At 37.4% G+C, this 57671-nt stretch carries 44 protein-coding genes, 2 pseudogenes and 1 other annotated feature (2 of these 47 running past the window's edge); of the genes and pseudogenes, 13 read left to right on the top strand and 33 right to left on the bottom strand.

The window, feature by feature from the left end:
• A protein-coding gene (locus A5844_RS07635; protein ID WP_086284603.1) for an amino acid ABC transporter ATP-binding protein crosses the window boundary here: on the bottom strand, positions 1-626 show its 5' portion. The gene continues 10 nt to the left of window position 1, outside the view; the window shows 626 of its 636 coding nt (coding positions 1-626); it begins with the start codon at positions 624-626; the stop codon falls past the left edge of the window.
• A gap of 20 nt (positions 627-646) precedes the next feature.
• Positions 647-1288, bottom strand: coding sequence for an amino acid ABC transporter permease (locus A5844_RS07630; protein ID WP_086284602.1), 642 nt, complete (start codon positions 1286-1288; stop codon positions 647-649).
• Positions 1289-1446: 158 nt separating this feature from the next.
• Positions 1447-1678 (bottom strand) — a binding site (T-box leader).
• Between the two features lie 90 nt (positions 1679-1768).
• Between A5844_RS07630 and A5844_RS07620 the strand changes: the two genes are divergently transcribed.
• On the top strand, positions 1769-2254 hold the full coding sequence (locus A5844_RS07620; protein WP_086284601.1) for a YbaK/EbsC family protein: 486 nt from the start codon (positions 1769-1771) through the stop codon (positions 2252-2254).
• Between the two features lie 4 nt (positions 2255-2258).
• Here A5844_RS07620 and A5844_RS07615 read toward each other — a convergent pair whose 3' ends face one another.
• From A5844_RS07615 to A5844_RS07605, 3 genes are all read right to left on the bottom strand, one after another.
• Positions 2259-4334 carry a DNA topoisomerase III gene (locus tag A5844_RS07615; RefSeq protein ID WP_161972812.1) on the bottom strand — a complete coding sequence of 692 codons (2076 nt, stop codon included), beginning with the start codon at positions 4332-4334 and terminating at the stop codon, positions 2259-2261.
• Entirely contained in the window at positions 4267-4644 is a 378-nt protein-coding gene (locus A5844_RS07610) for a DUF1033 family protein (RefSeq protein ID WP_086284599.1), read from the bottom strand. The genes A5844_RS07615 and A5844_RS07610 overlap by 68 nt, the downstream gene beginning before the upstream one ends.
• A gap of 117 nt (positions 4645-4761) precedes the next feature.
• Entirely contained in the window at positions 4762-5346 is a 585-nt protein-coding gene (locus tag A5844_RS07605; RefSeq protein ID WP_086284598.1) for a TetR/AcrR family transcriptional regulator, read from the bottom strand.
• A 147-nt stretch (positions 5347-5493) separates the two neighbouring features.
• Between A5844_RS07605 and A5844_RS07600 the strand changes: the two genes are divergently transcribed.
• Positions 5494-6759 (top strand): multidrug efflux MFS transporter, encoded by a 1266-nt coding sequence (locus A5844_RS07600; protein WP_086284597.1) that lies wholly within the window; start codon positions 5494-5496, stop codon positions 6757-6759.
• A gap of 354 nt (positions 6760-7113) precedes the next feature.
• Here A5844_RS07600 and mnmA read toward each other — a convergent pair whose 3' ends face one another.
• The 6 genes and pseudogenes from mnmA to A5844_RS14635 all read right to left on the bottom strand — a co-directional run.
• The gene (mnmA, locus tag A5844_RS07595; RefSeq protein WP_086284596.1) at positions 7114-8235 is read right to left on the bottom strand and encodes a tRNA 2-thiouridine(34) synthase MnmA; all 1122 of its coding nucleotides are present in this window, start codon (positions 8233-8235) and stop codon (positions 7114-7116) included.
• Positions 8236-8575: 340 nt separating this feature from the next.
• Entirely contained in the window at positions 8576-8836 is a 261-nt protein-coding gene (locus tag A5844_RS07590) for a hypothetical protein (protein ID WP_086284595.1), read from the bottom strand.
• A 42-nt stretch (positions 8837-8878) separates the two neighbouring features.
• On the bottom strand, positions 8879-9172 hold the full coding sequence (locus tag A5844_RS07585) for a hypothetical protein (RefSeq protein ID WP_086284594.1): 294 nt from the start codon (positions 9170-9172) through the stop codon (positions 8879-8881).
• Between the two features lie 1037 nt (positions 9173-10209).
• Entirely contained in the window at positions 10210-10527 is a 318-nt protein-coding gene (locus tag A5844_RS07580) for a type II toxin-antitoxin system RelE/ParE family toxin (RefSeq protein ID WP_086284593.1), read from the bottom strand.
• Positions 10528-10776 carry an AbrB/MazE/SpoVT family DNA-binding domain-containing protein gene (locus A5844_RS07575; RefSeq protein WP_086284592.1) on the bottom strand — a complete coding sequence of 83 codons (249 nt, stop codon included), beginning with the start codon at positions 10774-10776 and terminating at the stop codon, positions 10528-10530.
• A 230-nt stretch (positions 10777-11006) separates the two neighbouring features.
• A pseudogene (locus A5844_RS14635) lies at positions 11007-11120 on the bottom strand (recombinase family protein); the annotation flags it as partial.
• 175 nt (positions 11121-11295) lie between these two features.
• Here A5844_RS14635 and A5844_RS07565 point away from each other — a divergent pair.
• Together A5844_RS07565 and A5844_RS07560 are read left to right on the top strand one after the other, a co-directional pair.
• Complete coding sequence (locus A5844_RS07565) at positions 11296-11718, top strand: hypothetical protein (RefSeq protein ID WP_086284591.1); 423 nt, start codon at positions 11296-11298, stop codon at positions 11716-11718.
• 9 nt (positions 11719-11727) lie between these two features.
• Positions 11728-11931: a hypothetical protein gene (locus tag A5844_RS07560; RefSeq protein WP_086284590.1), complete on the top strand. Its 204-nt coding sequence runs from the start codon at positions 11728-11730 to the stop codon at positions 11929-11931.
• A gap of 555 nt (positions 11932-12486) precedes the next feature.
• Here the strand turns inward: A5844_RS07560 and A5844_RS07550 are convergent.
• From A5844_RS07550 to A5844_RS07540, 3 genes are all read right to left on the bottom strand, one after another.
• Positions 12487-19320, bottom strand: a complete 6834-nt coding sequence (locus tag A5844_RS07550) for a hypothetical protein (protein WP_086284589.1) — start codon at positions 19318-19320, stop codon at positions 12487-12489.
• A 760-nt stretch (positions 19321-20080) separates the two neighbouring features.
• Positions 20081-20692, bottom strand: a complete 612-nt coding sequence (locus A5844_RS07545) for a metallophosphoesterase family protein (protein WP_086284588.1) — start codon at positions 20690-20692, stop codon at positions 20081-20083.
• A gap of 97 nt (positions 20693-20789) precedes the next feature.
• The gene (locus A5844_RS07540) at positions 20790-22025 is read right to left on the bottom strand and encodes an MFS transporter (protein WP_086284587.1); all 1236 of its coding nucleotides are present in this window, start codon (positions 22023-22025) and stop codon (positions 20790-20792) included.
• Between the two features lie 134 nt (positions 22026-22159).
• Here A5844_RS07540 and A5844_RS07535 point away from each other — a divergent pair, with 134 nt between their 5' ends.
• Entirely contained in the window at positions 22160-22939 is a 780-nt protein-coding gene (locus A5844_RS07535; RefSeq protein WP_086284586.1) for a hypothetical protein, read from the top strand.
• 126 nt (positions 22940-23065) lie between these two features.
• Here the strand turns inward: A5844_RS07535 and A5844_RS07530 are convergent, their stop codons facing one another.
• From A5844_RS07530 to A5844_RS07515, 4 genes are all read right to left on the bottom strand, one after another.
• Complete coding sequence (locus A5844_RS07530; protein WP_086284585.1) at positions 23066-23410, bottom strand: DUF1831 domain-containing protein; 345 nt, start codon at positions 23408-23410, stop codon at positions 23066-23068.
• 75 nt (positions 23411-23485) lie between these two features.
• Positions 23486-24616 carry a cysteine desulfurase family protein gene (locus A5844_RS07525; RefSeq protein WP_086284584.1) on the bottom strand — a complete coding sequence of 377 codons (1131 nt, stop codon included), beginning with the start codon at positions 24614-24616 and terminating at the stop codon, positions 23486-23488.
• A 290-nt stretch (positions 24617-24906) separates the two neighbouring features.
• Positions 24907-25887: a ribose-phosphate diphosphokinase gene (locus tag A5844_RS07520; RefSeq protein ID WP_086284583.1), complete on the bottom strand. Its 981-nt coding sequence runs from the start codon at positions 25885-25887 to the stop codon at positions 24907-24909.
• Between the two features lie 77 nt (positions 25888-25964).
• Positions 25965-26789, bottom strand: a complete 825-nt coding sequence (locus tag A5844_RS07515) for a dihydrolipoamide dehydrogenase (protein ID WP_179190558.1) — start codon at positions 26787-26789, stop codon at positions 25965-25967.
• Between the two features lie 372 nt (positions 26790-27161).
• On the opposite strand from A5844_RS07515, the gene A5844_RS07510 reads away from it, so the two are divergent.
• The gene (locus A5844_RS07510; protein ID WP_086284582.1) at positions 27162-29069 is read left to right on the top strand and encodes a M13 family metallopeptidase; all 1908 of its coding nucleotides are present in this window, start codon (positions 27162-27164) and stop codon (positions 29067-29069) included.
• A 160-nt stretch (positions 29070-29229) separates the two neighbouring features.
• On the opposite strand, the gene A5844_RS07505 is transcribed toward A5844_RS07510, so the two are convergent.
• From A5844_RS07505 to A5844_RS07490, 4 genes are read right to left on the bottom strand one after another with little or no spacing between them, the layout of a single operon-like run.
• Positions 29230-29781 (bottom strand): cysteine hydrolase family protein, encoded by a 552-nt coding sequence (locus A5844_RS07505; protein ID WP_086284581.1) that lies wholly within the window; start codon positions 29779-29781, stop codon positions 29230-29232.
• Between the two features lie 12 nt (positions 29782-29793).
• Positions 29794-30486 carry a 5'-methylthioadenosine/adenosylhomocysteine nucleosidase gene (locus A5844_RS07500; protein ID WP_086284580.1) on the bottom strand — a complete coding sequence of 231 codons (693 nt, stop codon included), beginning with the start codon at positions 30484-30486 and terminating at the stop codon, positions 29794-29796.
• Between the two features lie 15 nt (positions 30487-30501).
• Positions 30502-30786: a cell wall synthase accessory phosphoprotein MacP gene (gene macP / locus A5844_RS07495; protein ID WP_086284579.1), complete on the bottom strand. Its 285-nt coding sequence runs from the start codon at positions 30784-30786 to the stop codon at positions 30502-30504.
• 12 nt (positions 30787-30798) lie between these two features.
• The gene (locus tag A5844_RS07490; protein WP_086284578.1) at positions 30799-31359 is read right to left on the bottom strand and encodes an NUDIX hydrolase; all 561 of its coding nucleotides are present in this window, start codon (positions 31357-31359) and stop codon (positions 30799-30801) included.
• 220 nt (positions 31360-31579) lie between these two features.
• Here A5844_RS07490 and A5844_RS07485 point away from each other — a divergent pair, with 220 nt between their 5' ends.
• From A5844_RS07485 to A5844_RS07475, 3 genes and pseudogenes are all read left to right on the top strand, one after another.
• Positions 31580-32239: a 5-bromo-4-chloroindolyl phosphate hydrolysis family protein gene (locus A5844_RS07485; RefSeq protein WP_086284577.1), complete on the top strand. Its 660-nt coding sequence runs from the start codon at positions 31580-31582 to the stop codon at positions 32237-32239.
• A 91-nt stretch (positions 32240-32330) separates the two neighbouring features.
• Positions 32331-33527 (top strand): toxic anion resistance protein, encoded by a 1197-nt coding sequence (locus A5844_RS07480; RefSeq protein WP_086284576.1) that lies wholly within the window; start codon positions 32331-32333, stop codon positions 33525-33527.
• A 167-nt stretch (positions 33528-33694) separates the two neighbouring features.
• A pseudogene (locus tag A5844_RS07475) lies at positions 33695-35026 on the top strand (ISL3 family transposase).
• 119 nt (positions 35027-35145) lie between these two features.
• On the opposite strand, the gene A5844_RS07470 reads toward A5844_RS07475, so the two are convergent.
• The 4 genes from A5844_RS07470 to sapR all read right to left on the bottom strand — a co-directional run bounded on the left by A5844_RS07470 (position 35146) and on the right by sapR (position 39239).
• Positions 35146-36525: an APC family permease gene (locus A5844_RS07470; RefSeq protein WP_086284575.1), complete on the bottom strand. Its 1380-nt coding sequence runs from the start codon at positions 36523-36525 to the stop codon at positions 35146-35148.
• 41 nt (positions 36526-36566) lie between these two features.
• Positions 36567-37433, bottom strand: coding sequence for a GRP family sugar transporter (locus tag A5844_RS07465; RefSeq protein WP_086284574.1), 867 nt, complete (start codon positions 37431-37433; stop codon positions 36567-36569).
• Between the two features lie 88 nt (positions 37434-37521).
• The gene (gene sapS / locus A5844_RS07460; RefSeq protein ID WP_086284573.1) at positions 37522-38547 is read right to left on the bottom strand and encodes a two-component system sensor histidine kinase SapS; all 1026 of its coding nucleotides are present in this window, start codon (positions 38545-38547) and stop codon (positions 37522-37524) included.
• Positions 38548-38564: 17 nt separating this feature from the next.
• Positions 38565-39239 carry a two-component system response regulator SapR gene (sapR, locus tag A5844_RS07455; protein WP_086284572.1) on the bottom strand — a complete coding sequence of 225 codons (675 nt, stop codon included), beginning with the start codon at positions 39237-39239 and terminating at the stop codon, positions 38565-38567.
• 419 nt (positions 39240-39658) lie between these two features.
• Here sapR and A5844_RS07450 point away from each other — a divergent pair, with 419 nt between their 5' ends.
• Complete coding sequence (locus A5844_RS07450) at positions 39659-40486, top strand: manganese catalase (protein ID WP_086284571.1); 828 nt, start codon at positions 39659-39661, stop codon at positions 40484-40486.
• 349 nt (positions 40487-40835) lie between these two features.
• Here A5844_RS07450 and A5844_RS07445 read toward each other — a convergent pair whose 3' ends face one another.
• The 3 genes from A5844_RS07445 to A5844_RS07435 all read right to left on the bottom strand — a co-directional run bounded on the left by A5844_RS07445 (position 40836) and on the right by A5844_RS07435 (position 42409).
• Positions 40836-41042, bottom strand: a complete 207-nt coding sequence (locus tag A5844_RS07445) for a hypothetical protein (protein ID WP_086284570.1) — start codon at positions 41040-41042, stop codon at positions 40836-40838.
• 201 nt (positions 41043-41243) lie between these two features.
• A complete protein-coding gene (gene argR, locus A5844_RS07440; RefSeq protein WP_086284569.1) occupies positions 41244-41699 on the bottom strand; it encodes an arginine repressor in 456 nt (151 codons plus the stop codon).
• An 86-nt stretch (positions 41700-41785) separates the two neighbouring features.
• Positions 41786-42409 (bottom strand): GyrI-like domain-containing protein, encoded by a 624-nt coding sequence (locus tag A5844_RS07435; protein ID WP_086284568.1) that lies wholly within the window; start codon positions 42407-42409, stop codon positions 41786-41788.
• 211 nt (positions 42410-42620) lie between these two features.
• Between A5844_RS07435 and A5844_RS07430 the strand changes: the two genes are divergently transcribed.
• The 3 genes from A5844_RS07430 (at position 42621) to A5844_RS07420 (ending at position 46845) form a co-directional block, all read left to right on the top strand.
• Positions 42621-43985 (top strand): MFS transporter, encoded by a 1365-nt coding sequence (locus A5844_RS07430; RefSeq protein ID WP_086284567.1) that lies wholly within the window; start codon positions 42621-42623, stop codon positions 43983-43985.
• 246 nt (positions 43986-44231) lie between these two features.
• Entirely contained in the window at positions 44232-45341 is a 1110-nt protein-coding gene (locus tag A5844_RS07425) for an NAD(P)/FAD-dependent oxidoreductase (protein WP_086284566.1), read from the top strand.
• Between the two features lie 373 nt (positions 45342-45714).
• Positions 45715-46845, top strand: coding sequence for an IS110 family RNA-guided transposase (locus A5844_RS07420; protein WP_086284198.1), 1131 nt, complete (start codon positions 45715-45717; stop codon positions 46843-46845).
• Between the two features lie 164 nt (positions 46846-47009).
• On the opposite strand, the gene A5844_RS07415 is transcribed toward A5844_RS07420, so the two are convergent.
• The 4 genes from A5844_RS07415 to A5844_RS07400 form a co-directional block, all read right to left on the bottom strand.
• A complete protein-coding gene (locus A5844_RS07415; protein WP_086284565.1) occupies positions 47010-47222 on the bottom strand; it encodes a hypothetical protein in 213 nt (70 codons plus the stop codon).
• Positions 47223-47523: 301 nt separating this feature from the next.
• Positions 47524-48789 carry a serine/threonine transporter SstT gene (sstT, locus tag A5844_RS07410; protein ID WP_086284564.1) on the bottom strand — a complete coding sequence of 422 codons (1266 nt, stop codon included), beginning with the start codon at positions 48787-48789 and terminating at the stop codon, positions 47524-47526.
• A gap of 312 nt (positions 48790-49101) precedes the next feature.
• Complete coding sequence (locus A5844_RS07405; protein ID WP_143353707.1) at positions 49102-57456, bottom strand: QWxxN domain; 8355 nt, start codon at positions 57454-57456, stop codon at positions 49102-49104.
• On the bottom strand, positions 57408-57671 hold the 3' portion of the coding sequence (locus A5844_RS07400) for a QWxxN domain (protein WP_086284562.1). 1836 nt of this gene lie beyond the right edge of the window; 264 of the gene's 2100 nt are visible here — the last part of the coding sequence; its start codon lies beyond the right edge, outside the window; it ends in the stop codon at positions 57408-57410. Before A5844_RS07400 ends, A5844_RS07405 begins: the two co-directional genes overlap by 49 nt.

The raw sequence follows: 57671 nt of genomic DNA, 5'->3' as shown, positions 1-57671 counted from the left end.
GGAACAACCTTGATCAATTGGTCTCCTACATTTTCAGCAAAAACCAAGTCATGGGTAACGATGATTTGTGTCACACCATCTTCTTTTAATGAAAGGATCAACTTTTCTACTTGTTGGCGGAGTTCCGGATCAAGCGCACTTGTCGGTTCGTCATAGGCCAATACTCGTGGATTCATAGCAAGCGCTCGAGCAATCGCCACTCGTTGCTTTTGTCCGCCAGATAATTGATATGGATAGTTTGATAATAAATCACGAATCCCTAGCGAATCAGCTAGCTCTTCCACTTTTTTCCCATATTCTTCTTTTGTTTGTTTTAGAACCATTTTAGGGGCCAATGTAATATTGTCATAAATACTTAAGTGTGGGAAAAGTTGGAAATCTTGAAATACTACACCTACCACTTGTTCTTTTGTCTTTAATTCAAAAGGATCAAAACGTGTGCCATCCAAGAAAAATTCTCCACTGTCCGCTTTTTCTAAGCCAGCTAAGATTCGTAACATGGTGGTTTTCCCACCCCCTGAAGGTCCTACGATTGCCAGAGTTTGTCCGTCTGGGATCACTAAATTAAAATCTTTGATCACTTGTTTATCACCAAATGATTTGCTAATGTTTTTCAATTCGATCATTTATATCTCCTCCTAGCTTCTTAGCGGTAATAGTTTAACTTTTCTTCGATTTGCTTCATCAATAACGTCAATAAACCTGTCAACGCTAAGTAGATAAAAGCGACACCTAATAACGGTAATAATGTGGCATCTCTTTCCATGGCGATCTTCCCAGCACGCATCACATCCCCTAGACCTAAGATATAAATCAGTGAAGAGTCTTTCACCAAATTGATGACCTCGTTCCCAACAGATGGTAACACGATTTTTGTTACTTGGGGAATGATGATTCGTGTAACTGTTTGAAAAGGGCTTAACTGTAAGACTTGCGCAGCTTCATACTGTCCTTGAGGAATAGATTGAATCCCTCCTCTAAAAATTTCGGCAAAATAAGCAGCGTAATTTAAGATAAACGCAATCAATGCTGCCTCAAAACGATCAAATACGATCCCAATCGTCGGTAATCCATAGAAAACAAAAATCAATTGTAATAATAGCGGTGTTCCTCTCATGATCCAGACATACGTTTGTAACACATACCGTAGGGGTTTAAAATGTAAAGATAAGCCCAACGCTAACACAATCCCTAATGGTAAGGAACCAAGCAACGTGAATGCAAATAATTTTAATGTAGTCAATGCCCCTAATAATAATTGTGGCATTACTTCGAGTAGATAATTCATTTTATTTTTCCTCCTTTTTTTAAACAGAGCTTAAGCTAAACCAACAATTGCGACCTTTGAAGAGTATGCCAATCACCTTTTTATTCAGAACAAATCGTATCTTAGCTCAACTATAGGTATTCTTTGTTGAAAAACAAAAAAGTCCTTTGATCCGGAGATCAAAGGACGTTCAATACGTGGTTCCACCTTTTTTTATTAGTTTCTCACAAAACTAACCTTATCTAGTCGTCTAACAACGACCGTAGCTATAACGGGCTTCCCGGATTTTCTTACTGTGTTTTTCAGAAAACCGACTCCAAGATGTGGTTCACAATCAGTGGCTGTCTCTTTTCACCTACCAGAGACTCTCTTCAAGCACCTAACTGCTACTCTTCTTTTCGATGTCATTTATTTAGCTTACGAGTAATTTAACTGATTCATTTTTATTTGTCAATCTTTTTTTATGGTAAAATAATAAAAAAATGAAGGGAGTCTTGTCAAATGACAACTGCAACAAAACAAGAAGCTTATGAAATGCTTGAACTTCTCCACATTTCTTATCAAGAAGTGGCCCATCCAGCAATTACATCTGTCAAAAATCTTTCTTTTTCATTACCAGGACCACAAGTCAAGAACTTGCTCCTAAAGTCGAAAAAAGGCAAACAGATTTATTTTGTGATTTTACCGGATGAAAAACAAGCAGATTTGAAATTACTTGCTCAACAGTTGAATGAAAAGCGGTTATCCTTTGTATCAGAGGAAGAAGTAACACGTTTATTGCATGTCCTGCCAGGCACAGTGAACCCTTTTGCCTTGATCAACGATCAAGAAAACGAGATCCAAGTGGTGATTGATACATCGATTGATCGACATGATACTGTTGGATTTCATCCAAATGTCAACACCAGTACAATCATCTTTCCTTTTTCAGACTTCGAAAAGTTACTCACATACGTGGAACATCTGCCACGATTTGAGACTCTCTAAGTTTTTACTCTTGCTTCATCGCAGCTTTTAAAGCAGCTGCTAATGGACTTTCCGCAGGTTCTTCTACTTGCGTATATTTTTTGAGCAAGCGACGTTCTTCTTGCTTGGTCATTTTTTTCTTTTGTTCTTTTTTGTCTAACATTTTCTCTGTTGTGCCATCATATTTGCAACGGAAGTATGCCCCATTCTTTCCTTCAATAATCTCCATTTTGCGGTGGCACTGTGGGCAACGATGATTAGAAACTTTTGGATCTTTACGACGCCGGTAATGACAATCTTGGTTCGTACACACATAGATTTTACCGTCACGTGTGTTCTTTTCACGTAGATTCGAACCACAGTCTGGACATTTCTTTTGCGTAATCGAAAAATCTTGATATTGTTGCTGGCTTGTCTTGATTTCCTGTACGAGTCGTTTTGTTTCTTTTTCGATTGATTGCAAGAATGTTTGTGCTTGTTTTTTTCCAAGTGCAATGGCCTCTAGATCTTTTTCCCAGCTCTCTGTCAAGTCAGGTGTTACTAGCGAAGGATTCACCAATTCAAGAAGCTGTTTGCCTTTTGGTGAAGCTTGCAATCCTTGTGGTGTACGTTCCATTAGTTCTGATTTGATCAATTTCTCAATGATCTCAGCGCGGGTCGCAGGAGTTCCTAAACTATGTTTTTCCATCAGTCCTAAAAGAGTTGCCTCAGTCAATGGTTTTGGAGGTGCCGATAATTCTTTTTTGATTGTAAAGTTCGGTTGGATTCGCATGCCTTTTTGCCACTCAAAAGATTCCTCATGGCTTTGCGCTGAAGTTTTCCATCCTACTTCCAACACTCGATTTTCTCGGAAGATAAATTGTTCCTTGCCAAACTCAACCGTGATTTTTGTTTGACTGACTTTGTGAGGCTCTGCAAATAACCCTAAAAAGCGAGTCACAATCATTTGATAGATTTTTTGTTCCTCATTACTTAATTTTTCATAGCGTGGACGATTTTCTGTAGGCAGCAAAGCATGGTGATCTGTCACTTTATTGTCTTGGAAGACACTCGTCTGACGAACAACTGCGCCATTTTTCAGATATTGTTTGACTTCTGGGGCAAAATCACTGATTGCTTGTAAACGTTCTTTCATCGTACTTTTCATATCATTAGTCAAATATTTACTATCAGTCCGTGGATAGGTCACGATCTTGTGGGTCTCATACAAGCTTTGAACCACACTCAACGTTTTTTTCGCAGAGTAGCCATAACGCTGATTTGCTTCTCGTTGGATTTCTGTCAGGTCATAAGGCAAAGGTGCTTTTTCTGTCTTTGTTTTTTCGTCAATACTTGTGACAGTTCCTTTTTCTTGGCTCATTTTTTTGACAAAAGCTTGCGCTTCTTCATGAGATTTCAGCGAAAATGGATTCTTTTGAAGCATTTTTGCTTGTTCATTTCCCACTTCCAATGAGATCGTAAAATAAGTTTGCGGACGAAATGACTCGATTTTCTTTTCCTGATCACGAACCAAGGCCAATGTAGGTGTTTGAACCCGCCCTGCTGATAGATTATCCTGATACTTCACTGTCAATGCCCGAGTCACATTCAAGCCGACTAACCAATCCGCTTTAGCTCTTGCCAATGCAGACTCATACAAGGCATCATAGCTTTTAGCTGGTTTCAATTGTTTAAACCCTGCTTTGATGGCTTTGTCTGTTTGTGATGAGATCCATAAGCGTTTCACTGGTTTATTGAAATGGACGTATTCTAAAATCCAACGTGCTACTAATTCACCTTCTCGTCCGGCATCTGTAGCGATAACAGCTTCAGATACATCTTTTCGATTAGCTAACTGCTTGATGGCTTTTAATTGATGTCCTGTTTTTGGGAGTGGTTTGATGCCTAATTTTTTAGGGATCATTGGCAATGTTTCCATTTGCCAGCTCTGCCATTCTTGATTCAAATCTTCTGGCATCTTGAGACCTAATAAATGACCAAGGGCCCAAGTCACAATCACCTTGGGTCCTTCATAATAATTTTTGTGTTTTTGATTAGCACCAAGCACCTTGCTTAGGTCTTTCGCAACGCTTGGTTTTTCCGCTAGAATTAGTTGTTTCATAAAAATCCTTTCTGCTTTCTAAAGTGATCGGCTGATGATCTTTTAACAACGCAAGTCCTTTGTATTGTTGTAAGTCATCATCGCATTCTTCACACCAGCGCTCATCTCCATCATTCCAAAAGGCGCTTAGAAAATTATTTTTTGCATGGATATACTCATAATTATTTTTAATTGCAAGCCATTTTTCTTCATAAATTTGTTGTGCTTCTTCAAATGAGTCAAAAGATTCTTCTACCTCGATATCTTCTTCCCAATTTTCAAAAAACCACCAAGGCTCATTATCGCCGAACATCGTGATTACTTGATACATATTTCCGCTCCTTTTCTCCACTTTTCCTAAAATCATATTAGTCACTTTTTTAGAAAGTTGCAAGAAATTTTACTTAAAAAGGAGCATTTTATGAATACCTATAAAATTAGTTGGATTTTAGCTGGATAAATTAGCAGATTCATCCTTCAAACTGGCAATAAACTCTTGGATCATCCAACGATAACTATCCTCAGGCGCGACATCCGGTTCTTTTGTAAAATAACCTAAAAATCGCAAAGAAAGATACCCATGGATAATACTTCTAAGCTCGCGACAACGATGGATTTTTTCTTCTTTCGATAAAGAAAAAGAATCAAGTATCTGGAAAATGATCTGATTTGTTTCCTGTATTCCTTCTAACAAAATCGCTTCTTTTGTCTGGGGGATACTGATCAACAATGGATAGACTGCTTGGTTTTCCAAAGCGAAGGATTCGTACGTTTGTGCATAGATTTGAATCGCTTCCCCTTTACTTTTCCCAACTAAGTTATGCCACAACTGTTCATTTAATTCCCGCAAGAGTTTAGCAGTCAATGCTGTCTTAACTTCACGTATATTTTTGAAATAGTTATAAAGAGAAGGTGACTTGATTGCCAGAGCTTTTGCTAAATGTTGGAAAGTAATCTGTTGTACATCCATCTCTTCTGCCAATCCTCGAAAGCAATCGATGATTTTTTCTCGGGACAATGTCCTTTTCTTCATTTTTTGTTTCCCCTTTTATGGATGGTCTTTCTTCTAACCAGTTTACCATGAAAAACTATTATAAAAAAGGTTGGCTATTGATAAACTACAGATTGTAGTTTATCATAACTAGTTGTTGATGGAAATTTTCAGAAAGAAGGCTTTCATATGGGTTCTAAAATAAAAGAATCGCTAGTCAAAAAAAGAGAAACCTGGGAAAAAAACTTAGTTGTTTTGTGGTTTGGTACGTTTATGGCAGGAATTGGGTTTAGTTTAGTCATGCCTTTCATGTCGCTTTACATAGATACCTTAGGAAATTATAGTACTTCGCAATTGAATTTTTGGAGTGGTTTGACTTTTTCTTCTACCTTTTTCGTCACAACCTTGATTTCTCCTTGGTGGGGGAAACTCGCAGATCAAAAAGGACGAAAATTGATGCTTTTACGTGCTTCACTTGGAATGGCCATCGTGATTTCATTGATGGGGCTAGTCACAAGTGTGTATCAATTAGTAGCATTGCGATTATTACAAGGTATCTTTTCTGGTTACATTAGCAATGCAACTGCTTTAGTTGCAACTGGAACGCCTAGAGAAAAAAGTGGTCAAGTCTTAGGTACTCTAGCTACTGGATCTGTTACGGGAACTTTGCTTGGTCCATTACTTGGTGGTCTGTCTGCTTCGGCATTTGGCTATCGCTTCACTTTTTTCATCACTGGAACTATTTTATTTCTTGTCTTCTTGTTAAGTCTCTTCTTTGTTCATGAAACATTTGTTCCAGTAGAAAAAGAGCAGATGGTTTCTGCAAAACAAATATTCAGTGAGTTAAAATATCCCCATGTTGTCATTGGCATGTTTATCACCACGATGATCATCCAAGCATCAAATAATTCCATTAGCCCGATCATCAGTTTATATATCCGCCAATTGCTACACGACCATGGCAATGTGACACTGATCAGCGGTATCATTGCTTCGATACCAGGTATTGCCACATTGATCGCCGCTCCTCGTTTTGGGCGTCTGGGGGATAAAATTGGTAGTGAGCGTATTCTAGCCATCGGCTTAGGATTTGCCCTGATCGTCTATATTCCAATGGCTTTCGTGACGAACGTATGGCAACTGGCTGTCCTTCGTTTTTTGATTGGGATCTCTGATGCGTGCTTACTACCAGCCGTTCAAGCACTGATCACTAAATATTCCCCTACTCAGGCAGCTGGCAGGATCTTCAGCTATAATCAATCTTTCCAAGCTACTGGGAATGTCGTAGGTCCTTTGATCGGCTCAAGTGTTTCAAGTGTTTTTGGGTATCGTGGCGTATTTTTATCTACTTCATTACTCGTATTCATCAATTTTTTACTTGTCCGTCGCAATACTCAAACACTTCATCAACGAGAAGAACACCCTTCAAAAACCTATGCAGCCACACACAAGTAAAAAAGAGGCTGGGACAGAAGCGTTTAACTCCGAGAAATAAGAAGGAATTCACGAAAATTGCTTTTCAAATTTTTGTGAATTTCGGCTTATTTCCGAAGAAGTTGCTTCTGCTCCCGCCGTTTATATGTATTTAAAGCGTGAAACAAAAGTAAATAACGCTTTTATCCCACGCTCAAATCAAAAAAGGCAGAGAATCTCGAATGAAGAAAACTTCGAGTTTCTCTGCCTTTTATATTATTTAGGAAGAACATCTAGTAGTTCACGAAAAGTTCGTATCTGCTTTGATGTCAGCTTTCTGTCCTCTTACTTACAACAGTTTCTCTTGAACACCCTTAGTACAAACGATTCTTTATCCTATACATATTGTAAGACTTTTGTTTCTTGATAGGCGTGATCGATCAAACCGCCGCCTAGACATTCCATGCCATCGTAAAAGACAACTGCTTGCCCAGGTGTGATTGCCCGAACTGGTTCGTCAAAAATGACTTCTGCACGATTATTTTCTAATAAACGAACAGTAACCGGCACATCTTGCTGACGGTAACGGAATTTTGCTGTACACTTAAATTCTTTTGGCATTCCTTCATTGGTTGTAAAATGGATTTCACTCGCATCAAGACTTGTTGCATACAATGCAGGATGATGGAACCCTTGCCCTACATATAACGTATTGGTTGCTAGATCTTTTCCTACAACAAACCATGGTTCTTGGGAGTCTCCCCCCCCACCGATACCTAGACCTTGACGTTGTCCAATCGTGTAGTACATCAAACCAGCATGTTGACCTTTGACTTCTCCATCAAGCGTCACCATATTTCCTTTTTTCGCTGGTAAATAATTACTTAAAAACTGTTTGAAATTCTTTTCGCCGATAAAACAAATACCAGTCGAATCTTTTTTCTTTGCAGTGGCTAAACCAGCTCGTTCCGCAATCGCACGTACTTCAGACTTTTCCATGCCACCTAGCGGAAACATCGTCTTAGATAGTTGTTCTTGTGAAAGCTGGCTTAAGAAATAAGTTTGATCTTTATTGTTGTCCACTCCACGCAACATATGTGAAACGCCATTTTCATCACGGACAACTTGGGCATAGTGGCCTGTTGCCACATACTCTGCGCCTAGATCCAACGCATAATCTAAGAAAGCTTTAAATTTAATTTCTTTGTTACACATCACATCTGGATTAGGGGTCCGCCCTGCACGATATTCCGCTAAGAAATATTCAAATACACGATCCCAATATTCCTTTTCAAAATTGACAGAATAATAAGGAATACCGATTTGTGAAGCTACTTTCGCAACATCCTTATAATCTTCAGTGGCCGTACATACGCCATTTTCGTCAGTATCATCCCAGTTTTTCATAAAGATCCCGACGACATCATAACCTTGTTCCTTTAACAAAAGTGCTGTTACAGATGAGTCGACTCCGCCGCTCATCCCAACGACAACGCGTATTTTACTGTTGTCTGTCATGGTATCACCATCATTTCAATTAGATTCTGAAACATCTACGAGTTGAAGGTCGCAACTTTTCAGTATTTTACATTATACGTCATTTTTTTGAAATTTCCACCCCTAATCCACTCAAATCCTCACATTCAATCTTTAACGGATAAATAAATCCCTTGCCACCCATTTTTTGAAAACTATGGAACGATTGATACTTGCTCTTTCTTTCAAAAAAACAAGCGATTATTCTATGTAATGAAAAGTGAATCCACAGCAAAAAATATCCTCTCTTATTTTTATAACAATCCTACTACAAAATCGGTATGTTCCCTCACGATCTGGCTGATCAACTGAAAAAAATCCTTTATAAATTTAGCCAATGACTAAGAACGTTCCATAAAAAATTAATAAGGGTAGCAAATACATAATTCACTCCAAACAGTAGCCATTTCATATAACTATTCTCAAGTTTTGTACAAAAATAAAGTCCAACTAGACCAGGGATAAATACTAAAAACAATAATGCAATCCCATTTCCTCCCCCTAACAATAAAGCACCAGCCAGAAAGATCGTCGATAGACACATACTAATCATCACAGGTAAATACTTTGATAATTTCTTCATTCCTGATTCATTCCTTTCTATTCCCAATTTTTTGATATGTCATCAAAGGAATACCATGAACGTTGCTAGAAATTGCGCACCATACATCATCACAAAATTGAGGCCAAGCACCGTCTTTTTTATCCAATTAGACGCCATCATTGAGGCAAAAGCTAGACTCACGCCATTACATACCCAAGAGAGAGTAACAAAAATGGCTAATATTAAATCCCCTGTAAAAAACTCATTGTATAACCTCAGTTTATTGGTGAACATTGGGGAAAACAAAAATAATATACTTGCCACTGTTAATAAAACAGCAATAATCGTATAGGTTTTATTGTTTAAAGAAATCAAGTTAAAACACTCCTTTCCATTAATATAAGTTAACTAAATTTTTTTTATCAAAGACAAATGCCAATCAAAATTCTATCAAACCCTCCATACAATCATCATGAGGAGCTGTTGGGTCAATATAGAAGTAGAGCCAAGTTGTTCATGTAACAGTTCAAGCTCGTGCACTCTATTGATGGCTATTTATAAAATGTATTTCCCCCTTTCAATTTGTTTCGATCTGAATCTCCCTTACTAACTATATCACCACAAAACACACCACAACCACAACAAAAAACGTTATTTTATATATACCCTGTCTCTTATACACATCTAGATGTGTATAAGAGACAGGACTTTAATTGATTGCATATTTTTCACGCTCCTTTTAATCTTTTATCACATAAATTATAACATGTTATAACGGAAATTACCAACAATGCTGAAGTGCACGATACAATATTGATTTTGATACATAAGTAATTACACAAATTTTTTTCACAGTCATTTATTTCGCCACTATCATATAATTGGAGTGCATGCCGCAAACCTTCATGTGTTTATGCATACCGTGTGAGTCGTCCTGTGAACTTACATAAATTTCATTCTTCATTTTTCTGCTGCCTCATCTCATTTGTAATTCCATATTTCATCCTGTATCTTCTAAATATTCTACGATTAATCTGTCTCTTATACACATCTACGCAGAAACAACTTTTGATCAAACATTAGAGGGATATTATAATTTTTTCTCAGATGAATACGCTTCCTTCAATCAATCTTTTGAAGAATTCTCAACTATCTATTACAATAATATACCTGATCCAGATGACAAGCAGTTACGAGAATACGCCATTTCAGTTAATAAAATTTATTCGAAAGAAGAAGGAGAAAGATTGGCCCGAATTCTACCATTATGGTCCTTTAACATTGGAAATAATTTTGGAAATATTACTTTTGAAAAAAAGCCGGAATACGGTACTTATGATCTATTAAACTCCGTAAAACCTAGAGATATCATTCCCTTAGAACCGCTGGCAGTGTCCCCGAGGACTTCTCTATTAAAAGTCTAGTTTCATTTGTTTAGATTGGAAAATACGTCCTACAAGTATCTCTTTTTTCTCATGGTCGATCCGATAAAATAAAGCATAGCTTTTGCCGATCACAATTCGATAAGTTGGGGTATCCATACCGTATATTTTGGAAACTTCCTCATACATTTTCGGGAACGTCTTAGTAAGCTCCAGCGCCTTTTGAATAGCTCCCACAAATCTTTTTATACTGGCTGGAGAAAGAGCAAGCTCATTTTCCCACTCATCTATTAAATTCGATAAACTTTGCTGGAAACTTTTGGAATAAACTAGATTGTACTCTTCCATTTAACTCCAACCATACTTTCCAAAAGTTTTTCTCATTTCAGCTTCTGTGACAGTCAAGCCTTTTTCAAAGTCTTGGAAACTTTCCTCTATTAGCTTTTTATCATGCTCCTTGGCTGTTTGAGTGATGTCTAAAATAAAAAGGTTTCCTTCCTTTTCTGCTTGAAGAGTATCCCCGTTTTTCAATCCTAGCTCTTTTGGCAAAATAATCCCTACGCTGTTTCCAATCTTCCGGACTTTAATTGATTGCATATTTTTCACGCTCCTTTTAATCTTTTATCACATAAATTATAACATGTTATAACGGAAATTACCAACAATGCTGAAGTGCACGATACAATATTGATTTTGATACATAAGTAATTACACAAATTTTTTTCACAGTCATTTATTTCGCCACTATCATATAATTGGAGTGCATGCCGCAAACCTTCATGTGTTTATGCATACCGTGTGAGTCGTCCTGTGAACTTACATAAATTTCATTCTTCATTTTTCTGCTGCCTCATCTCATTTGTAATTCCATATTTCATCCTGTATCTTCTAAATATTCTACGATTAATACCCATTTGTTGTTCTACTTCTTTATCTGTAGCTGTCACTTTTCTTTTTAAATGGCAATATTTTTTATAAATAAATGACAATCTAGAAAAATTAAACGATTATGACATTAAAAATATATTTTATGAATTTTCTAGTATATAACTTGATTCATCTGTTAAGATTTATTCAGAAAACGCTTTCTGCACTTGGATTTCGAGGTGATAGACAATGAAAAATAAGTTTATTTTATCTTTAGGTATTTTAACTATTGGAGTTAGTGTAACTGGAACTACAATCCCTACATTTGCTGATAGTGTAAATGAACCAACTACTGTAGTAGATAATAACCAAGAATTAACTCCTTTAGATAAGGACGGAATAGCAATTGGTAACCCAACTAACGACTTAACTGTTACTGAAAATTATTTAACAGTTTCTCCATTACTTACTCGAGCAGCTTCTAAAACGATACGAGTGACAGGAACGATGATTTTTGATAAAGTTGGTTGGCCTTCTAGACCTCCTAAATCACGGAATTGGAAAGAAAAAAGAAATGGTTATTGGTACTATGGGAAATTGTATTTACAAAATTATAAATCAGCTGGAAATAATTGGATTGCGACTTATTCAGGAATCTTAACTAGAAAGTAGGTGTTTTTTATGCCAGAATTTGTGAATACACCAAATTTTTATCAAGATAGCGATATTCTAAGTAAAATTAATTTACCGAAAGAAGAATCAGCTTTACAAGTTCAGCGAACTTTACAGGAGACACAAAAAATTCAAAAAGCAATTTCTAATCTAGAAGATTCTGAAGAAAAAAGAAAAAAAAGAGACCAAAAAACATATCAAAAAGAAAAATAATGATTGTATAAAAAGGGCTCTTCGACAAGTAGTGTTGGTGAGTTCAAATTGAAAGAATTTCATCGAGAATCAATCGAAGCGTATTTCTGCTTCGATTGATTCTTTTTTGTTTTGGATAATATAAAATCCCAAAGACACACTTTAAAAATATAAAACTCCTGACTCATCAAGAGTTTTAAGTGTAAAGTGCTAGTTTGTGCGTGTTTATTATGAATATACTATAAGATAAAGGTTGCATCAGATTCTATTAAAACTGGAATCTGATATCAATTGCGTTCTTTGCTAGCTTATATCCCTTCTCATCCACGCCAGAAAATATTTCTAGCGGAGATATATTTTATCGCTTGCCATCTTCATATTCATAAAAATCTTGATTGGTAAATAAGTTGTACGCTAAAGCAACCAGTCGCTACTCGCCTCCAGATAAAGATCCATTGAACTACTTTTCACTATTAATACTTTTTTGATCAAAAATCATTTTACATAGATTAAACTTAAATTTCCGCATCATGAAAAGGCAATAAACATTACCTTACCAATATTTTTTTGAATGACCTACTCGAATTGATATTGTGGAGTTGCTTCTTGTCGATTGTGTGTTCGTTTCTTCGATACATTTTGACGAAGTTTATTTCTTTTTTCAATACTCCTAGTGACAAGATCCGAGAAACTTAGAGTCGATGGAGCTGGTGTTGGGCTCGTTACTCCTTGTTCTTTTATAATGAATTCAGTTGTACTGTTGTTACTTTTTGTCATACTAGTCGTTATAAGGTCTGAGACTTCCTTTTTCAACCTATCTTTTGCTCTGTATTTTAGATTTTTTAAAGACTCCGTGTGTCCTGTCATTCTTTTTTCTTCCGTTATTTCTTTACTTGGGATATCTGTACTCACATTATCCGTTACTTTTGTTGTGTCCTGTTCTTTCATTTGGTTTAATTGAAGATTTACCTCTAAATTTGAATTTCTAAACAGATAAGCCATTGCCGTATAGAGGAACAGAAATTTCAATTTCATTTTTTGGTTATCTGTACTTCTTGGGACACGAACGATTTCATTAACCCCTCTTCCTTCGATAATGTCTCTTAAAATCAATGCAGATAATTCTGCATCTGTCAATAAAAAATTATAAAACAATACATCATCTTCACTCATTCCCCTTATAACCTCAGACTTGGATAAGTTAGGTAAATTCAATTCTTTAGCTAAATGATCCACAAAGATACTGAAAGGTTGAGAATCTAAATTTACTATGTTTGTTAATTCTTCATAAATCAGTGTTATTGCTTGTGCTGCAGTCGTTTCCGTCCCTCTTAGGGGAAAATATTGAACTGCCAGATCTTTTGTATGTGAAACAAGATGTGTCCCTTCATGAATTAATACTCGTGATGGTCTTGCTGTTAGCTCATAATCTGGAAGTTTTTGAGGATCCAAATGATGACTATCTGCATAAATAATGACTCGACATTCTCCATCAGCGACAAGAACCTCTGCTTTCGGAATAGTTAGATCACCTGTTGATACATAAACATTTGACCCCTCTTTCTTAACGAATGAATCACCCCAAACGAGCAAAATATTCTCATAGTCCCATTCCTTTGATTGCTTATAGAAGTCTTTGAGTTTTTTCAATCTATGCAAAAATTTTTTAATCGTTTCTGTTATGAGGAGTTCTTGGCTAGGAGTCTCATCTATTGAAAGTAATTTTGTTAAATATTTCCCTACATTAGATTGGGAAAGAGTTTTATCAAACTTAACTAGTTCAACCGCTTTGTCAAGTTCAAATTGTGCATGCTCGGCTTTTGCCATAGCTTCTTTAAGCTCAGCTTTTGCAATCGCTTGGTCAAGCGTAGATTCTGCCAGCTGGACTTTTGCCACAGCATCGTCAACCACAGCTTGTGCCACAGCGTTGTCAACCTCAGCGTTTACCACAGCTTTGGTATGCTCTGCTTTTGCAGTAGTTTTGTCAAGCAATAATTTTTCAAATATGGCTATTCCGGAATCTGCAAACTCCATTAATTGTTCAAGATTATACTTTATATCTTGAACAAACGGCTTGAGAAAATCTGGCACTTTATCAGGCTTAACCCCCGCCATTGTTTTAAAGGTAGAATTGGGCGGAAAGTTCCGTTTAATTACTTTCAAAATACTCTGTCTTACTTCCTCGTCACTAGGATAATATTTATTAGGCAAATCTGAAACAAATTCAGTTAACGGTGCAAGTCGAACGTTAGGATCTTCTATTCTTAGAACTACATCTTCACAAAGCTCTGCTTCTCTAAGTTTACTCCATAAATCACGTTTTCCTGCGGATTTGGGAATATCATTAATTACCACTTGACCAACCTCTGTACTTGAAGTACCAGATGTCTCTCCTTGCAATACTTTTGATGTCCCTGAGGTGCCCGGTGCCTCTCCTTGCGATACTTTTGATGCCCCTGAGGTGCCCGACGTCTCTCCCTGAGACACTCTTGATGTCCCTGAGATGCCCGGTGTCTCTTCTTGTGATACTTTTGATGTCCCTGAGGTGGTATCCTGTTTTTTTAGTTTTCTTTTATGCTGTAAAACCTCTAACTTAGGGGATTTTTCTTTCTTATTTGTCTTTTCGATTGCCTCCACCTTCGTTCTTTCCAAATCTGTCTCAAAACGAAACTTGCCTTTTTTTTCATCAAATCTTAAGATGGTCATTGGTTCATTGTCATCCTTTTTCACTAAATGATACCGATTGTCTTTTTTATCCAGTGCGATCAATGGAATGTAATGATCATTGATCTTAATATGGGATCTGCCTGACTCCTCCCACATCAATCCTTTTACAGCTGGCGCAGAAAGATCACTTGGATTTTTTCGTGTTTCAAACTTGTCCAATTCCCTAGCGATTTTTTCCTCTACGGATTTTGATATGAAAGGAGAAGTCGGTGCTTCAAAATACCATTCTACCCCGTTAAAATTTACTGGGAAGCTCTTACTAAGATGAGGGTCATAAACATCCAATCGGAACCCATGTTCCTTGATGATTGTCATAGACACTTCAATCAGTTTCCCCTTCATTCGAATAAAACGCTTCGTTTCTTCTCCTTTTTTTTCGACAGTTGTGATCTCCCCTGTGCCATAGGCTTGAGGATTTGAATTAATTTCCACGACAAAGACCTGATCTTTATCCAGCTTCACCTCCAAGAGGTTGATCAAGTTTAGTTGTTCGGTCGTAAATGTGGCGGGTCTATAGGGTTCTAAGCGAGTGCCTCTTTTCATAAATAAGTCGCCAAATACTTCCGCTGTTTCCAGATTCGTCACTCGCATATACAGATGATCATTCACTTTTTTCACCGGCACTTCCAAGCCCTTCCACTCGAGCATCTCAATTGATTTTTTTAGCGCTTCTTGCGCCTTCTCCAGTTTTTCGACTCTTTCTAACAAGTCTTTGATTTTCCTACCTACGTGTAATTCATTTTTGAACTTCACTAATTTCCGAACAATCAAACGCCCTCCGCCTATGAGTGGCTCAAACCCTGGATCAAGATTCTGTGCAAAAGTCAGCACAAGTCTTCTGATTTCAGTCATAGTGGGGAGGAAACTTTTACTGCTTCTGATCACATTGCGAATTCCCCCTCGGGCAAAGGCTCTAGCCACACCTAATGCGAATTTCATATTGAGGGAGGTAATCTGACCGAATACTGGAATCATAAGTAAGGCATCAATCGTACACGAAACAACTGCTTCTTCCGTGTCTTGGTTAATGATCCCTGTCACACAATCATAAAAAGGAATAAAATGTTTAGCGACCTCCCACATTTTTTGAACAGCTGCTTTGTCGTCTCCAGATTCGTAGAGTTGGTCATACAGTGTATCACTATGTTTACGACTAAGTACTTCAATGAATGGCGCTGTCTCAATCCCATGGGATAATTTTTTATTCCGATTCACATGAGTAGAAAACGTAAAAAGTTTATCCCCGATCCGAATCTCATTTCCTTCTTTCTTGTACCCATTTTTCCAACGGTTTTTCTGATCAAACAATCCAAATTTGAGGTATAACAGAGGATCTTGGTTGACACGATAAAAACGATAGCCCCCTTCGCTATCCAACTGTTTCAACGCATACCACCGTTCTTCCTTTCCGTTGACGGCCACAAACAGATCCGTTTTGTTTAGATTAAGAGTCGTGGTCTTTTTTTTCCTCACGGAAAGTAAGAAATGGATAGCCGGAGACCCACTTGTGACCGGCATCTCCTCTATATAGTCACTTTCATTTTTCAACTCGGCATTCGCTTCATATAGATGAGTTCCTTCTGAGAAAATAAACGCTCGTTCCTCTTTTTCGAAGGCGTTTAGTGCAAACTCTACCAATTTCTTATCCAGTGGCAAATACGCCTCTGCTACATTTTTCGTCAACTTAGTATACCTAGCTTCTAATTTTGTTGGAAGCCAGTCAATGTCTGGACAAGGATCCGCTGCACCTATAAGATAATTTTGTTTGATCACATCCAAAGAAGTGAGAGACCCTTTGTCGCGACATGTCTGTGCTAAAGCTGTAGCTAATGCTTCTTTTCGACGCCATTTAAGAAAGGCTTTTTGATAAGCTTTATACAAACGGTCAAGAATTTCTTGATTTTCGATAATCTTATAATAGCCTTCTTTTTGGTAGCCTATAAATGTGCTGATGGCTACTTCTTTATAGGTTTCCGTAGCCAATGCCTCTCGTAACAGATTTGGTTCTAGTTGAGCGACCGCAAGTAAAGAAGGCATTAGAAGATGGCGGAATTCTTCATAGGTGGTGATTCCTTTTTCAAGGATGGTTTCCCAGAAATGTTGCCCCATCAACCGGCTATCTTCTGAACTAAACGACTCAAGATAGCCTCCCTCTTTTAAAATTTTCGCCCCTGTTAGCTGCATCAAGGAAGCATAATCAGAAATCAACAAATCATCCGCTAAGCCACTACTATCTAAAAAGTAGTTGGGTAACTCTTGTTGGAGCAAAAAGTTCCATAATTTATTAAAGCGACTCTTGTGCTTTTGAGAAAGAGTAGGAATGTCTAGCTGAATCAAGCCTTCTTTCTCCAAGTTTTTAACTGTAAATAAATCTCTCAATCGCCCTATGGTAAATTGATCCACATCAGAAGCTGACACCAGTGTTTTGACTATGTAGGTTTCAACTGAACTTCCTAATATCGTTTCAAAGGCCCATTTCATGACCGTTAATTCGGCATCTTTATTTGAGATCTTCTCTCCGTTTTTTCCATCATTGAGTTTCAATGCTTTCAGGATTACTTTCGCCACAGGTTGAAGTTTTTCATAATCAAAGCTCAATTGGTCGTTTTCTTCTTTTGTGATCCGTTTTCCCATAGCGATCAATAGTTCTTCTTTGGTTGATTGATCCGAGAGTAATTTCTTCTGTTGAAAAAAGGCTTCCACTTGTTTACGCACATTGGGATCCCCCCATTGAATCCCATCCGTTTCGACGATGTTGTTTTTTTGTTTGTCTACACTTGTTGATTGAGGGGTACTTGCTGGTTGAGAGCTACTCGTTGTTGATGGTGTACTTGTTCCTTCTGGTTGTTTTGTCGTTTCTGCAACAAGCGCTAAAGCTACAGGTTGGTTGTCTTTGATTGTTTCATAGACCCATGATCCGACTGTTAGACTTGCTTGTTCCTCTGAAATCACTGCCTCTTCCCCCATTTCTAGGATAAGTTTTGCAAGTTGTTTGACTTTCACCATATCTAACGTTGGTGGCGTTGCATCTTCAAGAAGGACCCACTCACCGATTGTCTCTATTAGATCTTTGGCATTAGATTCTTGACAGGCAATTCCATTTTCCATGAAAAAATTAACCAGCTTTTTACGGATGTTCTCTTTTTGTTCCCTGTTCCACGTTGGAAGAGGAATTTCCTGTTCTTCCTGAACCACTGCCTTGGTTGGATCATCCTTATTTTCACGCAAAAACGCTTGGATCTTTTGATTAATCTCTTGAGTGATATCGATTTCTCCAGCTTGCGTCACATTTAACTCAGTAGCTTCACTAGGAGTTGTCGTCACGTGGATCGGGTTGTTTTCGACAGTTGTTTCAATGCCAACAGGAATCGGCCTAGCTTCAGCACCTAAGTGTGGGAAGACATTAAAATTAAAATATTGGATATATCCATCCACTCTTTCAATAATATCTACTGCCATATCCCAGAACTGTGCCAAAAAACTCTCTTCTTCAGGGTTCGATACAGCTGCCGCTTCTGGAGGGGGTTCCTGATGGTTGCTCACTTGCTTTTCATTCTTCGCTTCTTTTTTCGAAGTCTTAGTTGGGAGCGAATGGTCCATAGGATGAATATTCACTGGAACTTGTCGATTCTTTTCCGATTGAGGTATCGGTATCGGGGGAATTGGTTCGCCATAATTCACCGAAAAGGCTTGCAAGAACCAATCCACAATATGCGAAAATAGCGTTCCCTCGCTTCCCCCTTCTTGTTTTTGGGTATAAGACGTATGTTCATGTTGGGAAAAGAACTGGTAAAACTGCTCGGTTAACCCATTCCAAAACGTTCCTGTCACTTGATTATGTACATTGGTTGGCTCATCCTCTGTGGCATTTTGTTTGTTTTCATAAGCAGCTTGAAAGGCTTTACTTAGTTTTTGAGCCGCTTCTTCTGCAGAAAAATGAACTGGATTATTCATGTGCTGAGAAGAAAGGGTCGCATGCTCACTTTCTTGTTTCATTCCTTGCTCATTTTGCGCATTCGATCGACCAACCGCATCCTGACAAATCGTTGTCAATCTCGTTTGTTCCACACTTACTCCTGCGATGATATAGGTATTCACCTGATCGGTCCTTCTCGTGGCGTAACATTTTAAAGCTTGATAGATCTCATGCGCGCTCTGGTGAACAGAAAAACTCAATTCATGCGTGATCTTCGCGACATCGATGTCTTGTTGCATGGCTGTGGTTGTGGTTGTCGTTGTCTGATTATAGAAGGGCTGATTGCCAAAAAAAGGACTGGTACTGACAAACGGTAAGGCAATCGACGTTGACTGTTGAGGCATGGTCGTATTCAAGGACTGGATACGCGCCGGGTTAATGGTGGAAGTGGAAACAAAGGAATGAATTCTTGTCTGATTCCCATCTCTTCTCACATCAATCCGGGTAGTGACTTCAAAAGCAGGAGAATTTTTTTCAACAACCGGATGTTGTTCGGGAGGATCTGATAAGTGAAGGTTTTGCAAAATACTCAATAGCTGAACTAATCCAGTAAATGTCCATACACCATTGCGTGTTGCCGTTAGACCATTATGATTGGCCATATAGGTTAAAACCTTTTGATCCGTTCCTGACGGATGTTCATCATTCCGTTTGTTGTTGTTATTTCCAATTTTTTCTCTATAAGCATCTTGTGGTAACTTGGGCATCTTTGGCACTCCTTTATTTAAATTAATGATATAGATGGTTTATTCGTATGTAGTCAACAAAAAACACCTCCTAATCTCCCCTTTTTTATAGAATATAATACAAACTTGTAAAGATACACTAAAAAAATAAAACTCCTGACTTATCAAGAGTTTTAAACTTTTTTGACCTTTTGGTGCGTGTCCACGTACATACGATTTTTGAACACTCCTTTTAATACAATTCATCATGTAAAATCTATTGTCAGGTATTTTATTTTGCATAACATTCTTGGCCGTCAAGAATCATCGATAGATTGAAATAAAATGGGTGACTATTGGAGTATACCCTGTGGCTCTTCTAACTATCATTTAAGAAAACATAATAATGAACTGCAATAATGATAAAAATATTCTTATAAAAAATAAAGGCCAAAAACTATTGGTTCTATAATATCTAGTGTTGGTGGAAAACAATTTTGTTTTCTACTAACACTAGATATTATAGAACCGAAATTCTTTCAATTTGAACTCACCAACACTACTTGTCGAAGAGCCTTTATATTTATGACAAAACACCTTGTAACAGTTTTATCACAGCGCTGTTAGAAGGTGCTTTTATCTTTGCAGAATGATTCTTCCTGTTACTATGTTCAGGTCAACCGTTTATACTTATTTGATGGATTCATACACACACTTATCTTGTGCATTATAAAACAACTATTGGCTAATCTCTGTAGAAAAAATAAAAAGAGTACTCTTTTTCATGTGAAATTATTTGTTTTTACATTTCTTGCAATCTTTTTAACTCTGTCTCTTTCTTTTCATAAATTTCTTCAATATTATTTTCGGATAGTGGCGTACCAAAGGGTAGGGATCTTTCTAGCATTTTTCTTTCTGGTGCATCTACCCCCACATTTACATCCTTGCTAATAGGTACACTATAGTTATGGATGTGGCCATGAAGATTACGGATCTGCTCATTGACACCAAGTAACATGGGATAGTGTGTCAGATAATATTGGTGATGATTGAATTTTACGATTGCACCCACATCATAAAAGTAAAACTTCTTGCTGCTTCCTGCTATACCTGGGTCATGCTGTTTTAAATAACGGAAAAACGCTCGGCTATCGTGGTTGCCTTTGATAAAATGGATTGTTCCCTTTAATTGTCTCACCAAAGAAAGGACTTCTGCACTGCCTTTTTCATACTGCGGGTGCATCGCTAGATCCCCTAAATGGTAGACATGATCGGTATCTTTTACGACAGCATTCCAACTATCGATCAATTGTTGATTCATCTCTATGACATCTTTGAAGATTCTCGGAGCAAAGTCATTCTTTCCTAGTAAGCGTTCATGAAAAAAATGCATATCACTGATAAAAAAATTCATGGCTCATCACCTTTCTTTTTTACTAGCGTATAGCAAATCAAAAGATCAAGCAAGGATGACTAATTTTTTCAGGCAAGTATTTTTTGACAGTCCGTTCTTATTTTTTGATTCGTTTTTGTAGTTCCACGTCATAGTTTCTTGCGGAAGGTATCAAAAATAATATCACTCCCGAAAGCACTGTTCCAACTCCTGCAATCAGAAACATTTTTTCTACCCCAATAGCATCTGCTAACGGTCCAGCAAACAGCAATCCGATAGGTCCAGGAATCGACATCAAAGAGTTGAACACCCCTAAGATACGCCCTAAAATACTAGGTTCATAGCTTTGTTGGATCATAGCCATCAACAGTGTATTGAAATAAGGTGTTGCGAGTCCTGCGAGTCCATTCAGTAAGACAAAGTAAATAAATCCTCTAGAAGTTCCCGGCAACAAACCGCTAGCACCTATCGTCATCCCAATGACTGCATAGGCAATAAAGACAAGTTGCATCCGATTTTTCCAATGACCAAATAAACCAATGATTGCTCCGCCAATCAACATCCCTACCGAATAAACCACTTCAACTAATCCGGCTTGCCCCACTGTACCGCCAAAGTAACTAATCGTCATCAGCGGATACAAACTAGCAGCTGGCATAAATAACAAGGTAAAGACTGCTCCATTGAGCATAATGTACCAAAGTCCTTTATTCTCGTATAACTTTTTTATCCCAAATTTTGTATCGGTCAATAGATGAACCGGTTCCCCTTGAGTGATCAGTTTTGGGATCGTTACGAAAATAAGTAACCCTACACCAAAAACAGCCCCCAAGACATCTAACAAAATCAACTGATTCATCGGTACAATAGCAAATAAGAACGCCCCAAGTCCAGGAGCAATAATAAAATTGGCGGATTGGACCATCGCTAGTTGTCCGTTGATCCGAGTCAATTCTTCTTCTGGGACCATCGTGGGCAAAATAGATTGGATCGTAGGCATTTGAAACGTTTGGGCGACTGAACGAACAAATAACGATACAAAGACTAACCATAATGGAAAAGTGGCTGACACCGTACCAGCAATCGAGAGGATCAAAGCAAAAATTGCGACGATGATATCCGTTACGATCAATAATCTTTTCTTATCCCAGCGATCAATCAAAGGACCAACAAAAGGACTAAGAACAACCATCGGGATCATCCCTAACAATGTGGCAAAACTTAAAATCGTGGCTGATCCGGTTTCCTGAGTCAAGTACCAAATAATGGCATATTGTACGATCATGCTCGTGATTCCTGATAAAAACTGTCCAGCTAGAAATAGATAGATATTCTTCTTCCAATGATTCTCCATAAATCCCCCATATTTTTTCATTTATTAGTATCATATCATTTCGATTATTCCTACTACCAGAAATTTTGCTTTTTTATTTTCCTTTAGAAAGAAAAATAATGGTAAACTATAGAAAAACCATTGGGGGCTAATTTATGAAGGCGATCACTTTCCAAACTACTCTGACATCTTCTGGCATGGACATTTCATTCGAAGAAGAGCAGATTCTTTTACAAATACGCAAGAAAAAAACAAAATTACTGGATAATTCCTTTTATATTTATTATGAACAAAAAAAATGTCTAGCAATCGGTAAAACTGTTGAACCTAAAACCTATGATGCGGTGATTTCAGTCCAACTTCCTTGGGATCTTGAAGCCGATTATTTTATGTATTTATTCTATACTCAAGCGATTGAGGCTGGGCTGACATTAGAAAAAGATGAAACGTTTAAAGAAAAAATCCCTGCAGAAGAAACAAAAAAATTAGCTGATCCTTTACAAAAAGTTACAACTGTTTTAACTACTTTCGGTTATCTTATCGAATCTTCCCCCATCACAAAGAAAAAACCAGCTAAAGCCCGACATCGTTGGACGAAAAAAGTCAGTGAAATTCCTTTCACTGTTGATTTTCGTGACAGCCATGCAACGCTTTACTGGATCAGTCGAAATGAGATGTTGATCAAAGCTGGCGCTACTTTGCTTCAAGAAGCACCTTTAAATAAAGATGGTTCTGTCGGTTATGCAGCAAAATATGGAGAAAAATTACGGGATGACTACAAAGAGCATATTGTCGATGGTAAAACAGTCGATGACATTATTGTAAAAAGTGTCAATGAAGCAAGCTTACTGTTGTATTTTGGTGGGACAAATAGCTGGTTAGAGATCAAAGACGAGCATGGTAAAACAATTGACGAATGGACAAAAGTAGAGTAGAAAATCACGAAAGAAGCTCTTTTTACTAAGTAATCAGACACGAAAAAAGGAAAGTATGAAGAATCACTTTCCTTTTTCTTGTCTGATTTTTATTCTTTCACTCAAAATGCTAGTATTCTAATTCTTCTATTCCACTTTTTCAAATAGACCACGACTGATCATACTATCCATCAAAAAATAAAACTTATCTTGGCTCATTTTTTGCTTAGGATCTTTAAAAATATTGATTGCTCGCAATCCATTAGCAGTAGTAATAGACATCTTGAATGTTTGGATGTCTTTTGCCACTGTGATTTTTAATTTAAAACCTTCTTTGCTTTGGGGCGTTGCATCAAGTGGACGGATCAGTTGATAATTTCCACCATTTGTTTCTACGAAGCCGTTGTCTTTCAATGTGTATCTTTTTGCATCAGGATGCAAACGATAACTGATTGGTGCGCCAAGTACTGTTGCTGTTTTTTCAAATGCCATGATTTTCACCTCAGTAAATTTAGTTTCTCTTTTATTATAAAAGTTTCTCACTTGTTTTACTAGGTTTTTCCATTCTTAGATAGCGTTCACTAAGCATTCGACAAATCGTTGCACTTCTTCTCGTGTATTCCCGTAACCGAAACTGATCCGAATCGATTCTTTTAGAATTGGCGTACCTTTTCCATACATCGCTTCGAGTACATGAGAGGGTTCGATATTCCCAGCAGTACAAGCAGAGCCAACTGAGATCGCTATTCCTTGAAGATCTAATTTCATCAGTAAGAGATCATTCACGACACCTGGGATACGCAAGTTCAATACATGCGGTAGTTTATTTGTCAGATCGCCATTGATTTGATATTCGATGTGATTTTTTTCTAAGCTTTCTAAAACCAATTGTTGGAACTCGGCATATTTTTTATTGCGTGCTGTTCTTTCTTCGACAGTTAAGATTTCGACTGCTTTAGCCATTCCACAAATACCCGCTAGATTTTCTGTGCCAGCACGACGCTTTTCTTCTTGTTCGCCCCCTAATAATAATGCAGGAATCTTCACGCCATCTCTTTTATATAAGAAACCCACACCTTTAGGACCATTGATTTTATGCGCAGAGATACTTAAAAGATCGATCCCTAGCTCTTCAGGATGAATCGTTTGATTCCCGTAAGCTTGGACAGCATCTGTATGAAAATATGCCGGATGTTCACGTAATAATTCACCGATTTCTCTAATTGGAAGCAAATTACCGATTTCGTTGTTGCCATACATAACTGATACTAAAATCGTATCTTCTCTCAATGCTGAACGAAAATCGTCAAGAGAGATATTCCCTTTTTGATCTACCGGTAAATAAGTCACTTCAAATCCCAAAGTCTCTAAATATTTCATTGTATTTAAAACAGCTGGATGTTCAATTGCTGTTGTGATCACATGTTTTCCTTCTGTCTGACGTGAAAGGGCTGTTTCTAAAATCGCAGCATTATCCCCTTCTGTCCCCCCACTATTAAAGATGATTTCGTGGGTATTGACGTTTAGACTATCTGCGATGATTTGTCTCGCTGATTCCAACTTTTCATGTGCTTTTCGTCCAAATCCATGGATACTTGAAGGATTACCAAATATTTCTTCCATGATTTGTGTCATTTCATTGATGACTAATGGATGCATCGGCGTTGTGGCTGCGTGATCTAAATAAATGTCTTCCAATTTATTCATCCCTTCCAAATAGAACTAGGCACATTCTAGCACAGAAACAAAAAAGTTACCAAAGAGAAACCGTCTTTTCGTACAGAGAACTTTTCTATAACTATCGAGCCTTTTAATGAAAGGACTCATTTTTATGCTCTTGTTATCCTATTTCTGCCTTTTTATCTACTAGTATTTACTTAACTGCTACGAGATAAACATATACAAAAAAACAGCCGAAGACTCCGTCAATAGGTTTCCTATTTTCTGGATTCTTCGGTTGATGAAGTTATTGAGTCGCTATTTGCTTTTTATTCAAAGTTTTTTTCTTCTAAGCGGAACAATGGACTCATTGGCGTGTTTTCATGGATGCGTTTGACTGCTTCACCCATTAAGTTGGAACAAGTCACGATCGTTAGTTTTTCAGGATGACGTTCTTCTGGAGTGTAAACAGAATCTGTAATACAAATATCTGCAATCGGCGCTTCATCTAATACTTGTTTTGCCGAATCTGACAGCAAACCATGGGAAGCACAGACATAAATATCTTTTGCACCATTTTCTTTCAGTACTTTTGCTGCACGAGCGAAAGTTGAACCTGTATTCAAAATATCGTCTACGAGGATACACGTTTTTCCTTTCACATCACCAATGACATAACTAGCTGCTGTGCCTTCTACTTCTTCATCAGCGTGATCAACAATGGCTAAGGTACTATTCAAATATTCAGATAAACTTCTTGCCCGTTGGACCCCACTATTCTTCGGTGAGACTACCACGATATCGTCTCCAACTAAACCAAGCTCACGATAGTAATGAGCAAATAATGGCATCGTAAATAAATTATCAACAGGAATATCAAAGAAGCCTTGCACTTGGACTGTGTGCAAGTCCAAAGTCAATACCCGTGTTGCCCCTGCTTCTTCAATCAAGTTAGCGATTAACTTAGCCGTAATTGGTTCATGAGGTTTGGCTGTTCGGTCTTGTCTGGCATATCCATAGTAAGGCAAAACAACATTAATGGTTTTTGCACTGGCACGTTTCATAGCATCGATCATAATCAATAATTCCATGTAATAGTCATTGACCGGTGCATTCGTTGATTGAACGATATAAACATGGTCCCCACGAATACTTTCTTCAATATTGATGGAGATCTCACCATCACTAAATTGTTTCACTACACTTTTCCCTAGTTCTGTTCCAAATACTTTGGCGATTTTCTCTGCTAGTGGACGGTTCCCATTCAAACTAAAGATTTTCAATGTGTCGTCCTGATACTTTTTACTCATGACATCCTCCCAAACTTCTCTATTCTTCGATAGTGTAACATATTTTCCCAAGTTTTTCTGTTAAATTCTGTCATTAATTACGGCAGAGAAACTGTACCATTCCCCCAACTTGCCGGTATCACTCTTTGGTGATTTCCCCAATTATCATGAACTTTGTAAAATCGTTCACCTGAAGACGATTCAAAGTAAGCATAAGCAGTTACCCAATGATTCCCATACGTACTACCTAGCAATTTAAGAATCCCGACCATCACAGGTTTTCCTTGCCTGATTCGCTTCGTTGCCCGTTGCCAAGATCCAAGCATCGTACTTCGAGCATTCACCTTCTGATCATAAGCATGTAAGAATGCAGTAATACCGGTACTCACTTGAAAAGGAACCGTTGGTAAACCTAGGGGTTGGATTTTTTCACGTAGTCTTTGGATCAATTCAGTTGCATCTCGAGAATTTTTTTTACGGATCGTTGAAGGAAGAATCGCCTCATTTTGATAATCTTGATAATAGCCAAGTAATACTGCAGCTGCGTAAGTCCCGCATAGATAGCCTGAGGTCGTTTGCCATTTTTTATAGGCTAGAAAACGCTGTTCCGACAATCCGATCCAACAGTCTAGCAACTCTATTTTCTTTTCTTCAATCGATGTAGCACGCATTTGGCTTTGTAACCAAGCTTGTTTCTCCCTTGGCAGTTCTGCGATATCCACTTTCCACCTACCCTCTTTTGTGAGGATTTCAGGATACGAGTGACTTGCTGGACCATATTCTATGATACTTCCTGTTTCGTCCAGTATGACATAACTTTGATCGTCAAAAACAAGGGCATATCCCACTTGGTTCTCTGGTTTTGACACGAGAGATTGCATAGCGGCTATACGATGTAATCGACCATCGATTTTCACTTCCATGATTACTTCTCTTGCGTTTTTCAGAATTGATCACCTCCCTTTTCATTATAAGGGAAACCAGATGAAAAACAAATCAGTTTGACTAATCATAAAAGACAACTGGTCAGACTAAGTTTTTTTCAATTAAGTTATCTTATAAAACATCTATAAAAATTCCAAGTAATCTTGTATCAACTAAGTAAAGCAAAAGAAATGTTCTTCCCTAACTGATCTGAGTCGATAAAATCACTCTTTTATTATTTGATTAGTTATGATCGGCAAGTTGCCATTTTCTAATCCATCCATCTCCCCCTAACGATTAACCTTCTATTTGTTTAATCGCCAATTTTATTAGATAATGGACATATGCTACAAAAAAGGAGCGATGATTCAATGAACCAAGAATATTTAAAGCAAGACTTTTATGAAGCTGTGAATGAGACATGGTTGAAAACAGCAAAAATCCCCGCCGATAAGCCAGCTACCGGTGGTTTTCAAGAGTTAGTGGATGGGATCGATAACCAATTGATGGCCGATATCGATCAGATGATAGAAAATCCTGAAACTGTGTCTTCAGAAAAAATGCGGCAATTCCTTGCATACTACCAGTTGGTTAACGATTACGATCGTCGCAACCAACTCGGGGCAAAACCATTGTTACCGGTCCTTGAACGAATTGAAAATTTACAATCGTTTTCTGAGTTGAACCAACAACTTCCAGACTGGTTCTTTGACAGTTTACCTCTACCTTTTGGGTTTGATGTAGATGCGGATATGAAGAATGCACAAATAAATGCATTTTTTGCTTCACCTCCTTCATTATTTCTACCTGATAAAACTTATTACGAAGAAAGTCATCCAAATGGGGCACAATTATTGGCTGTTTTCTTTGATATGATGGTACAACTTTTAGAAATGACAGGAAAAGAAAAAAGTCAGGCAGAGACAATCGTTGAGCACGCCGTTCAATTTGATAAATTGATTGCTCCTCATGTAAAGAGCGCAGAAGAAAATGCGGATTACAGCAAGATGTATAACCCTCAATCTTTTGATGAGTTTATTCACCATACAGAGGTAATTGATCTAGAGAATCTAACAACTGGGCTGATCGGACAAATGCCAGACAAAGTCATTGTGACAGATCCGATCTATTTTGAACATCTATCAGAGATTTTAACTCCTGCTCATTTTTCATTGTTCAAAAGTTGGATGATCGTAAAAACAGTCCGTTCTTTAAGTAGTTACCTTTCGGAAGATTTCCGTCAAATCAGTGGGATCTATTCCCGTACTCTCTCAGGTACAGAAGAAGCTATGCCTCAAAAGAAGGCTGCTTATTATTTGGCTAGTGCACAATTCGATCATGTACTGGGTGATTATTACGGCAAGAAATACTTTGGTGAGGCGGCCAAACAAGATGTGAAACAGATGGTGACCAAGATGATCCGTGTGTATCAAAAGCGCTTAGAAACCAATCAATGGCTGAGCGAGGCAACCAAAGAAAAAGCCATCACTAAATTAAATAAATTAGGCATCCAAGTTGGTTATCCAGATAATATCCCTACTCTTTTCGATCAATTCAAGACAACGTCAGCAACAGAAGGTGGCACACTTCTTTCCAATGCGTTGCAGTTTAGCAAACTGACATTGAAAGATCGTTTTAGTAAATGGAATCAACCAGTAGATCGATCAGAATGGGACATGAGTGCGGATACGGTCAATGCCTATTATCATCCATTCCGTAATATCATCGTCTTTCCAGCAGCCATTTTACAAACTCCATTTTACAGTTTAGAACAATCTAGTTCCGCTAACTTTGGAGGGATCGGAGCAGTCATTGCTCACGAGATTTCTCATGCCTTTGATAACAATGGCGCTAAGTTTGATGAATTTGGGAATCTGAATAATTGGTGGACAGATAAAGATTTTGCTCATTTCCAAGAAAAATCACAAGCGATGATCGAACAATTTGACGGAATACCATTTGCCGATGGTCATGTGAATGGAAAATTGACTGTTTCGGAGAATATTGCGGATGCAGGGGGCCTAAGCTGTGCCTTAGAAGCAGCTAAATCAGAAGAAGAATTCTCAGTAAAAGATTTCTTTATCAGTTGGGCAACGATCTGGCGAGCAAAAGCAAAAAAAGAATACCAACAGTTATTACTCCAAATCGATGTCCATGCACCTGCCAAATTGCGTGCGAATATCCAACCACAAAACTTAGCAGAATTCTATGATGCTTTTGGAATCAACACGGAAGATGCTATGTATTTAGCACCTGAAAAACGTGTGCATATCTGGTAAACTCATTAAGTAACATATAAAAAATACAACGATCAAGCAAAAAGCGTATCATGAAAGATAGGTCAGCTATTTTTCATGATACGCCTTTTTGCTACAAAATGTTTTTTTAAAATGTCAGTTTCCATTTTCCGAAGATAAAAGAAGTGAATCTTTTTTTAGGTTAGTTTTTGATGATCTCGGCACCAAGAGCGGTTTGAAAGTGTTTCAGTGCCCATTCATGTCCGATTGGATCAAAGCTGGCTACTGCATCTTCATATACAAATAATTTATATCCTAAGTTATACGCATCCACCGCAGTGTGCAATACACAAATATCTGTACATACGCCCGTCAAGTAGAGTTCAGTGATTCCTCGTTCACGCAAGCGTATATCTAAATCAGTGCCACTAAAAGCAGAGTAATGACGCTTATCGATCCAATAAACATTTGCTTGATCTTGGTACTCGTCATAGATATTTTGTAAGGCCCCATAAAGCTGACGACCTTTTGTCCCTATCACGTTATGCGCTGGAAAGAGTTTATTTTCCGGATGAAATGTGTCCTTAGGATCATGCGCATCAATCGCAAAAACAACGAACTCATTATTTTTGAGAAACGATTTTGTATACTCTATCAGTGATTTTTCAATAGCCTGACCATCTTTTCCAGTGGTCAATTTCCCTTCATTTGCAACAAAATCATACGTATAGTCAATTGAGATCAATGCTTTCATGTGTTTATCTCCTTAAATAAGATGTTTGACAAATTCGATGACCATTTCAGCTGATTTCTTCCCTGCTTCTTCAATAAACTCATCAAAGCTTTGTGTAGCAGCATGGTCCGCTGTATCACTCATTGCACGCACAATCAAGAATGGAATGTTGAACTGATGAGCCGTTTGACCGACAGCCGCCCCTTCCATTTCACAAGCTAAGGCTTCAGGAAAATGAGTCAAGATGTCTTTGATTTTATCTGGTGAATCCACGAATGTATCTCCTGTTACGATCAAGCCTTCTTTTGCATTCAAATTCGTTGCTGTTGCTGCTTTTTTCATTTCAGCCCGCAAATACTTGCTTGCTTCATAATAAAGAGGCATTCCTGGAAGTTGCCCTGGTTTATAACCAAAGCCTGTCACGTCTGCATCAAAGTAAGCAACTTTATCAGAAATCACCACATCACCTACGTTTAATCCTTCACCGATTCCTCCGGCAGACCCTGTATTGATGACCATATTCACACCATATTGTTGGATCAACAAACTTGTCGTAATGGAAGCCAGTACTTTACCTATTCCTGAACGGACAACAATGACTTCATGTCGGCCAAGGGAACCTGAGATAAATAGTGCTCCTGCTCGCTCCCATGACAAGGGTTCACTTAATTGTTCCCGTAAAATTTTAATTTCTTCTTCCATTGCGCCAATAATCCCAATTTTCATGTTTCTTCCTTCTTTCTATAAAAATGCCACTGCAAGAAAAACAATGCACAGCAATAGAATAACAATAATCAATGATTTCATCAAAAAAGAATTCCATTTTCTTATTTTTTCCCGCTCACCAGTACGTGTTTTGGTGATTGGTTTATTCTTTTTGTTTTCTCTACGATAGAAACTCGCAATCTTTTTTTCTTCTTGATGATAAGCAGCTTCGGCTTTGCGTTGCTTTTTTAGTGATTCTTGCGCTTGCTCTCGTTGCCTTTTACGAAGTTCACTACGTGTAACTAAGGGCCCTTTGACCATTCATTGCTCCCTCTACTTTCTGTTCATTAATTCCCAATATTGAATTGCATAAATCGTTTTTGCATCACAAATCACTTGATCTGCTATAGCTTGTTTTGCCTCTTCTAAAGTCAAAGCATAAAGTTCTAACACTTCGTCTTCATCTTGTGCCAAGGGATGCTCCACTCTTGTTAGATTCATCCCGTGATAAATATGAAGAAGTTCATTGGCAAATCCTGGTGAGAGATACATCGAGGTCAAATGGATCATTTTTTCTGCACGATAACCAGTTTCTTCTTCTAACTCCCTAGCTGCCGTGATTTCTGGCTGTTGTTTGTCCTGTGGATCGATCTTTCCAGCTGGTATCTCCAAGATGACTTTTTCCAATGGCTTTCTAAACTGTTTTACTAAGAGTAAACGATCTTTTTCATCAAATGCTACGATTCCCACGCCACCTTGATGGAAGACTAATTCACGTTTTGCAATATTACCGTCTGGCAAACGGACATCGTCGACTGCTACATCAATAATGGCACCTTTATAGATCTCATTGCGATGAATCGTTGTTTCTTCAAATTGGTTATATTCAAGCATCTTTTCCCCTGCTTTCTTTTGTAATATCATAACCGCTTTTTTTTATTTTTTCAATTTACTTTTGGCTTTCTTTCTCAGTTTACCACAGCCAAACCTTAGAATTTCTCTAAATCGTGAAAATCCATCTTTAGTCTGATACTAATTATCAAGGTCAGTGTGCTAAAATGAACATGTAATGGACGGATCAGCTAATGAATGAATTTACTTGGAGGGCTTTATTATGATGAAAAAAAATTGGCGCTGGATCTTAGGAATAATCTTAGTGATTCTTTTTATCAACTACAGCGATGTTTCATTTCTAACGGGAGTAGTACTAGTTGGTATCGTATTAGTAGTTTGGGGGCTTACTGGTCTTCGTAAGAAACCAAGAGATAAAACAGCATTACCAAATCTTTCCAACGAATTGGCAGCCCACTATAGTGAGCGTGGTATGAGCGCAAACGAGATCACCTTTTTTAGACAAACGATGAACCAAACAAAAAATGAAATTGAACAACTACAAGAAAATATGCAACAAACGGCAAAACTCAAAGCAATTGACTTACGTCATGAACCAGTGAAAGCAGCTAAAGGATTGTTCAAAGAATTAGTTAAAGAACCTGATCGTCTTCATGATGCTAGCCAATTCCTTTATACTCACCTACCTAATTTAGTAGATTTGACAAATAAATATATCGAAATCAACGATCACGAAATCAAAAATAAACAAACCTACCAAAAACTAGAAGAAAGTGCACAGATTATTGATCAACTTGCTTTATTAATCGCCAAAGATTATCAAAACTTTGTTGCTGAAGACCTTGAAGACATTGACGTAGAGCTTTCTGTTGCGAAACAAAGCTTAAAGCGTGATAATGGACACGAGGACGAAACAGAGTGAAATAATTCTGTCTCATAGACTCGGAACATTTGGACTTTGTCTAACTGTTTCGAGTACTTTTTCTAGCTTAGTTTATTAAGGAGGAATTTTAATGGATAATAACCCAAAGGAACCAAAACCAGTGACCCCAGTAAATGATACACTAGAAGATTTACTCAACAACCCATTTTCTACCCCTACAGATAAATTGACACAAACGCAGCAAACTGAGATCAATGCGTTACAAGAACAGCAAACAGCTGCGCGTTTGATTGATAAATTACCAGTTGAAAGACAAGAACAAGCAAAAGAACTAGCTGCAAAAATTGATGTGACCGATGCTCAATCCGTGATTAGCTACGGTTCTGCAGCCCAAACAAAATTAAGTGAGTTTTCCCAATCTATGCTTAATCATGTCCAAGCACAAGACATTGGCCCAGTTGGAGATTCTCTCACAGAGTTGATGTATCGATTGCAAGAAGCCAATCCTGACGAACTACGTGCAGGAGAAGGAAATATTTTTCAACGTGTCTTTGGCAAAGTCAAACAGTCCATTTATGAAGTAACAGCTAAATATCAAAAGATCGGGGCACAAATTGATAAGATCTCCGTCAAATTAGATAAAGAAAAAGATGGACTATTAAAAGATAATCTGATGTTAGAACAACTCTATCAAAAAAACAAAGATTATTTTGATGCACTCAATATCTATATTGCTGCTGGCGAATTAAAAATGGAAGAACTGCAAACAACGATTATCCCTCAAGCCATGAGAAAAGCGGAAGAAACTGGCGACCAAATGGATGTTCAAATTGCCAATGATTATACCCAATTCTTAGACCGATTGGACAAACGTACACATGATCTGCGGTTAGCACGCCAAATCACGATCCAACAGGCTCCACAAATCCGTTTGATCCAAAATACCAATCAAGCGTTGGCAGAAAAAATCCAAGCATCGATTTCAACAGCTATCCCTTTGTGGAAAAACCAAGTTGTGATTGCTTTGACCCTGTTACGTCAAAAAGATGCAGTAACGGCTCAACGTCAAGTGTCTGAGACAACCAATGATTTATTGAAGAAAAACTCAGAAATGCTTAAGATTTCTGCTATTGAAACAGCGAAAGAAAATGAACGTGGCATCGTCGATATCGAAACTCTTCAAACAACTCAAAATGATTTGATTGAAACCATTCAAGAAACATTGCGCATCCAAAAAGAAGGAAAAGAAAAGCGTCGTCATGCTGAAGTAGAGCTAGGACATATGGAAGAAGATTTAAAACAAAAACTACTAGATTTGACTCAATAAGCGCTTTTCTATACATGAAAAAAATGGTTCTATAATATCTAGTGTTGGTGGAAAACAATTTTGTTTTCTACTAACACTATTTTTTTGTAAAAAAAGATAGAAAAAGAGATATCCAAATTGATAGAATTAAGTCGACTAAACCAAACTCATCAAGAAAGGATATCTCCATGGACTATCATACTAAAAAATTACTCGGTTTAACAGATGAAAATATCATTTTCCCTACAAATTGGCTTTCTGAAAAGAAAGAAGGAGGCATTACCTCCTACGTGATTCATGGACGCTTAGATTACACTCCCACTTGTTGTACAAAATGTGGGGTTAAAAACGAAGGACAAGTGATTAAATATGGGACCCACCAAACCACCATTCAATTACTACCGATCCATTCACGTAAAACAATCTTAAAACTTAAAAAAACTCGATTCCTATGTAAAGGGTGTGGCGCAACTTTCTCGGCTGAAACTTCTTTAGTCGATAGAAATTGTTCGATTTCTGTCGACTTGAAACGAAAAATCATGGCAGAATTAGCGACCAACTCCAGTAGAAAAGACATTGCCTTTCGTTATTTCGTATCGGATGTCACGATTTTACGAATCATGAAAGCGGCTGTGAAGAACGTTAAAGTACGTTTGGACTACTTGCCCTCCGTTCTTTGCTTTGATGAATTTAAAGCAATGAAATCCTGTGTGGGTAAAATGAGTTTTATTTTCATGGATGGTCAAACGAATCAAATTCTTGGTCTTCTTGAAAGTCGTAAACTAGCTTATTTACGTACCTATTTCTCTCGCTATACCCGTCAAGCTAGAGAGAATGTCCAATATATCGTCATGGATATGAACGCTCCTTATTTTGAATTAGCAAAAAGTATTTTTCCCCATGCACAAATTGTCACGGATCGTTTTCATATTATCCAACATATTCACCGGGCGTTGAACCATTTACGGATTCAAATCATGAACACTTATCGTAAGAACGATCGTCTGAAGTATAAACGATTCAAACGTTACTGGAAGTTATTCCTAAAGGATTCTTATCTATTAGATAGCTCACGCTATCGCTATGATTATTCCTTTAAGCGTCCGATGACTGAAAAAGCGATCGTCGATGAATGACTCAGCTATGATTCCACATTGAAGTTGGCTTATGATACTTGTCAACTCCTTCTCTATCACTATAAACAAAAAGAGACGAATGACTTTTTCGAAGTGGTGAATACCTTAGATACCCAGCTTCCTGAGTGGTTTCGCAAGAAACTCACTTTCTTCAATAAATACAGAAAAGGAATCAAGAATGCCTTCCAAACACCCTATAGTAATGGGGCCTTGGAAGGGACAAACAATAAAATCAAGGTCATCAAACGAGTCGCTTATGGTTACCGTAATTTTCTCCATTTTCGTGACCGTATTTACTTGATTCAGGGCTTGGTTTTCCAAGATCAATCCAAAACAAAAAAGAATCAATCGAAGCGTATTTCTGCTTCGATTGATTCTCGATGAAATTCTTTCAATTTGAACTCACCAACACTACTTGTCGAAGAGCCAAAAAAATCTCCTTGCTCAAACGTTTTATGAAACGTTTGGTTAGCAAGGAGATTTTATTTCAGATAAATTATTTTTTATTTCTCAGTATTCATTTTACTATGTTTGTAACCATAGCTAAAGTAAATCACTAAACCAATCACCATTGTAATTGCAAATACGATCCATGTGACAGCCTGTAAACGCAACATCAAGACTAGACAAGATAGGATCGAAACAATCGGCAAGATAGGAACTAACGGTACTTTGAATTCCCCTTCTTTTGGTTGTCCGAACATTTTACGTAGTTTCAATAACCCTAAGCTGACAAGCATCAAATATGCTAGTGCCATAATATTGGTTAACTCAGCTAGAATATTCAATGGGAAGAACCCTGCAAATAACAGCGCTGCAAAACCTGCTGCATAAGTTGCTTTTTTAGGTGTGCGATGCTTTTTATCGATTTCTGACATAAAGTGTGGCAAAAGACCATCCTTACTTACCGCAAACAATAGACGTGCCAATGAGTACATCATGGAGATCGTCACTGTTAATAATGTTAAAATTGCCCCCACAGCGATAATTGCTCCAACTGTTCCATGTCCTACATAACGCATTGCGAATGCTACAGGATCACTTACACCTAATTCAGTATAAGGAACAATTCCCGTTAAAATCAATGTGACAATAATATATAAGACTGTCGCAATCAAAATGGAGCCGATAATCCCTCTTGGCACATCTTTTTGAGGGTTTTTCACTTCTTCTGCTGCCATTGCCACTGCATCAAAGCCTAAAAAGGCAAAGAAGACAAGTGCTGCACCATCTAACACACCTTCAAATCCAAAAGGTGTAAATGGCTGCCAATTTTCTGGTTTTACAAAAAAGATCCCTACAATAATAAATAATGCAATGATTCCAAATTTAACAAAAACCATGAAATTATTTAAACGTAACGCTTTTTTTGCTTCCAAAGAAACGATGTATGTGACAAAAACCACAACTAACACCGCAATTAAGTCGATGTATGTACCGCTTTCTGGATTATATGCTCCAGTCAAAGCTTGTGGTAACCGTACCCCTAAGCTTGCTAAAAAGCCTTGAACGTATCCAGACCAGCCTGACGAAACAGATGACACAGCCAATAAAAACTCACCAATCAATAACCAACCTGTCAACCATGCTGCAAATTCTCCAAAAACTACATATAAATAGGCATATGGTCCACCAATTACTGGCACCCGCGAAGCGAATTCTGCAAAACTTAGCCCAGATAAAATCACGACGATAGCAGCCAGTACAAACGATAGCGTTAATGCCGGACCAGCGTTTTGGTTTGCAGCCACCCCTGTTACGACAAATATCCCTGTTCCGATGATTGCGCCAATTCCTAGCATAATCAAATCGGTTGTTTTTAATTCTTTTTTCATCTCACTTTTATGATTGAGATTGATTTCCTTCTTACGAAATAAATCCATTTAGTTTCCTCCCCCCATTTTAGGGTATATAAAAAACAGCTTTACGCTGTTTTCATATACCCTAAAAGGATACCACCAAAAATAACTAAAAGGCAACCTGCAATTACATAGATAAGCTCTTTTTTTGTCTTTTTCTCGCCTAGAATAAAAATACCACCTAAAGTTGAAATAATGATACCCATTTGTGAAAGTGAAAATCCGACTGCTAAACCTAATGATTTTACCGTCAGTAGCATACAGATATTCCCCACTCCCCATAAAAGACCACATATCATATTTTTCCAAACAAACTGATCGACTTTTACTTTTCGGAAAGCGAAGAAACTAGCGCCTAAGATCATACCAATACTTTGCGGTAAAATGATGGAAATGGCATCCAAATTTGCCCAATTGACAATAATCGTGTAGGCACCGTAACCAATAGTTGAATAAATCAATGCTCTGAACCCTTTACCAAAATCAAGCATCTTATTATCTGTATCTACTTTGCCTTCATCATCTTGGCGTGCGGTTAAATACGCACCGCTTACAAGAAGGATCAATGCTAAGATACCGTATACATAATCTTTTGTTTGTGTCCATTCATGGAAAAATACGGCCCCCGCAATCGTATTCAAAATCAATTGAAAACCAGTAGATAACGGCAACCCAACTGAAACACCCATATATTTCATCCCATGAAATTGACCATTTTGACCAACACTCCATGCTAACCCAGATATAAAGCCAATGAGTGCAATCCATGGAGTAATGGTGGGACTAGCTATGAAAAAGGCTACTAATGAAAACATAAATGCCCCAATCGTCATCCCTAATGTTTGTTGATTTGCATCACCGCCAATTTTCCCACTGACTAAACCAATGCTTCCCCATGCAACCATAGGAACTAATGCTATTAAAATTTCCATATCTATTCTCCTTTATTTTCACATGGTTAAAAACTTATCAGCGAAAACGTTAACAACACAAGGGTTATTTTTAAATTCTAACGTTTTTCTAACGTTCCTCATGGTAAAAGCTCAAGATAGGAAAAAATAAAATAATCGTTGTTCCTTCTCCTTCAACGGATTCAACACTTAAAGAGATGCCTAATTTTTCAGAAAGGTTTTTTGCTAAATAAAGACCTAGTCCTGTCGAATGGGTCTTACTTACGCGCCCATTCACCCCTGTAAATCCTTTATCAAAAATTCGTCCAACATCTTCTTGAGGTATACCAATCCCTGAATCCTTTACAAAAAGTGTGACACCTTTCGCTGTTTTTTCAATCGTAAAGATAATCTGACCGTGATCTGGTGTATATTTGATTGCATTGCTGAGAATCTGTTTGAAAATAAATGCTACCCACTTGGCATCTGTTAAAACGGTTTGATCATTCCCAATCACTTCATAACGTAGATTCTTTTGGATAAAGTAATTGGCCTGGCTCCTTATTACTGGCTGAATAATACTTTTTAAGCCATATTCTTGGATCAAATAATCTCTGGAAAAACTGTCTAAGCGAGCATAATATAACACTTGTTCCACATATTCATCAATTTTCGATAGTTCATTTTCTAGCATCGTATACTTTTGGTCGTCAATATCAAACTCAATAGATCGAACAAGAAGCTGCGTTGCAGCTAATGGGACTTTTATCTCATGGACCCACGAATCGATATAGTCTTTTTGGTCTTGTTGATTCGTAATTGCTTCTTGCATCACTTCTTGATGTTCACGAATCAACTGATTGATGTAGGCTTCTACAAGCTTTTCTTCTTCAGTATGGCCACCATCTAAATAATTTTGCAAGGGCGACGTTTTTTGTAGATTGGCAAGCTTTCCCCACCATCTACGTTTAGTCAAATATCCAACAAATAGGAAGAAAGCTAAAAAAACTCCTTCAATCAAGGTTAAATAACCGATTGTTGCCCAATCAACACCAATATGTGGTGTGAGCCACATCACAAAAATAGTCAACAAGACAAAAAATAACCAGCCGAGAATCAAAGACCACTGATCTTTTAAATAGTTGAAGTAACTCATCTTGATTTTTCTTCCTTTCAGGGAACGATATATCCTTGACCTACTTTTGTTTCAATATAACCGTTGATACCAGCTTGTTCAATTTTACGTCGTAAACGATTGATATTGACTGTTAAAGTATTATCATCCACGAATCGTTCATCATCCCACAATGCGCGTAACAGTTTTTCACGACTCAAGATTTTCCCGTGTTGCTTCATTAAAATAAACAACAGTCGATATTCATTTTTACTCAAATCGATCATTTCGCCTTTGATTTCCATGCTTCCGTTGTCCACATTAAGCGTGATCCCATTGTGTGTCATCATCTCACTAGATAATTCACCATAGTTATAAGAACGTCGTAGTAATGCATTGATTTTGGCAATCAGTACATCGATTTGAAAAGGCTTCGTGACAAAATCATCGGCGCCCATATTCATTGCCATGATCATATCCATGTTCGTATTTCGACTTGAAATAAAAATAATCGGTACCTTTGAGACTTCACGTATCTTTTGACACCAATAATAGCCATCAAAAACTGGTAGATTGATATCTAGTAACACTAACTGTGGCTCCTCTTTTTCAAAATCTTCAAAAACTTGGTTGAAGTTCGTGGTACCGTAAGTTTCAAACTGCCATTTTTCTAATTCTTCCATAATGAGTTGACGGATGATTTCTTCATCTTCAACTACCATAATTTTTGCCATGTGTCTCCCTCCGATACTTATCTTGCCTATAACAATATCAAAGAAGAAGATTTCCTACAAGCAAGGTTATAGAAATAGCTGTTATTTTGAACTAAAAATCTCAATCAATTGTTTTTTTAGAATGAATCAAATCCATAGAAATACCAATTTATTTCTTTTTTACTTTTATTTTAAAGTTATCTTAAGTTACTTATTTTTCTAATCAAAATAATCTTTTTTTAATATTTCCTTATAAATGTGAACTTTCAATACTTCTTTAAAATTGAAATAACTCTGTGGATTTTCTTCACTCATTTTTTATACCCTAATATAAATGCTATTTTATCAATCTTCAAAAAGATAGAGAGCGTATCTTTTGAATTTTTAACCTAAACGTATAACAATAGTAATGTATTAAAAATTGATTAGGAGGAGATTTGATGTTTAGACACCAAAAGGAATTACAGTTTGAGGCAAAACCAGATCGTCCAAATCCGTTAATTGCTAAATATTTACAAGAGTTAATCGGCGGACAGTACGGAGAAATGAGCGTAGCTATGCAATACCTTTTCCAAGGCTGGAGTTGTCGTGGAGAAGAAAAATATAAAGATATGTTGATGGACATCGCCACAGAAGAACTTGGCCATGTGGAAATGTTAGCCACAATGGTTGCACGTTTATTAGAAGATGCCCCTGTTGAAGATCAAGAAGCAGCAATGAAAAAAGATCCTACAATCGGCGCAATCATTTCTGGTATGAATCCACAACACGCAATCGTTGCAGGCTTAGGACCTCGTCCAGCTGATAGCGTAGGTAATCCTTGGAGTGGTGGATATATTGTCGCTAGTGGCAACATGCTGGCAGATTTCCGTGCGAACCTAAACGCTGAATCTCAAGGAAGACTTCAAGTGGCACGAATCTACGAAATGATCGATGACCGTGGTGTGAAAGATTTACTTTCTGTTCTCTTAGCAAGAGATAGCTACCATCAAAATCTATGGGCAGCTGCTGTCAAAGAATTGGAAGAAAAAGAAGGTACAATCCTTGTTCCTAGCACTTTCCCAAGAGAAAATGAACGTAAAGATATCGCCTATGATTTCTATAATTTCTCAGAAGGCGATGAAAGCAGCAAAGGAATTTGGGCAAGCGGAGAAGCTCTAGATGGTGAAGGCGAATACCAATGGTTGAAAGAACCAAAAATTGAAGGCGCAGCACCAAAATTAAAACCAGTCACTCCTAAAATGTACGGTACACCACCAACAAAATAATTTAGCCTTTGAATAAATAGAGGCTGGAACAGAAGTGGTTAACTCCAAGAAATAAGAAGGAATTCACGAAAATTACTTTTCAAATTTTTGTGAATTCCAGCTTATTATCGAAGTAGTTGCTTCTGATTCCGCCGTTTATACGTATTCAGAGCGTGAAACAAGAGTAAACAATACTTTTGTTTCACGCTCTTTGAAATAAGCCGAAGACTTCGAAAAAACAAACAATTTTCGAAACTTACGGCTTATTTATTTTACAGAATTCCTCATAATAAAGATTCCTTTTATTCACATGTATCTATTATTTACACCCTATGAAAAACAACATTTCATATCATATTTTTTGATTCACTTATTCAAATACAAGAATGCCATCCTCCACTATTTTCCCGAAAAACAGAAAGATTGTACTTGTAAACAATAATGTCATATTCACGCCAAAATAAATGGCGATTTTCTCTAAATAATTTTTGATTTCATTGATTTTAAGATACATATAAACCAAAAAATTCACCCCATAAACCAATACAGTCAAAAAAATAACCATATAAGTAACCATTTTTAATCTCCTTTATCAAGGTTGTGAGAGAAGGGTCCTGACCTGAGCAGTAAGGCAGAAAATCGTAAAATAGCTCCTCATATTTTTCGATTTTTTAACTTAGTGCCGAAGGTCACCTTCTCGAACACCGTTGAACACGGGTATCTGTCTTTAATCCAGCCTCTACAAATAGCGCTTTCATTACCGATTGAATCGCTCTTTCTATTCTCTCATTCTTTCCAGTTTTTCAGAAAATATTTGTGCTGCTTCTTCTGAGCGACAAATAATAATAAACGTATCAAATCCGGCAATCGTCGCAACAACTTCCGGGTAGCTCACTTCATCCAACCAGTTAGTTACCACATCTGCTCCATCTTTTTCTGTTAACACCACGATCATAAATTGGACGGTTTGAATTCGTAATACTTCTCGTTTTACAGCATTACGCAAACGGTCTTCCATGAGGGAATCTGCTTGTTGACTGAATAATGCATACCGAGTTTTTTTCTGTTCGTCTTGGATCTTGACAAGTTTCAGCTCGCGAATATCTCTCGAAATCGTTGCTTGAGTTGCATTTACACCATTTTCCTGTAAATACTTCAACAATTCTTCTTGTGTACTGATTGCATGCTCGGTGATCAAATGGCGAATCAATGATTGTCGCTGGCTTTTTTTCATACAAAACACCTCTTCTAAACGATTATATCAAAAAAGAAAAACCTATCCTACTTTTTTCCATTGACCATTTTCTTACCTGTTCTCTTTTAATCACGTGCGATTTTCACACGCAAGATTGTTTTCAAATTTTCTGGCTTAGACCTTCTAGGATCACTCATATAAATTTCTTTATGTTCTTTCGAAAGCCGATGATACCCTTTTTCTTTTAAAAATAATTCTAGCTTCTCAAAAGTTTCTGGTTCATCATCATATGCGCCAATATGTACTACTTGAGCAACTAGCCCCTCGTCAATACATTTAAATCTGATTTGGTCTGCCAAATCTTCAGGGAGTTTCTTCCCAACACGTCTCAACGCTTCATCGGCTATTTCTTTTGTCACAAAGGCAGGTTGTTTGATCATTAGTCGATAAGCAAAATGCTCTTTTAACATCACTTTCTCAGTTAAATATTTTTTTTGTAAGCTCCATAGTCCTTCTAATGGATAGACCGTATAAGGAACATAATCAGGGATTAACCACTGTTTTTTGGGAGACATGCGTATCGTATAACTGATTGCATACAAACAAGCCACTCTACGCTGGAAATCTTCCTTGTTTGGATCACCCACTCCATCAATACAAAAATAATTTTGTGCAGGAAGTTCAAGTATCTGCGGTTGTTTTTTTAAACTAAATCCAGGTTCACTTTTTTTCCAATCGATTTTTTCCATAAAGGAATCGCCTCCATTCTCATCATCTACTATCATAACTCTTTTACAATGTCTTGGCTAATCTGGTTGACACTTTTTTTAAAACTATGCTAGAATAAGCCCGAACAACAAATCGTACAGATAACACGTTTAGACGTGTCGAGAGAGAGGCGATTTCTATTTTATATAGAAATCTCTCTCTTTTTTTACGAAAATTTTTGAGGTGAAAGTTATGACAAAACAAAAACTACTTTTAGTTCCAGCCGTTATTGCGACAGGAATGATGTCTTTTGCGGGTGTCTTGATTGAGACAGCAATGAACGTCACATTTCCTACGCTGATCCGGCAATTCGATATCAGTACTTCTCAAGTACAATGGGTCACTACGATTTATCTTTTGATGATTTCGATTATCGTTCCACTATCTACTTATTTAACACGAAATTTTAGTATCCGCACACTTTTCTTAGTCTCTAATCTGCTCTTTTTAGCAGGACTTTTAGTAGACTACTTTTCTCCAAGTTTTTTGATTTTATTATTGGGAAGATTATTACAAGGAGCTGCGACAGGCATCGCATTACCTCTCATGTTCCATATCATTTTGACCTTTGCCCCGATGAATCGTAGAGGTACAATGATGGGGCTAGGTACCCTAACAACGGCTATTGCACCTGCTATTGGTCCTACGTATGGTGGTATTTTGACTTCTAATTTTTCTTGGAATCATATTTTCTTATTTTTGATACCAGTTCTGATCTTGTCACTCATCATTGGATTGATCGCTATTCCTCAAATAGCAGTAGAAAAAACTGGGCATTTAGATATGTTGAGCGTATTTGGCCTCTGTTTATTATTTAGCGGCAGTTTGACTTTTCTGAGCATGCTGCATCATTGGATAGGTTGGGTTTCACTTGTGATCGCCCTAATTGGTGCCATCCTTTTTTATCGACAAACCAAACGATCGGCCTATCCGTTGATTCGCCTAGATATCTTTACCAATCGGAGTTTTCGCTTATTTTTATTTGGCTTTTTAGTTTTTCAATTTTTACTACTTGGTGTTTCCTTTGTTCTTCCTAATTTTGTCCAAATCGTTCAAGGGAATAGTCCTTTTATTGCTGGACTAGCCATGTTGCCAGGAGCTGCGATTGGAGCCTTACTCTCTCCTTTTTCTGGCAAACTATTAGATGAATACGGTCCTAAGAAACCGATATTTGCTGGATTACTCTTTTCTCTAGTTGGCTGGGCTGCACTTGTCTTGTTACTTGGTCATGTGTCTTTAGGTTTATTGGTTGCTTGCCATGTCTTTTATATGATTGGGATTGGCTTATCTTACAGCAACATGATGACTACTGGGATGAATGCGTTAAGCAAAGACATGCAAGTAGATGGGAATGCTGTCTTCAATACCTTACAGCAATTTTCAGGTGCTGTCGCAACAACACTCGTTGCTGTCATCATCAATTTTGTCCAAGATAATACAACTCAAACGTATCAAGAAGCAACGACCTTAGGTTCAAAATTAGCCCTGGGTGTCTTACTTTTCTTGCTGATTATCAGCTTCATTCAATTTATTCGATATATGAAACAAACATCATAAAACCGCATATCCAACTAAACTATGCATCCTAGAAGTCGTGAAGAAGTATCCTGCCTGTTTATCGGTATAAAATACTTCATCACGACTTTTTTATATTGGATAGCCTTATGAACCTGTCCTACGATTGCCTTTACACCAATCGTGACCTCCCCTTTTCATTCTCCTCTTATTGATGATTCCTCTATAAAATTAGAGTTGTTTCTTAGACATTTTTGTGAGAAGGTAGACAATAAAGGAGGCTGTTTTATGGAAAAAATTGCGGTTATCGGTGGTGGGATCATCGGTATGACTTTAGCCAGTTATCTAGATACAGCAAAATTCGAAGTGACCTTATTTGATGATGGAACTGGGCAAGCGACAAAAGCAAGTGCAGGGATCATCTCCCCTTGGCTCTCAAAAAGAAGAAATAAACAATGGTATCAACTTGCCAAAGATGGCGCTGCTTTTTTCCCTAAATTAATTCAAGATTTTTCATTAGATTCTTCGATTTATGCACAATCCGGAACATTATTATTTCGAGATCAAGAAGCTTTACAAGACTTAGCCCTACTTGCGGAATTAAGAAAAGAAGAAGCTCCAGAAATCGGTGATATCGAATTATTGTCTGCAGAAAAAACGGCTAGTTTATTACCTCTATTGAAGCCTTCACCAGCTTTATGGGTGAGTGGTGGAGGCCGACTTGATGGAAAAGCTTATTTGACCCATCTAGCTAAGCATTTAACTACTAAATCAATCAATATGATCAAAGAACCAGTACAATTGGGACAAGAAAATGATTATTGGTATGTTCAAGGTAACTTTGGTCGTACGCATTTTGATCGTATTCTACTTGCACCAGGACCAGCTTTAAAGCCATTATTAGAGAAAAACGGGTTTCAAGTAGATATTCGTCCGCAAAAAGGCCAATTGATTGTATTCAAAACACCCTATACCAACAGTCAAAAGTGGCCAGTAGCCATGCTAGAGGGAGAAGCAGATTTTATTCCTTTTAATGATGGAACGATTCTCCTTGGTGCTACACACGAAAATGATGGTGGCTGGGATTTGCATCCGACTACTTCCGCATATCAACAATTAATCCAAAGTACTAAACCATTTTTAGCTGAACCTGACCAACTATTGACTTGGAGTAGTCAAATGCGCGTAGGAACTCGTGCTTATACTTCTGATTTTGCACCTTTTTTTGGTCCCCTACCGAATGAGCCACGCTTGATCGCAGCGAGTGGCCTAGGTTCTTCAGGCTTGACGACAGGCCCATACATTGGCTATCTCTTAGCTGAATATATGAACACTGGTCAATGGAAAGGAGACCGCTATCAAAAAAATATCGAAACTTATATTACCGATAGCTTTTGAAATTAAGAAAACAAAACCAAGGAGACTATAGGAATAGGCCCCTTGGTTTTAACCGTTACCAGTGTTTTTTAGGTGTATATTGATTTATCCACTGTGCCAAATGACACTAAATTTTTTAGGTTCTTTGTCAAACACACATGAATTCGCAAACTCATTCACCCTGAAGAATGAAAGGTAAGATTGTAGTACAATTATAGAGGAAAGGAAAAAAGCCGCCATTATTTTGGAAAAGCAAGTGATGCCGATTGTCAAACTGGCTTGCTTTATTTCTCGAGAACCTTGAAATATTGCCAATGAGCATGTGTATAAAAATTTGATTTTACATGAAATAAAGCACTCCTTTCCTAAAATCATGGGAAAGGAGTGCCTTTTTATGGAAATCATTTACGAATGCTGTGCTGGATTAGATGTCCATCAAAGTAATGTTGTTGCTTGTGTTTTACAAGGTCCGCTTACTTCTACCAGACCAAAAAAACATCTACAAAAATTTGATACGACCACCAAAGGATTATTAGCCCTACATGAATGGCTAACGGATTTTGATTGTGAGATTGTCGCTATGGAAAGTACAGGTATTTATTGGAAACCGGTTTGGCACATTCTTCAAGGAAATTTCGACTTAGTTCTAGCTAATCCGTATAAAATTAAAAATATTCCTGGGCAAAAAACGGATAAAAAAGATGCAAGTTGGATTGCTAAGTTGCTGCGAGTAGGTTTGATTCCCAAAAGTTTTGTTCCAGAGGAACCTATACAAGATTTGCGTGAACTCACACGGTTAAGAAAAATGTGGATCGAATCTAGAAATCGAGAAAAGAATCGCGCGCACAAAATTTTACAGACTGCCGGAATTAAAATAACTTCTTACATGACAGATATATTCGGATTATCTGGAAGAAATTTATTAAATCTATTGATTAATGAGGAAGATATTACTGCAGAAAAAGTTGAAGCGGCTGTTTATACTTCTTTAAAATTTAAAGTGCCGGAATTAGTGGAAGGACTTACTGGCTTTTTCAGAAGTCATCACAAGTTTTTATTGGCACAAATTTTAGATGTTATTGATATGTATAACAGTAAGATTGGTGAACTAGAAACCAAAATAGCCGAATACTTACTTCCTTACCAAAAACAGATGGACAATTTATTAACGATCCCAGGAATTAGTACGGATTCAGCTGCTGTAATTATCTCTGAGTTTGGCATTCATATGAATCAGTTTTCTTCTGCAGAAAGATTAGCCTCATGGGTTGGTCTGTGTCCTGGAAACAATGAAAGTGCTGGGAAAAGACGCTCTACGAGAATTTCCAAAGGAAATGCTTATGCAAAGAGGGTCTTATGCCAATGTGCCTATTCAGCTTGTAAATCTAATCATCAGAGATTCAAAAACTATTATCAAAGAATCTGTAGAAATCGAGGCGGTAAGCGTGCGATAGTGGCAGTTGCTCATCTTATTACTAGAATCATTTACTATATGCTTTTGAGAAATGAAGTCTATCACGAATAAGAACCACTGCTCTTTGAAATTTTTAGATTCTTAATTTTTATGGAGGAGGGTAGTTTTTTTTTGCTTTTTTTCTAGTTGTTTCGTACATAGGTGCGGTGAAGCTTTCGTATAAACGATGTTGGTGAAGAGCCAAAGAAAAGGTCAGCAAATGCTTGCCACTTTTTTTAGTGCTTCGCATGTTTCACCTTTAGTGAAATTTGTTGCTTTGAACAATTAGGCATAACTACATTTTTTCGTTGTTCAAAGATTCTTATACCATTTAATATTAAAAGAGCAAACATTTCAAAATAAAGGAAGAATTGATTAACAGACATTATAAAATATAAAATAAGGCCAGAAATAACAGCTAAAATTTTAGCAATTTTTATTAATTTCATAAAATATTTTTCCTATTTTAAAGTTTTTATTCTGCTTTTTGTTTTTTCTATTTTTTTCTGATTCTTAAAGTATCAAGTAATCCAAGAAATAGTATGGTATAAAAACTATTTCCAATAAAATCTTTATTTATTAAATATTCTAATGTAATTCCTACAATACTAAAAATGAACAGAAAGAAAACAATCCTTTCTGTTCACCAATAATTCTGAGGTTTCTTTTTAGACAAAGAACTTAGAAACCATTAATTGATTTTGATAATTTCTGTTAATAAGATTATTCAGAAATTTAATGCGTTATCAATCAGTTTGGCTTGTCTAAGCAATTTTTTATGGCAATTGTTTCCCCATTACGTTTCCGCGCACTTAATTCACCAACTGCTGTGAATAAAAGGTCGCTAGAAGAATTCAATGCTGTTTCAACAGAGTCTTGAATGACACCGATAATAAATCCTATTCCTACCACTTGCATTGCTACCTCATTGGGAATACCGAATAAGCTACAAGCCAAAGGAATCAATAACAATGATCCCCCTGCAACTCCTGAAGCCCCACAAGCAGCAAGAGCTGCTAAAAGACTTAAAATCAATTTTGAAGAAAAGGAAGCTTCAATTCCCAATGTTTGTACAGTCATCAATGTCATCACTGTTATAGTAACAGCTGCACCTCCCATATTGATAGTCGCTCCTAATGGAATCGAAATCGCATAAGATTCCTTTGTTAGCTTTAAGCGTTCGGCTAACATCATATTGATGGGGATATTGGCTGCAGAGCTACGGGTAAAGAAAGCAGGGATTGCACTTTCCTTTAAACAAAAGAAAATCAACGGATATGGATTCTCCTTAATAAATAAAAAGGTCAGAAACGGATAAACAACTAGAGCAACAAATAACATTGTTCCCACTAACACCAAAACAAGTTGAAGATATTCTGCTAAGCCTGATAAACCTGTAGTTGCAATTGATTGATAGACCAATCCTAGAATACCAATCGGTGCAAAAGCAATAATCAGTTGCACAACTTGCGACAACGCTACAGAAACTTGATCTACTACTTCTTTGGTAGTATTTGAACGACTACGTAAAGCTAGGCCTAACAAAACTGCCCAGAACAAAACCCCTAAATAATTAGATTCAATAATAGCTTGGATTGGGCTTTGTGTCACGTTTGTCAACATCGTAGATAATACACTGCCGATATTTTGTGGTGCCTTTTCTGAAACAGTTTCTTGCAAAGTAATTGGGATCGTAAAAATCGAACTAGCAACCACTGCTACCAGTGCAGATAGAAAGGTTCCACCCAAATATAAAATTAAAACAGGTTTGACATATGTTTCGTTTCCCACTTTATGCTTTGCAATGGAAGCAGCAGTCAGAAAAAATACTAAAAGAGGTGCAATGGCTTTTAAACAACTAACAAAAAGCGTACCTAGTATGGTAATGAATGTCCATGAAGGTAAAAAAATGCCAATTAATATACCCAGTAATATACCACAAAGAATTCGTTGAACTAAAGACATGTCTAAAAACTTATCTAACAAATAATCACCCCTATATAGTTTAACCATCATTTTAGCATCTATATAAGAGAAATAAAAGGAGAGTTATCTAAAAATTCAAATTATTCATGCTGTTATGGACTATACGAATGAGAGTGGAACAATCGTAAGAAAAAATCTGATTATCATCCCACTCTCCCTTCACTAAATGACTTTATCTATACATTTTTGGTTCGTTCAAACACGAGATTTTATGCTTAACACTTTTTATAGACTAGCTATCAATTTATCTCTGATATCTTTTTCAAATGTCCCTGTTCCTCTTAGCTCCACTATGTTAGCATGCGAATTTGTATGTGACAGAGGAAAGCTTGCATTATTTGGTTAATGTTGTGGAATTGGCTCCTTCTGATTCTTGCTTATTAGTTGATTGAACCCCTTCGTTGGATTGATTTGAGTACTTCTGTTTCTACTAGTGAATACAACATCTAAAAAACTTTTCTGTGCTGTATCCTTTGGGTGTCCTGTACTTATTTTTGAATCGGAAACAAAGTGACTCGGATTGTTTTCAATATTCGTAGTTACAAGATCCAAAGAACTTTGATTTGATGCATTCTTTTGAAATGATGCATCTACTTGTTGCTCGGAGACAAAATAATTGGGCTGTTTTTCGGTATTCGTAGCTACAAGATTTAAGGCACTACGCTTCGATACATTCTTTGGCAGCTCTGTACTTACTGGTTGATCAGAGACCGAAAGATTGGGTTGGTTACTTCTTTCTATACTCTGATTGATAAGTTTTGATAAACTTTGATTGGCTGTACTTTCTGTGAAATCTATAGCCATTGACGCTACCTCTCTCTTATTTCTGCTTTCATTTGTTGGTCTATTACTGCTAGTTTCGGCACTTGTTAAATCAGGAAAATCAGTTGTTTGTTCCTGCGTCCTACTCTGCTGAAATTCTCTCTCAAAATTTATAAATTCACTTGAATACATCAATGCATGAAGCATAAACAGATCCCCAGTTCCAAGTTGTTCGTTATGAGTCTCAAACGAACCCTTGCTTTTGTCATCTTCTTTTATCTTCTCAGCTTTCGGTTGTTCGTTATTGTTCTCTCTTTTCATACGAAATATATCATCAAATGCTCTTCCTTCTACAACATCTCTGAGGATGGTCATCAACATTTCCGCATCCGTCAACTGGAAATGTACACGTAAAGTATGGTTTACTTCTAACGCTTCAATAATCATACCTACTGTCAAATTGGGTGACTTTAGTACCTTTGCCAAATAATCCCTATAACTCTGCATCTGTTTAGAGTCTTCTTTTGTCATATTCGGATATTCTTTGTCATAATAATCTAGTGTACGTTTTCCGTTTTTCCTTAATCCTCTTCTAACTAGTCCATACTTCAATAAGTCTGTTGCACCTGACACAATATGTGTGACTTCATGTAACACTGTTTCATAACCAGTTGGTTGTACTTCTTCTCCAGGAAAAAATTTTGGATTTAAGTGAAAAGCATCTGCAAAGATAAAGATACGACACTCCCCATCATATTTTACTGTAAATGCCTCTGTTTTAATAAACCTTTGAAATGAGGAATAATATTTCTGTGCGTTCTTGTCATAACTCAATTTTGATGAGAGGGTCCATACATTTTGAAAGAGGAGATCTTTCGATTTTTCAAGGAATCTCTTCCCATGTTTCGCTGTCGAAAATAGTTTTTTGATACTTTGTCTTAAGACCGCTTCTTTTTTTATTTCTGGAACACCATGTAATTTGAGCATTTCAATCAGATATTTTCCTTCTTCCGTGCTTGCAATGCTCTCCATTTTCCAGGTTGACTTAAATAATCGTACTGCCCCTTCAAATATTACTTCCGCCTGCTTAAAATCATCCCTAAGCTGCTTAAAAAATGGTTTGAGAGAGTTCGGTATTTCAGCTGAATCAAGACCAACAACCACTTCTAACTTGGGGATAGGTGGAGAGAAATTATAAGCAATCATTTTATAAATATCTTTTCTGATAAAATCTTCATCAAGCTTAGGACGCCTACTCGCTTTTGGTGGGAATCTAGAAATTTTAGTCAGATCTATATCAGCATCTCCCTTACTTCTTATCCAATCGGGAAGAATCTCTGTCTTGTACAATTTCTTCCATGACTCCTCATTTCCTGGTGGCTCAGGCAAGTCAATGATCCGAAAATCCACTGGCTGGCGGGGAACTTTGGGAATCGCTCCCTTTGAGGTGCTTGGTGCCCCTTGGGAAGTGCTTGGTGATCCTTGGGAAGTACCTGATGCTTCATGCATGGTACTCGGTGAATCTTGGGAACTACCTGCGGATGTATCTTTGTCTGTAGATGAACCAGATTTCCATTTAGATTGAGCTTTTCCCTTTTGCTGAATGATTTCCTCTTGAATAGATATTTTTAACTCTTCTTTCTCTTTGACGCTTTCCATCCTAAATCCGCCATTATCTGGATCGAACCTCAATATTACCATTGGTGCATCCACATCTTTTTTCACTAAATGGTATCGCATTCTATTTCGATCAAATAAGATCAGGGGGATATAGACATTATCGACCTTGATGTAGGTTCTTCCTTCTTCGCTATGCATCAGGTCCCGTTCATAAGGTGGGGACAGGGTGGTTGGATCCTTCAACGATTCAAACTCATCGATTCTTTTAGTCACTTTTTCTGCTAACTCTTTCGTTACAAGGGGAGAAGTTGATGCTTCAAAATACCATTCTTTCCCATTAAAATTCACTGGTATAATCTTTTCCCCATCTACCACATCATAACGTATCCCATTTTCCTCAATGGATGTTACTCTCACAGGAACTGTATGACTGTCCATTGTAATGAAATATTTAGTTTCTTTCCCTTTTTCTGCGACAGACATCACTTTCCCACTACCATAGGCATTTGGATTTAGATTGGGTTCAACTGCAAAAATCTGATCTGGATTAATTCCTTTTTCTAACCGTTTAATTAGCGCTTTTTGTTCCTCCGTAAATAAAACAGGATCAGGGAGCATCTCCAACCGGTCTCCTCTCACCCAAAATGGATAACCGTAGACATCACTAGTCTTCAAATCTGTCACTAGTCGATAGAACTCGTCCTTCCCCTGTTTGACAGGAGCCCCTAGGCCATTTGGTAACCGAACAATAGACACATCTTTTGGCAAAGAAAGGTCAACCTTTACTAAACTTGCCACCCTTTCCAAAATTTTTTTCACCCTATCTGCTACCCAAAGTTCCTTTCTTAAATCCACTAAGCTATTTATCACAAATTTACTACCATCAACTACTGTTTCAATTCCTGGATCGAAGTATCGTACAATATTTTTTAACAGCGACTTAATTTCATAAAGCTTTGGAGTAAATTTGATTCCTTGACGAACCGCATTTCTTATCCCTCCTGTCGCAATGGCTTTTGCCATACCAAAGGCAAATCTCGAACTAAGAGAGGTCACTTGTCCTAACACTGGGATTAAGAGAACGATATCAATCACACATGAAGTAGCAGCTGTTGTGATATCTTTATCAATGATACCTGTCACACAATCGTAAAAAGGAATGAAATGTTTAAGGACATCCAATACCTGTTGACTGATGGATTTATCATCTCCCGCTTTATAAAGATCATCATACAGCTTATCACTATGTTTCTGACTGAATGCATCAATCAAGGGTTGCATCTTCTCCCCCTGCGGTAACTTCTTGTTTTGATCTATATTAGTAGTAAAATCAAAGTACCGATTTCCTATTTTAATTCTCTTTCCTTCTTTTTTGTATCCACGACTCCAAATATCTTTTCGATCCAACAGTCCGTATTTGAGGTATAAGAGGGGATCTGTATCTACTCGATAAAAAAAATACCCCCCTTCCTCTTCTAATTTCTTCAAGGCATACCAACGTTTTTCATTTCCTTTAATCGCTACAAATAGATCGGTATGATCTAGCTTGATTGTAGTATAAAGTTTTGAAGAAACGAAAACTTGAATCGGGCCACCTGTAGACCCTGGAATGATATGTTCTAATTTTACAGATGCCTCATATAGTTGTGTATCTGTAGAGAAAATGAATTGTTTTTCTGCTGAATCGAATGCCTTCAACGCAAACTCAATCAGTTTTTGATCCAACGGATAAAAACTATCTGAGACTGCTTTTGTCAATTGTGTATAATTTTTTTCTAAATCAGGTGCAGTATATGATTTTGGGCAAGGGCTCGTTCCAGTAGCAAGATAATCTTGTTGCAGAGCATACGCAGTAAAGAGTTTTTCTCCAGCATCAAGGCATTTCTGAGCCACTACTTCTGCTAACGCCTGTTTCCGTCGCCAAGCAATTACTTTTTCTTGATAGGCTTTAAAAAGGATATAGAGTATATCTCGATTTTCTTTCAGTTGAAAATAACTATTTCGCCAATACCCAATAAAAGTCTGAAGCGCTACTTCTTGATGCATTCCTTCTTCCAACGCTTTACGTAATACATCTGTGTCTAGCTGGGCTGTCGCAAGTATAGCAGGGAGAAGAAGGTAACGTAGCTCTTCGATCCTTGTTACACCATATCTACTGATTTTCTCCCAGAAAAACGCTCCAACAGTTTGAATATCTGTTTGATTGAATTGTGTTCGAATTCCTTCATCTTCCAGTAATTTAGCTCCTGTTAGCTGCATCAACGAAGCATAATTAGAGATCAACAATTCGTCTGCCAAGGTACTGGTTTCAAGAAAATAATTTGGCAACGCCTCTTTGAGTAATAGAAACCATAGCTTTTGAATAATAGTTAACTCTTCTTTTGAGATCACAAACGAAGAGAAATTAATAAGAGCCTCAGTCTCAAAGAGTTTTCTGAGATTACCGATAGTAAATTGAGAAGGATTGGGCGAATTAAGAATCTTTTTAAGCATATATCCTTCCATCGAACTTCCTAGGACATTCTCAAACACCCATGTCGTAATCGTTAATTTGGTATCCTTTTCGGAGATTTTTTCTCCTTCTCCACCTCCATAAAGATTCAATTCTTTCAGGATCACTTTAGATAAGGACTGGATTTTTTCATAGCTGAGGATCATTTCACCTCTTTCTTCTGTAAGCCATTTCCCCATCGCAATAAGAATATTCTCTTTCGTTGTTTCGCCTTTTAGTACACCTTCTTGACGAAAAAGCTGTGCCACTTGAACCATTAGATTGAAATTACGCCAATTAGGTGCTTCATATGTAAATTTTTGTTTCTCGCTAACCGAGGGGTGTACACTTATTGTTTCTGTTTCTTGGGTTACTTGAGTTGTTTTCTCTTTTGATAATTCAGTAGAAGTAAGAGTAGATATTTCATCTTCAACTGTATTATATAACCACTTTATAAAGGTTGATTTTGCTAGACCCAATGAAATACGTGAACCTTCCTTCCTCCCCAGAATGATATTCGCCAACATTTTCACTTTTGGGGCATTTATGACCATTTCATCTCCCACTTTTAAGGTCGCCCAATTCGCTGTTATTTCTACTAACTCATTAGGCTTGGAAGCATCTGCTTCAATGTCTCTTGCGAATAAAAGAGCAACGATTTTTTTACGAATTTTCTGTTTTTTTTCCTCTATCCATTCAGGTAGATTTTCTTCCATAGATTTCCGAGCACCCGTTGGAGAAAACGCTTTATTTTCACGAGTAAATGCCTCAATCTTTTCTCTTCTCTCCTCGTTTTCTTCAACCTTACTGATTTCAATCTCGTCCAATTGACTGATATCTCTATAAGTATAGCCCACTTGCGCATTATTATTTTCCCATTGTAATAAAAGATATCTTGCTTCTTTCACCTCCACCTCTTCTTCTTCCAGTCCATATGCCTTTTGAAGGAGCTGGGCGATTTGTTTTTCTCTTTCTAGAATGGTCGCATAGGTGGTTCCTTCAAAGACCCACCCTTGTATTTCTCGAACCAATTCGCTTGCAGATTGCCCCTTAAGGGAAACTTTTTGTTCAAGCAGGAATTTTCGGACCGCTTCATTCACTTCGGGGGTTTTCTCACGTAGCTTAAAAAGTTCACGATCATAATAGACCATGTGGATGGGCTGATCCTTAGAGATGGTCATCGTGCGATCATGGATAAAATCGGCAAAGATTTGATTGCTTTCTTTTTTCTGCTCTTTGATGCGTATCATCGATGGATCCTCTGCTTTAAATAACAGATGATGGATCGTTTCATGGGTGATTTCTTTGTAAGTGCGTCCAACGAGTACCGTGTTCACTTTCCATTGTTTAAAAATCGCCTGTGTTTTTATGGCCGATAGAAATTCACCGAACCGAAAATCTTCCACACCGTAGGCTTTCATTAGGAAATACGCTAGAAACTGTTCTCTTTCTGGTTTATCCGTACTGCCTTTTTCAACCCATTGTATCATCCCTTTTTCTAGCTCATTGAACGAAAGATCTTTAATTTCAATTCCTTCTTTGACGAAGAGCTCTTTTAGTTTTTTATTTACATTCTCGGTTTCATTTCGGCTTTGGAAAAGATCGTAATCATAATAGAAAATCGGCAACGATTCTTTTGGAATGGTCAAAGGATTGACATTATTCACAATTTCTAAAACGATTTTACGGACTAGTGATAAGTCAGGATCCACAAAAGTGTCTGATACCGACTTCAGCTTACTGTTGATTGTGTCAGACTCCTCACGGGTTAATGACGCTTGTTTGAGTTCAATAAAAGTATAATCTTTAAAAATATTATTATTTTCCCATTGTAGTACTACGTTGACAGCCTCCGTAGCTGTAAGATTCCGACTAATGCCATACCCTTCTAGAATGATTGGAGCTAACTGTTCCTGCCTTGCTAAAATCTCTGCATCAGTTTGTCCGTCCCTCACCCATTCATGGACAACAATAACCATTGGTTGATAGGTCAAGTCTTCACTCAAATTTTCCTGTTCAGATAAAAACTGATTGACTGCTTCATTTGCTTTCACTGTTTCATTTCGTTTTTGATAAAGAGTAAAATCATACCAGAAAGGGATGAGGGGTTCGTAGATGGACAGAGTCAAAGGCTGTTCATCAAAGTAATCTCCGTGCATTTTATTGACGGTTTTTGCTATTTCTGAAGGGAGCACACCGTAGGAATGTAACCTAGTTTCAGAGGTCGTTTCCATTAATTCACTGTTTGTGATATCTACAGCTCCACTAAACTGGATAGGACCAAACGTATAGTCTTTGAAAATATTATTGTTGCGCCATTGCAGGAAAATAGCATTGGCTTGAAAACCAGATACCGTTTGACTAGCTAGCCCCAAGGAGGTAAGAATAAGCTTAGCGATTTCTTTACTTCTGGTTTTCTCTATTTCCTTTCCTTCTTTCCTTATCCATCCCTCGATAGCATTAATTAATTGAAGGGAAGATAATCCGGCACATGGTTCATTTTGCTTACAAAGAAATTCTTTGACTTTATCATTGACATGGTCTGTTTCATTTCGTTTTTCATATACCTCCAACGCTCCATCATACCAGTGAGCGGGTAACTTCTCCGAGTTTGGAATAGGAGAGGGTTTCCCCTCTAAAAAGGCAGTGACAATACTATTTATTTTTTCCATGAAATCTGTATACATTTTTTCATAAGTATTGGGATTTTGAGCGGTAGATGATTCTGACTTTTTCACTAAGGGACTGACAGAATCTGTTTCATGGGGCAATTCTGTCGTCGGACTCGATTGAGATTCGTTTAACACCACAATCGTACTTGACTGTGAAATGTTAACCTCTTCTACTTTTTTTAATCGGATCACAGGTGTCGTCACGTTTGGTTGATTTTCATTCAATGAACCAGTTGTTTCCGTACGTATTTGCTGGGATTCTTTAAATTGATACTCCTTAAAGATATTATTGTTTCGCCATTGTTGGATGATTGCGGATGCTCGATCATCGGATACCTCTTGTCCGGTGAGTCCCGAGGAGGTAAGAATAATGTCAACGACTTCTTTACTTCTAGTTATCTTCTTCTCCTGTCCTTCTTTCCATATCCATCGATATATAGTATTAATCAATTGAAGAGGAGATAATCCGGCACATGGTTCATTTTGCTTACAAAGAAATTCTTTGACTTTATCATTGACATGATCTGTTTCATTCCGCTTTTTATACACCTCCTCATCATCCATGAAAAGTGGTAACTTCTCAGAGATGGGTACAGGAGAAGGTTTCCCATCAAAAAAAGCGGTGATGATACTATGTAATTTTGTTGCATCATCTGACAATTTGACAGAAGTATTTGAAGATTGTGTCGTGGAATGTGGCACCATTTCCAACTGCTCCTTAACAGAACTTGCTTCGACGGGCAATTCAATCGTCTGGTTGGACTGAGGGTCATTCAAAGAAACAGTCGTTTCCGTACGCATTGGAGCGATTTCTTTAAATTTATAACTCTTAAAAATATTATTGTCTCGCCATTGCAGGATAATGACTTTTGCCTCTGAGTTTGTCAGTTTTCTTGTTTGAAGTCCAGAAGCCGTTAGAATAATGCCGGCAATTTTTTTTCTTCTAGTTCTCGTAGTCTGTGCCTCTTTGGATTCTATCCAAGATCGTATTTTTAGAAACAAAGCTTGTTCTGTCATATCTTGACACCACTGATTTTTCATACAAAGAAAAGCTTTCAACTCTTTATTCACGTTTTCGAGTTGCTCACGTTTTAAAAAAACCTCTAAATCATACCAGAAGGGGGCCAGATTAGGCGGGATCGTTTCACGCAATAATTTAACAACCGAATACCCATGAATATAGGTTTGAACGACTTTTCTAATTGTTCTTGTATTTCTCTAGAAAGGACTTCAGAATATTCCAACTTTGGTGCATTTATCTCTGATGGTAATGGCGTAGTCGATGTCGTTGCACTCGGCTGGGTGTTTACGGTGGTTGCTTTAGTTGTCACGGATTCTTCTAAAGTGGTTTGCTGAGATTCTTTTGA

It is taken from the genome of Candidatus Enterococcus wittei (assembly GCF_002140175.1).
GTDB classification, from domain to species: Bacteria; Bacillota; Bacilli; order Lactobacillales; family Enterococcaceae; genus Enterococcus_B; species Enterococcus_B wittei.
This window is presented reverse-complemented; position numbering and strand designations above follow the sequence as displayed.

Excerpts from the sequence above, each read along its gene's own strand:
- A5844_RS07545 (WP_086284588.1), bottom strand. The coding sequence starts at position 20,692 with ATGAATTTTTTTATCAGTGATATGCATTTTTTTCATGAACGCTTACTA.
- A5844_RS07490 (WP_086284578.1), bottom strand. The coding sequence starts at position 31,359 with ATGCTTGAATATAACCAATTTGAAGAAACAACGATTCATCGCAATGAG.
- sapR (WP_086284572.1), bottom strand. The coding sequence starts at position 39,239 with ATGGCAAAAATTATGGTAGTTGAAGATGAAGAAATCATCCGTCAACTC.
- argR (WP_086284569.1), bottom strand. The coding sequence starts at position 41,699 with ATGAAAAAAAGCCAGCGACAATCATTGATTCGCCATTTGATCACCGAG.
- A5844_RS07550 (WP_086284589.1), bottom strand. The coding sequence starts at position 19,320 with ATGCCCAAGTTACCACAAGATGCTTATAGAGAAAAAATTGGAAATAAC.
- A5844_RS07600 (WP_086284597.1), top strand. The coding sequence starts at position 5,494 with ATGGGTTCTAAAATAAAAGAATCGCTAGTCAAAAAAAGAGAAACCTGG.
- A5844_RS07465 (WP_086284574.1), bottom strand. The coding sequence starts at position 37,433 with ATGGAAATTTTAATAGCATTAGTTCCTATGGTTGCATGGGGAAGCATT.
- macP (WP_086284579.1), bottom strand. The coding sequence starts at position 30,786 with ATGGTCAAAGGGCCCTTAGTTACACGTAGTGAACTTCGTAAAAGGCAA.
- A5844_RS07450 (WP_086284571.1), top strand. The coding sequence starts at position 39,659 with ATGTTTAGACACCAAAAGGAATTACAGTTTGAGGCAAAACCAGATCGT.
- A5844_RS07470 (WP_086284575.1), bottom strand. The coding sequence starts at position 36,525 with ATGGATTTATTTCGTAAGAAGGAAATCAATCTCAATCATAAAAGTGAG.
- A5844_RS07505 (WP_086284581.1), bottom strand. The coding sequence starts at position 29,781 with ATGAAAGCATTGATCTCAATTGACTATACGTATGATTTTGTTGCAAAT.
- mnmA (WP_086284596.1), bottom strand. The coding sequence starts at position 8,235 with ATGACAGACAACAGTAAAATACGCGTTGTCGTTGGGATGAGCGGCGGA.
- A5844_RS07515 (WP_179190558.1), bottom strand. The coding sequence starts at position 26,789 with ATGGAAGTGAAAATCGATGGTCGATTACATCGTATAGCCGCTATGCAA.
- A5844_RS07605 (WP_086284598.1), bottom strand. The coding sequence starts at position 5,346 with ATGAAGAAAAGGACATTGTCCCGAGAAAAAATCATCGATTGCTTTCGA.
- A5844_RS07580 (WP_086284593.1), bottom strand. The coding sequence starts at position 10,527 with ATGGAAGAGTACAATCTAGTTTATTCCAAAAGTTTCCAGCAAAGTTTA.
- A5844_RS07560 (WP_086284590.1), top strand. The coding sequence starts at position 11,728 with ATGCCAGAATTTGTGAATACACCAAATTTTTATCAAGATAGCGATATT.
- A5844_RS07485 (WP_086284577.1), top strand. The coding sequence starts at position 31,580 with ATGATGAAAAAAAATTGGCGCTGGATCTTAGGAATAATCTTAGTGATT.
- A5844_RS07540 (WP_086284587.1), bottom strand. The coding sequence starts at position 22,025 with ATGGAGAATCATTGGAAGAAGAATATCTATCTATTTCTAGCTGGACAG.
- A5844_RS07435 (WP_086284568.1), bottom strand. The coding sequence starts at position 42,409 with ATGGAAAAAATCGATTGGAAAAAAAGTGAACCTGGATTTAGTTTAAAA.
- A5844_RS07590 (WP_086284595.1), bottom strand. The coding sequence starts at position 8,836 with ATGAAGAAATTATCAAAGTATTTACCTGTGATGATTAGTATGTGTCTA.
- A5844_RS07535 (WP_086284586.1), top strand. The coding sequence starts at position 22,160 with ATGAAGGCGATCACTTTCCAAACTACTCTGACATCTTCTGGCATGGAC.
- A5844_RS07510 (WP_086284582.1), top strand. The coding sequence starts at position 27,162 with ATGAACCAAGAATATTTAAAGCAAGACTTTTATGAAGCTGTGAATGAG.
- A5844_RS07530 (WP_086284585.1), bottom strand. The coding sequence starts at position 23,410 with ATGGCATTTGAAAAAACAGCAACAGTACTTGGCGCACCAATCAGTTAT.
- A5844_RS07430 (WP_086284567.1), top strand. The coding sequence starts at position 42,621 with ATGACAAAACAAAAACTACTTTTAGTTCCAGCCGTTATTGCGACAGGA.
- A5844_RS07425 (WP_086284566.1), top strand. The coding sequence starts at position 44,232 with ATGGAAAAAATTGCGGTTATCGGTGGTGGGATCATCGGTATGACTTTA.
- A5844_RS07415 (WP_086284565.1), bottom strand. The coding sequence starts at position 47,222 with ATGAAATTAATAAAAATTGCTAAAATTTTAGCTGTTATTTCTGGCCTT.
- A5844_RS07500 (WP_086284580.1), bottom strand. The coding sequence starts at position 30,486 with ATGAAAATTGGGATTATTGGCGCAATGGAAGAAGAAATTAAAATTTTA.
- A5844_RS07610 (WP_086284599.1), bottom strand. The coding sequence starts at position 4,644 with ATGTATCAAGTAATCACGATGTTCGGCGATAATGAGCCTTGGTGGTTT.
- sstT (WP_086284564.1), bottom strand. The coding sequence starts at position 48,789 with ATGATGGTTAAACTATATAGGGGTGATTATTTGTTAGATAAGTTTTTA.
- A5844_RS07480 (WP_086284576.1), top strand. The coding sequence starts at position 32,331 with ATGGATAATAACCCAAAGGAACCAAAACCAGTGACCCCAGTAAATGAT.
- A5844_RS07565 (WP_086284591.1), top strand. The coding sequence starts at position 11,296 with ATGAAAAATAAGTTTATTTTATCTTTAGGTATTTTAACTATTGGAGTT.
- A5844_RS07615 (WP_161972812.1), bottom strand. The coding sequence starts at position 4,334 with ATGAAACAACTAATTCTAGCGGAAAAACCAAGCGTTGCGAAAGACCTA.
- A5844_RS07620 (WP_086284601.1), top strand. The coding sequence starts at position 1,769 with ATGACAACTGCAACAAAACAAGAAGCTTATGAAATGCTTGAACTTCTC.
- A5844_RS07420 (WP_086284198.1), top strand. The coding sequence starts at position 45,715 with ATGGAAATCATTTACGAATGCTGTGCTGGATTAGATGTCCATCAAAGT.
- A5844_RS07445 (WP_086284570.1), bottom strand. The coding sequence starts at position 41,042 with ATGGTTACTTATATGGTTATTTTTTTGACTGTATTGGTTTATGGGGTG.
- sapS (WP_086284573.1), bottom strand. The coding sequence starts at position 38,547 with ATGAGTTACTTCAACTATTTAAAAGATCAGTGGTCTTTGATTCTCGGC.
- A5844_RS07520 (WP_086284583.1), bottom strand. The coding sequence starts at position 25,887 with ATGAGTAAAAAGTATCAGGACGACACATTGAAAATCTTTAGTTTGAAT.
- A5844_RS07575 (WP_086284592.1), bottom strand. The coding sequence starts at position 10,776 with ATGCAATCAATTAAAGTCCGGAAGATTGGAAACAGCGTAGGGATTATT.
- A5844_RS07630 (WP_086284602.1), bottom strand. The coding sequence starts at position 1,288 with ATGAATTATCTACTCGAAGTAATGCCACAATTATTATTAGGGGCATTG.